We start from the raw sequence: 57,193 nt of genomic DNA on the forward strand, positions 1-57,193 counted from the left end.
GTGGTCTTGTCGCCCCAGCGCTTGTGTTCGTCTTCGAAGCCCTTGTAGACGCCGGTGTAGACGATGTCGGCCGGCGCGCTCGACGCCTCGTACAGCCGCCCGTCGCGGCCCTTGAGCCAGCTCTGACGGATCACGCCGGTCTGCACGTCCAGCGTGCCGCCCGAGAGGTTGATGTTCGAGCCCGCCTGCGTCACCACCTCGGCACCCGTGAAGACCACGTGGCCGCCCTGCGCCGCCCATTCGCCGATGCCGTGGCCCTGCAGGCCCAGGTAGCCGCCCACCTCCAGCAGGCCGCCCGCCGTGTACCAGCGCTCGCCGTCGTAGCCGCCGGTGCCCGCGGCCACGCGCGTGAGCTTGCGCCGGTCGATCCACACGTTGCTGTTGTTGAGCATCGTGGTGTCGCGGTTGACCGGTGCGTCGCGCTGCTCGTTGCCCTGGATGTTGATCTCGACGTTGTTCGAGGCCATGGCCACCCGCACGCCCACGGCGCCCGACACGTCGAGCCGCGCGCCGTCGGCCACGGTGCTGCGCCCGCCCTGGCGGCCCGCGCTCACCGCGATCTGGCCGCCGGTGGCGAGCGTGGTCGACGCGCCTTCGAACAGCACGCCGCCGCCCGAGACGATCTCGATGCGCGACAGGTCGCGCCGGTCGTTGAGCTGCGAGAGGTTGTCGAACGCGCCCAGTGCGGCGCTCCGGCGCAGCACGTCCTGCCTGGCCGACTCGTTGATGAGTGCGCTGCGCTGGCTGTCGAGCGCCGTGCGGCCGTCCTGCGTGTCGAGCAGCACCGCGTTCAGCGCACGCCCGGTGACGGTGACGCTGCTCTTCGCATCGGCGGCCGACGCCAGCAGATGGATCGTGCCGCGCGTGTCGACCGTGGTCGTGGCCAGCGCCACGCCGTCCTGCACCACCTTTCGGCCGGCCAGCGTGATGTCGCCTTCAGGCGCGCGCAGCAGGCCGGTGTTGCTCACCTGCCCCGCCGTGCTGTCGGGCAGGAACTGCGGCGCGACCTCGTTGCCGCGCGTGGTCGAGAAGGTGTTCTCGGCCGTGCCCTGCCCCGGCCGCACGATGAAGAAGTCGCCCGCCGCAAGCTGCACCTGCCCGCGCGGCGTGGTGACGGTGCCGGCGTTGTGCACCTCCTTGCCCATCAGCAGCACGTAGCCGCCGCCCTGCGTCACCGAGGCCGGCGTGCGCGTGGTGAGCTGCGCGCCCGCCTCGACCTTCACCGCGCCCTGTGCATCGGTGAAGCTCGGCGCATAGCCTTCGCCCGCGCGGGCGCTGTGGATGCCGCGCGCCTTGAACTGGTCGTCGCTGATGTGCGCGGCGGCCGCCACGAGGTTGCGCGTGTCGGTCTGGCTCGTGCCGCTGAACACGATGCCGTTGCGGTTGGCGATGAGCACCGTGCCGTCGGCCTTGATCTGGCCCTGGATCTGCGACGGCCTGGCCTTCGGGTCGTTCACGCGGTTGAGCGCGGCCCAGTCGGCCTGCTGGCGGAACTCGACCGTGGTGTTGCGACCGACGTTGAAGGTCTCCCAGTTCAGCACCGCGCGGTCGCCGGTCTGCTGGATCGCCACGTGCGTGCGGCCATCCGCCGACGGCGTCTGCTCGGGTCTGTTGGCGTTGTGCCAGCCGGCCGTGAGGCTGTTGGTGTCGACCGCGAGCCCGCCTTCGGTGAGACCGTCGGGCACCGACGACGGCGTGTTGCGTGCGGCTTCACGCGCCGCCACCTGGGCCGCCTGCTGCGCCGCGATGGCCTGCGCAGCGAGGTTCAGGTTGCTGATCGAACGCTGCAGCTGCGCGTTCGCCTGCTGCTGTTGCAGCCCCGGGTTCGTGAGGCTCGACGCCGGCATGCCGTTCGGCAGGCGCCCGCTCTGGACTGCCCCGGCCTGCGCCGCGCCCTTATCGGCGAACCAGGCGGGGCTGAAGGCCTGCCGTGCCTGGGCCACGCCCATCGCACCCGCGGTGGCCAGTGCCAGAGCCAGCGCACGCGCCAGCGGCGTGAGGCGCAGCTCGCCCTCGGTCGAAACGGCGCGTCGGCGCGAAGAATGGGCGTGCGGATTCAGGACCATGATGAGCGGGAGCGAAACGGCGCGAAGGGAGAAACGGCGGGATCGAACGCCGCCCGGGATCCCGGACGGCGCACGGACACATGGATGTCGCTCGCCGCGCGGGCGATCGACGGGAATCGAGGGGCAGGCAACGGCCGGGTCTGGCAGGCCGCGGGCAACAGCAACTGCCACAGCGCGAAGGCCTCGCGCCAGGCCCGCGCATGTGCCGCGCTGCGTGCACACCAGCCCGCAAGCGCCTGTGCCTCGGCCTCGCTGCCATGCAGGCGGTTCAGGCGCACGACCCAGGCCAGCGCTTCGTCGCTCAGGCAGGTGTCATGAGGCGTCGGTTGCATACCCCATGACGAGCCTGCGCGATGCAACCCGTAAATTTTTTGCAGGCTGCTCGCGGTGTGTCAGAAATTCAGCTCAGCAGCACGATGCCGCCCGGCAGGCTGCGCAACTTCGCGCCGTACAGCTCGCGGATCATCGCCAGCGCGTTGTCGATGCTGCGCAGCGACAGCTGCATGCGCACCGCCACGCGGCCCAGCGCTTCGTTGCGCAGGATGATCCGGCCCGGCCGGTAGCGGTTGATCTCCGCGATGACCTCGGCCAGCGGCGTGCCGTCGAACGACAACACGCCCGTGCCCCAGGTGCTCACGTTCGCCAGGTCGGCGCGCACCACCTCGTGCAGCCCGCTGGGGTCGTACACCACCTGCCGGCCCGCCTCGACCGAGCGCTGCTGCCCGTTCACCGACACCAGCACGCGGCCGTCGAGGCAGGTCACGCAGACTTCGGGCCCGGTGTGGCGGATGTTGAAGCGCGCGCCGCGCGCCTGCAGCCGACCGCCACCGGCTTCGACGAACAGCTCGGCCTCGCCGGCCGTCGCGATCTCGGCTTCGCCAGCGACCAGCGCCAGTCCGCGCGCGCCCTGCAGGCGGTTGATCTGCGTCTGCGTGTTCATGCGCACGCTCACGCCCTCGCCCAGCGCCACCTGCCGCTGCTCGCCGGTCGCGGTGCTGTAGTCGGCCGTCAGCTCACCGACCGAAGGCCACAGGCCCAGCGGCGGATCGACCGCGAGCACGCCCGCGGTCACCGAGGCCGCGACCGCACCGCCGAGAAAGGCACGGCGCCCCGGTGAATGCAGCGCGTCCGACAGCGCCGGCCAGAAGCGGTAGGCCCGCGTGCGTGAGCGTGCGGCTTCGGCCTGTCGTGCTGCTTCTTCGGCCAGCAGCGGATCGAGCGCGGACCACACGCGCATCAGCTCGCGCCAGGCCTGTGCATGCGCGGCACTCAGCGCCGCCCACTGCTTGAAGGCGTCGGCATCCGCGCGCGTGGCCTGGCCCGAATGCAGGCGCGCCCACCAGGCCCGCGCCTGGCGCTCCAGCATGCTCGTTTCGGTATCGGGGGAAGACATGGCGCTCATCATCAGTTGTGTCTCGGCCCGGCAAAGTGGCCGCGCTGCACCGCGTCCACGTCCGGCAAATGCTTCTTGCAATAGTCCAGCGCCGCGCGCAGTTCTTTCTCGACGGTGCTCAGCGACACCTCGAAGCGCAGCGCGATCTCGCTGTTGAGCAGCCCCTCGACCCGCGCGGCCACGAGGATCTCGCGGCGCCGCACCGGCATGCGCGCCAGCACGTCACTCAGCGCCTGCACGTCGCTGCGCGCGCTGGCGATGCGCTCGGGGTCGCCGGTTTCGTCCACGAGGTGCACCAGCGCGTCGATCTCGCCGCGTACCAGCAGCACGCTGTCGCGGCGGTAGCCGTCGGTCGCGATGTTGGCCGCCATGCGCAGCAGGTAGGCGTCGGCGTTGTGCACCGTGCCCGCGTCGCCCATGGCCGCGAGCCGCAGCCAGGTTTCCTGCATGGCGTCGGCCGCGTCGTCGCGCGAACCGACGATGCGTTCGAGCTTGCCGCGCAGCTCGACATAGCGCGCGACCATGCGCGCGCGCAGCGTGGAGGCCAGGCTCTCGCTCATGGCGCCACCGGCGGCGTGCAGTCGGTGCGCGCGCCCGGCCCTTCCGGCAGCAGCAGCACCACGAGCGGTTGCGGCAATGACGGCGGTGGCGGCGCGCCGACCGACAGCCGCTGCACCTTGAACCGCACCGCGGCATCGCGGTCGGGTTCGCCGGTGGTGCTCAGCAGGCGAAAGCGGTCCACCGCGCCGCGCGCGTCCAGGTGCAGCTGCAGCGCGAGGCGGTAGCTGCCCGGCCGCGTCTGCGTGGTATCGCACAGGGCACCACGCAAGGCGTGCTGGACCTGTGCGGCATAGGCTTGATGCAAGACATCCCCTTCGTTGAAACCCGACCCCTCCAGGCCCGCCGCTTCCGGCGACAGGCCCGCCTCCTTCGGCCCTGCGGCGGCCTCGCGGATCACCACCGAGCCCGCGTTCGCATGGCGCGCCTCCATGCCCGTGCCGGCCAGCATCGCTTCGAGTGCCTCGGCCGCGCTCAGCGTGCCGCGCACCGCGCCCGACAGCCGCTGCGCGTGCTCGCCGTCGATCAGGATGTCCAGGCCGGTCATCCGGCTGTAGACATCGAGCGCATCGCCCAGCCGCTGCGGTGCGATGTCGAACACCCGGCGCGCCGCCGATGCCGCCTTGGCTGCCGGCTCGGGTGGCTGCTGTGCCTGCACGCCCACGCCCCAGGCCAGGCACCCGATCAGTGCCAGGGCACGGACCGATGCCGCGTTCGCTCTCATACCGGTGGGACGCACAGGCTCCTGGGTGACTTCGTTCTTCCGCGCGCTCAGGACTGCGGAAGGCCGTGGTCACGGTAGTGATCGACGGTGACGCACGCATGACATTCATTCGTTCTGCTCCGCCGCGAACAGCGAAGAGGCCCCGGGAGCGGCCGCGCCGAAGCGCAGCCTCTCCACGGGGCCTCCGGTCGGCGAACGGGCGAAGCCCGTTCAGGCCGAGCCGATCAGCAACTTACGGACGGCCCTTGCCGTTGCAGACACCGGCGAAGCCGATGCTCAGCGGGCTGGAGGCGTTCAGGAAGTTGGCGGCGATGGCGGCCTTCCAGTTGTTGTTGGCGGCCGGCGGGGTGCCCGGCGACGTGCCGTTCGGGATCACCACGAAGTTGTGGGTGGTCTCGATCAGCGTGTCGTGGGTCGTGCCGGTCAGTGCGGTCAGCAGGTCCTTGACCCGCGTCTGGATCGCGGCATTCTTGTAGCACTGGTTCAGCAGCAGGTTGGTGGTCCCGAAGATCGGGTACTCGGTACCGGCGACCGGCATCACGTAGTTGGGCACCCACTTCAGCGGATCGTTCGCCGGGCCGGTGGGCAGCACCTGCTTGGCGAGCGCGTTGCGGATGGAGCTGGCAACCGGCAGCACGTTGTTGATCTTCGCGACGAACGCGTTGTCGGCGCCGGTGTAGTCCGGATCCGGGCTCAGGTAGCCGACGCGGCTGTCGGTGGCCAGGGCGGTCTTCACGCCGCTGCTGCCGGTGGCCGAAACCCAGTGTGTGGGAATGACGTTCGCCGGCGAGAGAGCGCCGCCCACCACCGTGGCGAAGTTATTCGACACCGTGAAGCCGGCGCCCGGGCAGGCGGCCACGAGGTAACGGCTCAGCAGTTCGGTGGTGCCGCTGGAGTCAGCGCGGTAGATGACCTTCACCGTGGTGGCATCGGTCGTACCGCGCACCTCACCCCAGGTCTTGCCACCGGTCTTGTTGCTGAAGACGGCGCACATCTTGGCGTCGGGAAGGTTCAGGTCGGCGATGCCGGCGCGCTTGTAGGGGATGAGTACCGAGGTGGCCACGGCGGGCACTTGGATCATCGGGCCCCAGCCGGTGGCACCGGCGGCATTGGCGTTATAGGTCGACAGCTCGCCCGAGCTCAGCGCGGAGTCGCTGCCGGCGAAGTGCACGGACTGGCCGGTGGCCGGCCAGTTGGCGCCGTTGAGCACCGACTCATTCTTGAAAGCGGAGGCGTTGTTGCTGACGAAGCCCGTCTTGCCGGCGCCGCTGCCGGTGCCGGTGTAGCTGAAGTTGGTTTGACCCACGCCGCTGGGCAGCAGATCGTCATAGAGCAATTCGGGCAGGGTCGCACCGCCGCCGACGGCGATCTGGGCGGAAGCGGCGCCGGCGGCCACGAGGGCCGCCATCATCACGGCCGACAGGGCGACCGACTTGAACTTTGCACGCATGGAAACTCCTTTGAAGGGACCAGAAAATTTGACTCGTGTCGCCTGTGCAGCGACAGGATCGATGGTGCGTTCGCGAGGTGACAGCCACCCGAAAAAAGCTCGGGAACACGCACCCGTGAATGCGTGCGAAACGGGGCGTCGGCGTGCGCCAAGCTCCCGAACATTCAGCGCACCATCTGGTTGATTTCCATGATCGGCATGAGCACCGCGAGCACGATCGCCATGACCACGCCCCCCATGGCCAGGATCATCAGCGGCTCCAGCAGCGTGGTCAGGCGCATCGCGCGGCGCTCCAGATCTCGGGAGAGGTTCTGCGCCGCGCGCTCGAACATGGCCGCCAACGTTCCCGTCTTCTCGCCGCTGGCCACCAGGTGCACGAGGTTCGACGGAAAAATCTTCTGTGCCTTCAGCGCCGCCGCGAGTGGTGCGCCCTCCTTCACGCGGCCCGTGGCCTCGAGCACGCAGCGGCGCAGCCAGTCGTTGCCCAGGGTCTGGCGCGCGGCCTCGAGCCCGCGCAGCAGCGGCACGCCCGCGTCCATGAGGATCGCCAGCGTGGACGCGAAGCGCGCCGTGTCCACACCGAGCGCATAGCGCCCCACCAGCGGCAGGCGCAGCACGAGCGCATGCCAGCGCAGGCGCCGCCCTGCATCGCGCAGCGCGGCGCGGGCGAGCAACCCGGCGCCCGCGCACACGCCCGCCGTGAGCCAGCCCCATTCGCGTACGAAGGCGCTCGCCGCCAGCATCACGCGGGTGATGGCAGGCAGCTCCTGGCGCGCCTGCGCGAACGCGCCGATGACCTGCGGCACGACGTAGCCCAGCAGGAAGACCACGATGCACAGCGAGACGAAGCCGACGATGGCCGGATAGATGAAGGCGGTGAGCACCTTGCCGCGCAGGGTGTCGCGGTTCTCGAGGTAGTCGGCCAGCCGTTCCATCACGCGTGCGAGGTCGCCCGAGTCTTCGCCGGCACTGACGAGTGCGCGGTAGATCGGCGGAAAGTCGCGCGGCCGTTCGCCCAGCGCATCGGCCAGCCGCAGGCCGGCGCGCACGCCGTCGCAGACCGCGCCCAATGCTTCGGCCACGTGGCGGCGCTCGGCCTGCTCGATGGTGGCGACGAGCGCGGCTTCGAGCGTGAGGCGCGCGCCCAGCAGGCTCGCGAGTTCGCGCGTGGCCCAGCACAGGTCGGCCGCGCCGAGCTTCGGTTGCAGCCAGGCCAGCGCACCGCCGCTGGCTGCCTGTTCGCGGATGCCGAGCGGCGTCAGGCCACGTTCGCGCAGCTGGGCGCGCACGGCGCGTGCGGATTCGCCTTCGGCGCCGCCGCGCTGCACCTCGCCGGCCGCGTTCGCCGCTTCGTACTGGAACCGTGCCATGGCAGATCAGCTGTCGCGCGTGACGCGCAGGATTTCCTCGGCGGTGGTCACGCCCTCGCGCACCCAGCGCTGGCCGTCCTCGCGCATCGAGCGCATGCCGTGGCGCACGGCGGCGGCGCGCATGGCCTGTTCGTCGCCGCCTTCGTGGATCAGGCGCCGGATGTCGTCGTGCACCACGAAGAGTTCGTGGATGCCCGTGCGCCCCTTGAAGCCCGAATGGCCGCAGGCCGCGCAACCCACGGGCACGTAGACCGTGCGGCCGTCGTCCTGCACGCGCGGCGCCTTGCAGGCCGGGCACAGGCAGCGCACCAGCCGCTGCGCCAGCACGCCCAGCAGCGAAGACGACAGCAGGAAGGGCTCGATGCCCATGTCGGCCATGCGCGTGACGGCCGACACCGCATCGTTGGTGTGCAGCGAGGCCAGCACGCCGTGGCCCGTGAGCGAGGACTGCACGGCGATCTGCGCCGTTTCCAGGTCGCGGATCTCGCCGATCATGAGGTTGTCGGGGTCCTGCCGCAGCGCGGCGCGCAGGGCCGCGCCGAAGGTCATGCCGATCTTGGCGTGCACCGGGATCTGGCCGATGCCGGGCAGGTCGTACTCCACCGGGTCTTCCACCGTGAGGATGTTGCTGGTACCCAGATCGAGCTGGCCCAGCGCGGCGTACAGCGTGGTGGTCTTGCCGCTGCCCGTGGGGCCGGTGACCAGCACGATGCCGTGCGGCTGGCGCACCAGCCGTGTGAGCTCGGCCAGCGTGTCGGGCGCCATGCCCAGCCGTTCGAGCCGCAGCCGGCCGGCGTCTTTCTCGAGCAGCCGCAGCACGGCGCGCTCGCCATGCGCCGTGGGCACGGTCGAGACGCGCACGTCGATCGGCCGACCGCCCACGCGCAGCGTGATGCGCCCGTCCTGCGGCAGGCGTTTTTCGGCGATGTCGAGCTGCGACATGATCTTGATGCGCGAAATCAGCGCCGCATGCAGCGCCCGGCGCGGCGTCACCACGTCGCGCAGCGTGCCGTCGACGCGAAAGCGCACCACCGAATGGGTCTCGAAGGATTCGAGGTGCACGTCGCTCGCGCCGTCGCGCGCGGCCTGCGTGAGCAGCGCGTTGATCATGCGGATGACGGGCGCGTCGTCCTGCGCGTCGAGCAGGTCGGTGACGGCCGGGATGTCCTGCATCAGCCGCGCCAGGTCGACCTGCTGCTCCACCGCGCCGACCACCGAGGCGGCGTCGCCGGATTCGGCCTGGCGCTCGGCGAGCAGGCGTTCCATGTCGTCGTCGCCCACCTGCCGCAGCGGCAACTCGCCCAGCAGCCGGCGCGCCTCGACCACGGCCCAGCCGGGCGTGCGCGGGCTGACCGCCAGGAAGGCCGCCTCGCCGTCGCGCTGCACCGCGACGCGCTGGCTGCGGGCCCAGGCCTGGGGCAAGGCGATGTCGGCGCGGGCCGTGTTCATGGCGTCACCACCCGTTCGGGCCGGTAGCCCAGCTCGCGCAATACGGCGACCGCGTTGTCGACGGCCTGCGGCTCGCGCGGCACGTCCACGCGCACCATCGCGCCCTCCCCGCCCGGGCCGCCGACGATGTAGGCGCCGATGCCGCTCACGCGCACGCGCTGCACGATGCGCAGCGCCTCCTGCTCGGTCTTGGTGTCGGCGAACTGCACCACGGTGACCTTGTCGTTGGCGCCGCCGTACAGCGTGGCGGGGTCGGACTCGACCGTCACGCCCGTCGGCAGCCGCGAGCGCTGCGTCGGGGGCGGCGGCGGCGCAGCGGCCGGTGCATGGCGCACCGCGCTGGCCGTGGCGGTGGCCGGCGGCGGCTGCTCACGCGTGTGCTCCCAGCTCTGGGGGCGCAGGTCGACCTCGGGCGCCTGCCTCAAGCTGGGCACGTCGGCCGGCGGCAGCAACGGCGCGCCGCTGTCGGGCAGCAGGCCATGCGCCATCGGGCGTGCGCGGCCCTGCTGCAGGCGCATGAAGTTGTAGCGGTCGAGCGTGAGGCCGCGGCTGGCGTTGGCGTCGCGGATCACGTAGGGCCGCAGGAACACCATGAGGTTGGTCTTGACGCGCTGGCGCTTGTCGTAGCGAAACAGGTTGCCCAGCACCGGCAGCGAGCCCAGGCCGGGCACGGCCTCGGTGCCGTTGGCGACGCTGTCTTCCATCAGCCCGCCCAGCACCATGATCTGGCCGTCGTCCACGAGGATGCTGGTGTCGAGCGCGCGCTTGTTGGTGACGATGCCGGCCGCGCCCGAGGTCTGCTCGTCGATGCTGGACACCTCCTGGTAGATGTCGAGCTTGACCGTGCCGCCCTCGGAAATCTGCGGCCGGATGTTGAGCTTCAGGCCGATGTCCTCGCGCTGGATGGTCTGGAACGGGTTGGTGCTGCTGTTGCCGTTGGTGATGTACTGGCCGCTCACGAAGGGCACGGTCTTGCCGACCATGATCGAGGCCGGCTCGTTGTCCAGCGTGAGGATGTTCGGCGTCGACAGGATGTTGGCGCCGTCCTTGGCCTGCAGCGCGCGCGCCAGCACCTTCAGGTTGAGCACCTCGCCCACGCCGGGCAGGTTGATGGTGCCGTCGACCACGCCGATGTTCAGGCCGCGCGGCATGGCGTCGATCGTGGTGCGCGCATTGGCATTGAGGCCCGCGCCGCCGAAGTTGGTGCCGCCGCGCACGCGGCCGTTGTTGCCGCCGGCCATCCACTGGATGCCCAGCTCGGCCGCGTCGCGCTCGGTGACCTCGACGATCAGGCTTTCGACCAGCACCTGCGCGCGCCGCTGGTCGAGCAGGTCGATCACGCTGCGCAGGCTGCGGTACATCGGTTCGGGCGCCGCGATGATGAGCGTGTTGGTGGTGGCGTCGGCCTGCACCGTGACACCGCCGCTCGAGAACGCGGTGGACGTGCCGCCGGTGCCGCCCGCCGCACCCTGCGCCTGGCCGTTGGCGCCGCCGGGCGCGCCGCGCAGGCCACCGAATTTGCCGGCGGTGCTTCCCGTGGCGCCGCCGGTCGCGGACTGGCTGCCGGTGGCCGACGTACCGTTCGCCGCACCGCCATTCGCCGCCCCCGCCCCGCCGAGCATGCCGCCCGCGCCCAGCGCGGCGCGCACCGAACTGCCGCCGCCGCCCGTGGCGCTCTGGTCGCCCGATTCGCCCGTGAGCAGCCCGCGCAGCACGTTCGCCAGGTGCACCGCCTGCGCATTGCGCAGGTAGACCACGTGCAGGTTGCCCGGGTCGCCCTGCGCGCTCTCGAGCTTGCCGATGAGTTCGCGCGCCAGCGCCGTGCGGCCCGGGCTGCTGGAGCGGATCACGATGCTGTTGGAGCGCGGATCGGCCAGCACCACGATGTCGCGCCGGCCTTTTTCGCCGCTGCCTTCGAGCAGCTCGGTGGCCAGCGCGGCGATGTCGGTGGCGATGCCGTGGCGCAGCTTGACCAGCTGGGCGTCGAGCGCGGTGGGCGTGTCAATGCTCTCGATGATGCGTGCCAGCCGCTCGAGGTTGTCGATGTAGTCGGTGACGACCAGCGTGTTGTTGGCGGCGTAGGCTGCGATGCTGTTCTCGGCCGCGACCAGCGGCTTGAGCACCGGCACCATCGCCTCGGCGTTCTCGTAGTTGAGCCGGAAGGTGCGCGTCGCGAGCCCGCCGCCGGGGCTGCGTGCGTTGACCGATCCGCCCTGCTGCTTGGCGTCGGCCACGGGCACGACACGGCTCACCTCGCCCACGTCGACGATCGCGAAGCCGCGCATGCGCAGCGCCGAAGCCAGCATGCCGTAGGCGGTGGCGGCCGGCACCTCGCCTTCGGAGACCAGCGTGATCTGCCCCTTCACGCGCGGATCGAACAGGAAGTTGCGCCCGAGGAACCGCGCCAATGCCGAGACCACCGAGGTGATGTCGGCATCGACGAAGTTCAGCACCACGCGCTCTTCGGCACCGGCACGCGGCGCGGTCTTGGCAGGCGGCGATGGGGGCGCGGCGCTGGCGGCGATCGCGAAGACGCCCAGGCAGCATGCCGCCGTCCATCGGCGCAGGGCCGCGCCGTTTCGATCTCGTGTCACTGGCCATCCTTGGTGAGTTGTGTGGACTGCAGCGCCACCGCGCCGCGCACGCGGCCCTGCGGCGTGCCCTCGCTGTCGTCGTCGGAACTGTCGATGCGCTCCAGCTGCGCCCGCGTGACCTCGAGATCGCGGCGCGCCGAGACCGCCACGAGCCAGGCGAACACCTGCGCGGCCGGCACGGGCTCCGGGAACTCGACGCGCCATGCGCGGGCGGGCTGCGCCGGGCTCCCGGCTGCGGGCGGCGCGTCGGCCACGGCGTCGTGCAGGCGGTAACGCCCGCGCAGGCCGGCGCGGTCGAGGGCGGCGTCGATGCCGCCCTGCGCCGTGTCTGGCATAGCGTGGGCGCCGGGCACATCGGCCAGCAGCGTGTCGAGTTCGGCGGACTGGGCCCGCAGCTTCGGCAGGTCGCGCTGCCAGCGCGCGGCGGTGTCGAGCGCGGGACGGGCGAGGCCCAGCCACAGGATCGCGAGCACCACCAACAGCAGCGCAACGCCCGCGCCGAGCCGGTCGCGTGCGGGAAGCCCACGCCAGCGCCCGATCGCTTCGCGTGCCATCCGCCGCGCGGGGTCGAGGAGGACGCCACCCCTTCGGGACAGGTTCACGGGGTGTCCTTCTCTGCGCGGGCCGTGGCCGGCGTGATGCGCAGTGCGCCGGCCTCCGGGTCGGCGGACAGGCTTCGCTCGCGCGCCTGCGCCTGCAGCACGCGCAGCGCCTCGGTGTTCGGCGCCGCGCCCTCGCGCCAGCGAACGCGCAGCTCGCCCGCCGTGTAGTGCAGCGCCTGGACCTGCCCGGCCGGCAGCTGCGCGAGCAAGCCCACCGCCGCGCGTGACAGCGCCGCGTAGTCGCCGCCGACCGCGGCCTGCGGTGCCTGGCCCGCCCGCGCCTCCTTCTGCTGGCGCGCCTGCTGCACCGGGTTGACGACCACGGGCAGCTCGGGAAACGCGGCCTTGACCCGCGCGGCCATCTCCCGCTTCAAGGCCTGGCCTTGCGTCGCCAGCCGGTGGGCATGCACCTGGAGGCCGGCTGTCCACACGAGCGCGGCCATGCAGCCCCACAAGGCCGCCGGCCGCAGCAGCGCCGCCACGCCCGCATGCGCCTGCGCGGGGTCGCTCGCGGACAGCGCCCAGCGCCAGCCCTCGCCCGACCAGCGCGCCGGGTCGCTCTCTTCCTGCGCCGTCCAGTGCACGGCCGGCGGCGCCGCCTCGCCGGTCGTCACATGCGCCGCCAGCGCGGTGTCGCGGTCCGCATCGTGCGGCAGCGCCTGCATGAAGCCCGCGCCGGCGCCGGTGCGCACCACGAGCCAGCGGTCCAGCTGCAGGCCAGTCCAGCCCTCGGTGGGCGTCGGCAGGAAGGCGGTCGGCAGGCACAGCGCGCGCGGCGCCATGCCGTGCCGGCGCAGCAGCGCCAGCCAGCGCACCATCGCGTCGCGCGCGATCCAGGCGGCCGGCACCGTGCCGTCGGCCCCGCGCGGACCGATGCCGACCGCCAGCGCGTCGATCGGTTGCAGCGCACAGGGCTCGATGACCCCGAGCACCGCCGCATGCAGGTGCCGCCCCGTCAGCGGCGGCAGCGCGAAGCTCGCCAGCGCCACCTCGCCCGGTGCCAGCGCGACCTCGAGATGGCGCGGCTCGAAGCGGCCGGCCACGGCGCCCAGCGCGAGCGCGCCGCCGTCGTGCCACCGGCCGTCGGCAGCGCGCCAGCCGCAGTGCACTTCGGCATCCACGGGATCGGCGGCGCCCTCACCCGGCCAGGGCGGCAGCTGCAGGCGCAGGCGGTCGACCTTCAGGGCGCTCACACGCCCTCCCGCAGCCAGATCACGCGCGGCACGCTGGTCTTGTCGTCCTGCAGCAGCGCGACCTGCACGAACTTCGTGCGCGGCGTGTCGAGCACGCTGGCGACGCGGAACCAGTTGCTGTCGATGCCGATGCGCACGTCCCGCTCGTCGAGCGCGGGCATCTGGAGCCGGTTCGCAAAATCGCCGCGGTTGATGAACCACTGGCCGCGGTCGCGCGCGGCGAGCAGCGCACGCGCCTTGTCCAGCGCCAGCCCGGGCACGCCGGCCGCGAGCAGTTCGGCGCTGGCCGTGTTCGCGTTGATCCAGGTGCGCGCCGGCAGCATCGTGACGAAAGGCGCGAGCCGCGCGATCACGCCGGCATCGACGCCAGGCACAGCCTGCAGGTCTTCCAGCACGCGCGGGCGCGGGGCCTGCGGGGTGCGCGGCAACTCGGGCGGCAGGCCCAGCGTCGCGGCCATGGTGTCGGCCGCCGCATCGGGCATCGTCTGCGCGGCTTCGCCTTCGGGGTCGGCGATGCTGCCGACCACGCGCCGCATGAGCGCCTGCGCCTGGGCCTGCGAGACGCCCGTCATCGTGCAGAGCCGTTGGAACACGGCCGCTTCGGCCGGGTCGATGCGGCCCCGGTCGACGAGGTTGCGCAGGTTGAATTTGCTTTGCTCGTCGCTGATCTCGCTGAGCAGCCGCGCGCCCTCGGCGGCCACCTGCCCTGCCACGGGCCCGGCGAACGGCCGGGTCCACAGGCCGTCCAGGCGCGTGGTCGGCTCGCGCACGGCCTCGGCGTGCAACAGCCGCTGCGCCGCGCCCAGTTCCCCGCGCAGCAGCCAGCGCGCCTGCACCCGCGACTGCTCGCCCTGCGTGGTGCGGATGAAGGCCGACTGTCGCCCGAGCAAGGCCGCCGCCAGCGCGGCGATCACCGCGACGATCAGCAAGGCGCTGATCACCGCCATGCCGCGCATGCGCCGTTGCCGGCGGCCTGTTCCGATCCCTGCCATCGCGCCCACGGTGCCGTTCCCGCGCTACCAGGAGCCGATGTCCGCGTTGGCTTTTTCTCCGTCGGGCTCGCCGTCGGCGCCCAGCGAGAACACGTCGACTTCGCCGTGCGTGCCGGGGTTCAGGTACTGGTAGGCGTTGCCCCACGGGTCCTGGGGCAGGCGTTCGAGGTAGGTGCGCCAGTTGGTCGGCACCTTGCCCGTGGCCGGCTTCTCGACGAGCGAACGCAGGCCCTGCGTAGCGCTGGGGTAGGCGCCGTTGTCCAGGCGGTAGAGCTTCAGTCCCTGCATGATCGCGGCCACGTCCTGCCGGGCCGCGGTGGCGCGGGCCTGGTCGGGGCGGTCCATCAGGCTCGGCACGATGAGCGCGGCGAGCACGCCGATGATGACCAGCACCACCATCAGTTCGATGAGGGTGAAGGCCCGCTCGGCACGGCGACGGATTGAACGGGCGGCCATGTTCCACAACTCCCGGGAAAAGACTTCACAAGGACAACGACGAGCACTGCGGGCCATCCTCGCAGCGGCGCATGTCAGTCCGATTGAAAATCCTCGGGAGTTCGGTGACAGCCTCTCAGTCGTCGAGCGTTTCCACGCGCAGTGTGATCACCGGACCAGATACGACCGGGCTCGTCTGCAACGCGTGCAGCGCGAGATCGACAGCGCTTTGCAGCGCCGATTCCGTGATCACCAGCACCTGCGGCGCCGCATCCGCCGGCCCGTTCGCCAGTACCAGTTGCCGCACCGGCAGCCGCTGCGCGGCCAGCAACTCGGCCACGGCCGCGATGTCGGTCGCCGCCTGCACCGGCACGCGCAGGTAGTGCGCGCTGCGCACGGCCGCGCGCGGCAGCACCGGCAGTTCGCGCACCGCATGCGCATGAAAGCCCGTGTGCGGCACGCGCTGGCCGGGGTGGGTGCCGTCCAGGCGCGCCACGTCGACCAGGTCGGCGATCACGGCCGAGGCGGTCTGCTCCGAGCCGGCGCCCGCGCCGTAGTACATCGTGACGCCCGCCGCGTCGGCCTTGACCATGATGCCGTTCATCGAGCCGTTCACCTGCGCGAGCAGGTGCGTCGCCGGCACCAGCGCGGGCTGCACGCGCAGCTCCACGCCTTCTTCACGGCGGCGCGCCACGCCCAGCAGCTTGACGCGAAAGCCCAGCTGTTCGGCGCAGGCCACGTCCACACGTTGCAGCGCCGTGATGCCCTCGACCTGCGCGTCGGCAAAGCGCACCGGCATGCCGAAGGCGTTGGCGGCCAGCAGCGCGGTCTTGTGGGCGGCGTCGACACCCTCGATGTCGAAGGCCGGATCGGCCTCGGCATAGCCCAGCGCCTGGGCCTGCGCGAGCGCGTCGCCGAAGTCCAGGCCTTCGTCGCGCATCTTGCTCAGGATGAAGTTGGTAGTGCCGTTGACGATGCCCGCCACCCATTCGATGCGGTTGGCCGTGAGGCCCTCGCGCAGCGCTTTCACGATGGGGATGCTCACCGCCACCGCGCCCTCGTACATCACGGCCACGCCGTGCGCGCTGGCGGCGGCGAAGATCTCGGGGCCGTGCACGGCCAGCAGCGCCTTGTTGGCCGTGACCACGTGTTTGCCGTGGGCGATGGCGGCCAGCACCCAGTCGCGCGCCGGGCCGGTGCCGCCGGCCACCTCGACCACCACGTCGACATCGGGGTCGGTGGCCACCTGCATCGGGTCGGCCGTGAGCGCCACGCCCTCGCCCACGATGCCCTGGGCGCGCGCGAGGTTGCGCGCCGCCACCACCGTCACCTCGATGCCGCGCCCGGCGCGGGCGGCAATGAGGTCCTGGTTGCGGGCCAGCACGCGGAAGGTGCCCGCGCCCACGGTGCCGATGCCGATCATGCCGACGCGCAGGGGGCGAATGGCCGCAGGATGGCTGGGCTGAGGCAGAAAGGACGAGACGGGATCGCGGTACATGGGCTTCTCCAAACAACGAACGAACAGGACAAAAACAAAAAAACCCAGCTGCCAGCTGGGTTTCGTTCATTCGGGAGAAGAGACACCAGGTGGCTGCCGGAGCGGCCACCCTGCGCGTGCTCAGGGGGCCGCGGCGGTCATGGTGGTAATCATTCGTGCATTCACTGCGTCGCTCGTTCGCACGCAGGCGGCGAACGGCATCGTGCGGCCGACAACGGCGGCGCTGGATGCTGCAACGGGGGAAAGTGAAAGGCACGACATGAGCCGGCGAGTGTACACGCGGTGCTTGCGGCACGCCCCGATCCGGGCAAACTAGGGCATGGACAAGCATTTCCTGACCCCCCTGTTCGCCCCGGCGTCGATCGTGGCCTTCGTCGGCCAGCCCAGCGATCCGGGGGGCCAGACCGCCCTGGGCCGCACGCTGCGCGAAGCCTTCCGGGCCGACCGCTTCGACGGCACGCTGCGCTTTCTGGACGTGCGCACCCAGGGCACGCTCGAAGAGCTGGCGCAGACGCATGCCGACCTGGCGCTGATCGCGCTGGCGCCGCACGACGTGGCGGCCGCCCTCGAGATCGCGGGGCGCATCGGCTGCAAGGCCGCGGTGGTCATCTCCACCGGCATCGCCGCCGAGCAGGCCGCGCAGTGGCGCAAGATCGCGCGCCGCGAAGGCGTGCACCTGCTGGGCCCGAACTCGCTGGGCTTCCAGCGCCCGCCGCTGCACCTGAACGCCAGCGTGGCCGGCCCGCTCGCGCGCACCGGGCCGCTGGCGCTGGTGTCGCAGTCGGGTGCGCTCACGGCCTCGATGCTCGACTGGGCGCGGCAGAACGGCGTGGGCTTTTCGAGCGTGGTGTCGCTCGGGCCGCACACCTCGGTCGACATTCCGCAGGTGCTCGACTTCCTGGCCAACGATTCGAGCACGCACAGCATCATCGTGTACCTCGAGGGCATTGCCGATGCGCGCCGCTTCATGAGCGCGCTGCGCTCGGCCTCGCACGCCAAGCCGGTGGTGGTGCTCAAGGCGGGCCGCAAGCCGGCCGGCAACGAGGCCGCGCAGACGCACAGCGCGGCCATCGTGGGCAGCGACGACGTGTTCGACGCCGCCCTGCGCCGCGCGGGCGCGGTGCGGGTGCGCTCCTTCGTCGAGCTGTTCTCGGCCGCCAAGTGCCTGGCCTCGCGCTACCGGCCGGTGGGCAAGCGGCTGGCCGTGGTCACCAACGGCGGCGGCCCCGGCGTGCTCGCGGCCGACTGGATCAACGAGATCGGCCTGGACCTGGGCCGCCTCTCGGCCCCCGCGCAGCGTTCGCTGCAGCCCTCGCTGCCGGCGCTCGCGTCGCTCACCGACCTCATCGACCTGTCGGAGGACGCCACGCCCGCGCACTTTCGCGCCGCCATCGACACGGCTTCGGCCGACAGCCAGATCGACGGCGTGCTCGCCATCTTCTCGCCCAAGGCCGGCGTCGACGCGGCCGCCACGGCGCGCGCGCTGGCCGACATTCCGCGCCCCATGCCCAAGCCGCTGCTGTCCTGCTGGATGGGCGACGCCTCGGTGGGCAATGCGCGGGCCGTGCTGGCCGAGGCCACCATCCCGAGCTTTCGCACGCCCGAGGCGGCGGTGGGTGCCTTCGGCAACATCGCGGCCTTCTACCAGAACCAGCAGCTGCTGCAGCAGACGCCGCCGCCGCTGTCGGCGCTGGCCAAGCCCGACATCGACGGCGCGCGCCTGCTCATCGAGAGCGTGCTGGCCGAGCGGCGCAAGGTGCTGACCGAGATGGAGTCGAAGTCGCTGCTGTCGTGCTTCCACATCCCGATCACGCGCACCCTGCTCGCGCGCAGCGCCAACGAGGCCATGATGATCGCCACGCAGCTGGGCTTTCCGGTGGCACTGAAGATCGACTCGCCCGACATCTCGCACAAGTCCGACGTCGAGGGCGTGGCGCTGAACGTGATGAACGGCACCAGCGCGCGCGACACCTACCTGGAGATGATGGAGCGCGTGGCGCGCCTGGCGCCCGACGCCCGCATCAACGGCGTGACCGTGCAGAAGATGGTGCGCGCGCGGCGCGGGCGCGAGATCTACGTGGGCCTGGTCACCGACCAGCCCTTCGGCCCGGTGATCGTCTTCGGCGCCGGCGGCACCATGATCGAGCTCATGAACGACCGCGCCATGGAGCTGCCGCCGCTGAACCAGTTCCTGGCGCGCCACCTCATCGAGCGCTCGCGCGTGGCGGAAACGCTGGGCGAATGGCGCGGCGCCAATGCGGTGAACATGGAGGCCATCGAAGACGTGCTGCTGCGCGTGTCCGAAATGGTGTGCGAGCTGCCCGAGCTGCGCGAGATGGACATCAACCCCATCATCGTGGACGAGCACGGCGCGGTGTCGGTCGATGCGCGCATCGTGGTCGACAGCAGCACGCAGGCCGTGGCGGGCCCGGTGGGAAACGGCTACCAGCACCTGGCCATCATGCCGTACCCCGCGCGCTACCGGCGCGAATGGCCGCTGCCCGGTGGCGGCGCGTACGTCGTGCGGCCGGTGCATCCGAACGACGCGCAGATGCTGCAGGCACTGGTGCAGGGCCTGTCGCCCGAAAGCCGCTGGTTCCGTTTCGTCTCGCGCTTCCATGAGCTGCCGCCGTCGATGCTGTCGCGCTTCACGCTGATCGACTACGACCGCGAGATGGCGCTGGTCGCCACCGTGATGGAACGCAGCACCGCGCCCGACGGCAGCATCCTCGAGAGCGAGCGCATCGTGGGCGTGTCGCGCTACATCACCAACCCCGACCAGACCAGCTGCGAGTTCTCGCTCGTGGTGGCCGACGAGTTCAGCGGCAAGGGCATCGGCTCGCGCCTCATGGAAAGCATCATCGACGTGGCGCGCGACCGCGGCCTCTCGGAAATGGACGGGCTGGTGCTGGCCGGCAACCCCGACATGCTCAAGCTGGTGCGGCGGCTGGGCTTCTCGGTGAAGTCCTTCCCCGAGGACCCGGACTTCAAGCTGGTGACCTACCCGCTGTAGCCCGACGGCGGCGGCTGCAACTCGACGAGAATCGGCCGCCCTCCACCTCCGCGTTTCTTCATGCTCCTAATCCTCCTGCGCTCCCTCGGCCGTCTGCTGGTGAGCCTCGCCGTGCTGCTGTCGGCCGCCTGGGCCTGCGCGGCCCTCTGGTACCAGCTGCCCGCGACGCTCCCGCTCAAGGTCGGCGCGATGGTGCTGTGGGGCCTCTTCGGCCTGGCGGCGATCGTGCTGCTGTGGCGCGGCAAGGCCGGCCGCTCGCTGCTGGCCTACGCCATCGGCTTCGTCGTGCTGCTCGAGTGGTGGGGCACCATCGCGCCCTCGCAGCATCGCGAATGGGCCGACGACGTGGCCCGCCACCTGAAGCCGCGCGTCGAAGGCAATGTGGTCACGATGGAGAACGTGCGCAACTTCGACTGGCGCAGCGACACCGACTACACCGTGCGCTGGGACACGCGCCGCTACGACCTGGACCGCCTGCGCTCGGTCGACGTGTCGCTGTCCTACTGGACCGGCCCGGCCATCGCCCACACGCTGGTGTCCTTCGGTTTCGACGACGGCCAGTACGTCACTTTTTCCATCGAGATCCGCAAGGAGCGCGGCGAAAGTTTTTCCTCCGTGGGCGGCTTCTTCAAGCAGTTCGAGAACAGCCTCGTGGCCGCCGACGAGCACGACATCCTGCGCGTGCGCACCAACGTGCGCGGCGAAGACGTCTACATGTACCGCGTGCGCCTGCCGCAGGCCGAGATGCGTTCGCTGTTCCTCGGCTACGTCGGCGAGGCCAATGCGCTGGCGCGCGCGCCGAGCTTCTACAACACGCTCACCGCCAACTGCACGACCATCGTCTACAGCCTCGCCAGGCACGTCGTGCCCGGCCTGCCGATGGACTACCGCCTGCTGGCCTCGGGCTACCTGCCCGAGTACCTGCACGACGTGGGCGGCCTGACGCCCGGCCTGAGCATGGACGCGCTGCGCGCCGGCGGCCGAATCACCGACCGGGCCATCGCTACCGACCAGCAGCCCGGCGTGAACTTCTCGCAGGCCATTCGCCAAGGCCTGCCGGGCGTGGCGCCATGAGGCGCATCGGCTTCTCCGCCCTGCTGCTGGCGCTGTCGCTGCTCACCGGCTGCGCGGGCGTCACGGTCGGCACCATCTCGCCGGCCGACTACCTGGCGCAGCGGCGCGGCGACGTGCTCACCACCGGCCAGCTCAGCAGTTCGGCGCAAGAGGTGCTGCGCGTCATCGGCTCCGATGCCGACCAGTGCCGCAAGGACGGCCGCGCCTGCCGCCAGAACCTTGCCACCTCCGCCGGCCTGAACGACGAGCAACGCATGTCGGCACTGTCCGAGGTGTGGCTGCAGCTCGCGCTGGCGGGCGGCGATGGCGGCTCGGCCGCGCAGCCCATGGCGCCCGAGGCCATCGAGGCCTGGCTGGAAACCGCGCGCCACGCCTACGCCTACCTGTTCCACACGGCGCGCAAGCCGCGCGACCGCGCCTTCGAAGACCGCCAGACGCAGGTGCGCGACTACTACAACTACGCCGTGCAACGCGCCATCACCGGCCTGTTCAGCCGCTACCGCAAGAGCGACATGTCGGTGGCCGCCATTCCGCAGATGAGCGGCTGGCGCATCGACGCCGACCTGTCGGCGCTGCAGCTCGCGCCCGACGCGCCCCCGCCCAAAGAGCTGATTCCCGCCGCCTCGCTGACCTTCTCGGGCCTGCGCAACATCTACCGCCGCGACGGCTTCGGCGCCGAGCTGGTCGCCGCGGGCGACGACCGCCCGACTGCGGCCCAGGCCGACGAAGACGCCCCGCCCTTCAGCGAAACGCCCTTCCCCGCCCTCACCGCGCTGCTGCAGTTCGACGGCGCCACCCTGCAGGACGTGCTGGCCACGCGCACGCTGCGCATCGCCGTGTTCGACCCCTACCGCACCAGCACGATCCGGCTGGCCGGCGAAGAGATTCCGCTGGCCGCCAACTTCACCTCGGGCTACGGCCTGTGGCTGGCCCGCTCCGACTTCGCGCTGCAGGCGCTGCGCAGCCTGTTCGGCGGCGCCGAGGGCCTGACCCGGCCGCACATCTACCTGATGCAGCCCTACGACCCGAAGCGCCGCACCATCGTCATGCTGCACGGCCTGGCCAGCAGCCCCGAGGCCTGGATCAACGTGGCGAACGAAGTGCTCGGCGACGAGACGCTGCGCCGCCGCTACCAGATCTGGCAGGTGTACTACCCGACCAACGCGCCGCTGCCGCTGAACAACCTGGCCATCCGCGAAGCCATCACGCAGACGCTGGCGCACTTCGATCCGCAAGGCCGCGCCGAGGCCTCGCACAACGTCACGCTCATCGGCCACAGCATGGGCGGCGTGCTGTCGCGCCTGCTGGTGTCGTCGTCGGGCGACGTGCTGTGGGACGCGCTGCGCGAGGGCTACCCCATGCCGGCCGCGCAGCGCCGCCGCATCGAGGAAGGGCTGGGGCCTTACTTGCGCTTCGAGCCGCTGCCCCAGGTCAGCGACGCCATCTTCATCGCGTCGCCACACCGCGGCACCTCGTTCGCCAACAAGCGCATCTCGCGCTGGGTGGCCAACCTCATCACGCTGCCGGTGGCCATGCTGGGCCAGCTCAACGACATCTCGCGCGAGCTGATGCGCGTGGCGCCCAGCTCGCAGGACATGGGTCCGCTGCGCATTCCCAACAGCATCGACAACCTCAGCGACCGCGATGCGTTCGTGCGCCTGTCGTCCGGGTTGCCGCTGAGCCCGAAGGTGCGCTACCACTCGATCATCGGCAACGACACGCCCGGCCTGCCACTGGCCGAGTCGAGCGACGGCATCGTGCCTTACACCAGCGCGCACCTCGACGGCGCGGTGTCGGAGCTGGTGATTCCGTCGGCGCACAGCGTGCAGGAGCACCCGCTGGCGATCCTGGAGATCCGGCGCATCCTGCGCGAGCAGTTGCAGCGCGTGCCCTGAGCGCACTTCATGCCGTGGCGAGCACGGCCGCAGCCGGTGCGTGCCGCATGTCCGGCACCGCCGCCATCAACGCCCGCGTGTACGCATGCTTCGGCGCGTCGAGCACTTCGGCCGCACTGCCCTGCTCCACCAGCCGCCCCCGCTGCATCACACCCACGTCGTCGCACATGTGGCGGATCACGGCGAGGTTGTGGCTGATCAGCAGGTAGGTCAGGCCGAACTCGTCCTGCAGGTCGCGCATGAGGTTCAGCACCTGGGCTTGCACCGACACGTCGAGCGACGAGGTCGGTTCGTCGCAGACGATGAACTCGGGCTGGCTGGCCAGCGCCCGCGCGATGGCGATGCGCTGGCGCTGGCCGCCCGAGAACTGGTGCGGGTAACGCCGCCCGTCGTCGGGCGACATGCGCACGCGGCGCAGCGCCTGGGCCACGCGCTCGGCGGTTTCGTCGGCGCTGGCGGCCAGGCCCAGCACCTCGACCGGCTCGGCGATGAGCCGGTCCACGCGCCAGCGCGGGTTGAGGCTGGCATGCGGGTCCTGGAAGATCATCTGGAAGCGCCGGCGCAGCGCGGCCGTCTGCGCGGCGTCACCCCAGCGATCGATGCCGTCGAAATGCACCGTGCCGGCCGTGGGCCGCGTGAGGCCCGCGATCATGCGCGCCACGGTCGACTTGCCCGAGCCCGACTCGCCGACCAGCCCGAAAGTGCGGCCGCGCGCGATGTCGAAGCTCACACCGTCGACCGCGTGCAGCACCTTCTTCGGCTGGCGCGCGAGCGTGCGCACGAGCCAGCCGGCCGAAAGATCGAATTCGCGCGACAAGCCCTGCACGCGTATCAGCGGAGTGCCGTCGGCCGGCGCCGCCACGGTCTCGGCCTGCGCGGGCGGCAACGCGGCGGCCACGGCGATGTCCGCGCCGATCTCGGGCACCGGCAGCCGATGCAGCCTGTCGTGCACCGAAGGAATGGCGGCCATCAGGGCGCGCGTGTACGGCTCGCGCGGGTGGTCGAGCACCTGGCGCACCGGGCCGGTCTCGAGCACGCGGCCCTGGTACATCACCATCACGCGGTCGGCCGCCTCGGCGATCACGCCCATGTCGTGCGTGATGAGCATCGCGGCCGTGCCGCGCTCGCGGCAGACGCGCCGGAACACGCGGATCACCTGCGCCTGCACCGACACGTCGAGCGCGGTGGTGGGCTCGTCGGCAATCAGCAGCTGCGGCTCGGCGCACAGCGCGAGTGCAATCGCCACGCGCTGGCGCATGCCGCCCGAGAACTGGTGCGGGTACTGGTCGATGCGGCTTTCGGGGTCGGGAATCTCCACGTCGGCCAGCAGCGCCAGCGCGCGCCGGCGCGCCTCCTGCTCGCTCACGGGCAGGTGCGTGCGGATGGTCTCGATGAGGTGCCGGCCGATCGGGTAGACCGGGTTCAGGCTGGTCAGCGGGTCCTGGAACACGCTGCCGATGCGGCGCCCGCGCACGCGGCGCATGTCTTCGCCGCGCAGCGTGTCGATGCGCTCGCCGTGCAGCTCGACCGTGCCGCCCGCGATGCGCCCCGGCGGCGGCACTATCCCGATGACGGCTGCGCCGACCATCGACTTGCCCGCGCCCGACTCGCCGACCACGCCCAGGATTTCGCCCGGCGCGATCTCGAAGGAGACACCATCGAGCACCTGCACCGTGCCCCGGTGTGTATCGAAGGCCACGTCGAGCCCGCGCACGCGCAGCACGGGTGTTTCGCCTCGAGGCGATGGCGATGGGTCGCGCGCACTCATTGCAGCCTCGGGTTCAATGCGTCGCGCAGCCAGTCGCCCGCCAGGTTGACCGACAGCGCCAGTGCCAGCAGCACCAGCGCGGGAAACAGCAGGATCCACCACTCGCCCGAGAACAGGAAGCCCTGCCCGATGCGGATCAGCGTGCCCAGCGACGGCTGCGTGGGCGGCAGCCCCACGCCCAGGTACGACAGCGTCGATTCCGCCACGATGGCCAGCGCGAAGCTGATGGTGGCAATCACCAGCACCGGCGCCAGCAGGTTCGGCAGGATGTGCCGCACCAGGATGCCGGTGCGCGAGCGGCCGATGATCTGCGCGGCGGCCACGTAGTCCTTGTGCTTCTCGAGCATCACCGCGCCGCGCACCGTGCGCGCGTACTGCACCCATTCCGACAGCCCGATCGCCGCCACGATCACGTACACCGCCATGTCGTCGCGGTAGCCCTCGGGCAGCAGGCCGCGCGCAATGCCGAAGATCAAGAGCGCCACCAGCAGCACCGGAAAGGTCAGCTGCACATCGGCCACGCGCATCACCAGCGTGTCGAACCAGCCGCCCGCATAGCCGGCCGCCAGCCCGAGCGGCACGCCGATGGCCAGCGACAGCCCGACCGCGCTCACGCCCACCAGCAGCGACATGCGCAGCCCGTAGAGGATGGCCGAGAACACATCGCGCCCCTGGTCGTCGGCGCCCAGCGGGTAGAACGCGCCCGAAGCGCCCTGCTGCCCCGGCGGCGTGAAGGCGTCGATCAGGTCGAGCACGGCCGGATCGAAGGGGTCCTGGCGCGCGATCCACGGCGCGAACAACGAGGCCAGGGCAACCAGCAGCAGCACGAAGGCCGCCAGTTGCACGGTGCGCGAGCGTGCGAAGGCGCGCAGCACGGGCGACTCGGCGTTGCGCCAGCGGCGCGGCGCGCCGGCGCCAGTCGGGGAAGAAGACGTCATTCGGAAAAGCAGGAAGGAGTCAGGCGCGTCGCAGGCGCGGATCGACCAGCACATACAGCAGGTCGACGATGAAATTGATCGCCACGTACAGCAGCGCGATCAGCAGCAGGTAAGCCGCCACCACCGGCACGTCCACCCCCTGGATCGAGGTGATGAACAGCAGCCCCACGCCCGGCCACTGGAACACCGTCTCGGTGACGATGGCAAAGGCCACCAGCGAGCCGATCTGCAGCCCGGTGATGGTGATGACCGGGATCAGCGTGTTGCGCAGCGCATGGCCGTAGTTCAGGTCGCGCTCGCGCAGTCCGCGTGCGCGGCCGAAGCGGATGTAGTCGGCGCGCAGCACCTCCAGCATCTCGGCGCGCACCAGCCGCATGATCAGCGTCAGCTTGTACAGGCCCAGCGTCAGCGCGGGCATCAGCAGCGAGGCCCAGCCCGAGGCCGTGAGCAGCCCGGTGCTCCAGCCGCCCAGCTGCACCGTGTCGCCGCGCCCGAACGAGGGCAGCCAGCGCAATTCGACCGCGAACAGGTAGATGAGCCCGATGCCGATCAGGAAGGTGGGCAGCGACACGCCGACCAGCGACACCGCCATGACCGCGCGGCTGGCCACGCTGTCGCGCCGGATCGCGGTGTACACGCCCAGCGCCACGCCGCCCGCCACCGCCAGCACGGCCGCCACCAGCGCCAGCTCCAGTGTGGCCGGCAGCCGCTCGGCGATGAGCTCGACCACCGGCCGCTTCAGCCGGTACGACACGCCCAGGTCGCCCTGCAGCGCATGGCCCACGTAGCGCAGGTACTGCACCGGCACCGGGCGGTCGAAGCCCAGCTCGGCCGTCAGCGCGGCGCGTTCCTCCAGCGTGGCGTCTTCGCCGAGCAGGCTGATGGTCGGGTCACCGATGTGGCGGAACACCAGGAAGGACACGAACGACACCGCCAGCAGCACCAGCACGGACTGGCCGAGCCGGCGCAAGAGATGAACCCACATGGTGTGCGTGCGTGTGTGTGCTTAGGGCTTCGCCACCTTCACGTTCTTGAAGAACACGCTGCCGTCGGGGCTGACCGGAATGTCCAGCTTCGGGGTCGAGGCGAAGTTGAGCACCTGGTCGTGCAGCGCGATGTAGATGCGCTCCTTCTGCACCGTCTGCCAGATGCTTTTGATGGTGGCGTCGCGTTTCGCCTTGTCGCTCTCGGCCGCGAGCGACGCGATCTGCGCGTCGACCTCGGCGTTGCTGTAGCCGGTGGCGTTGGTCGGGCCGCGGCCGTCCTTGCCGCGCGTGTGCACCAGGTAATCGAAGATGTAGGCCGAGTCGTAGGTCGGCACGCCCCAGCCGAACAGGTAGAAGTCGGTGTCGGCCGAGTTGATGGCGGTGCTGTGCAGCGCGATCGGGCGCGCCGCCACCGTGGTCTTGATGCCGATGCGCCCGAGGAAGCCCGACACCGCCGTGCTGATGGCCTCGTCGTTCACGTAGCGGTCATTCGGCGTGTGCAGCGTGATCGCAAAGCCGTTCGGGTAGCCGGCCTCGGCCAGCAGCTTCTTCGCCTGCGCGGCATTGGCCTTCGGGTAGGCCGCGAAGCCCTTCTCGTAGCCGTGCACGAACGGCGGCGCGATGATGCCCGAGGGGTTCGACAGCCCGCGCATCACCGCCGCCTTGATCGCGTCGCGGTCGATGGCCAGGCCGATGGCCTCGCGCACCTTGGGGTCGGCCAGCGGGTTCTTGCCCTTCACGTCGGCGTACTTGAGCTCCTTCGCGCCCACGTTCAGGCCCAGGAAGATCGATCGGTTCTCGGGCCCTTCGGTCACGCGCAGGCGCTTGTCGGCCTTCAGGCGGCCCACGTCCTGCGCGGGCAGGTCTTGAACAAAATCGACCTCGCCCGACAGCAGCGCGGCCACGCGCGTGGCGGGCGACTTGATCGGCACGTACACCAGCTCGGTCACGTCCAGCGGAAACTGGCCGCGGCCCCAGTACTGCGGAAACTGCTTGAGCACCGTGCGCGCATCGACCTCGCGCGAGGCCAGCACGTAGGGACCGGTACCGTTCTCGTTGCGGGTGGCGAAGTTCTCGGTCTTGCTGGCCACGTCCTGCGACTGCTCGGCCTTGTTTGCCTTCGCCCAGGCTTCGTTCAGGATGAAGAGGTTCGTGAGGTTGTTCGGGAAGATCAGGTTCGGGCCCTTGGTCCTGACCTGCACCGTGAGTGGGTCGACCTTCTTCACCTCGGCCACCGACGACAGCAGCGACTTCAGCGCCGAGCTCGGCGCCTGCGCGCGCTGCAGCGAGAACACCACGTCGTCGGCCGTGAGCAGCGCGCCGTCATGGAACTTGACGCCGGGGCGCAGCTTGAACTCCCACACCGTCGGGTCGGCCGTGAGCTTCCACGAGGTGGCGAGTGCGGGCTGCAGCTTGCTGTCGGCGCCGCGCAGGATCAGCGGCTCGTAGATCTGGTGCAGCAACCCGAAGTTGGTGCCGGTGTTGACCGCATGCGGGTCGAGCGTGGCGGGGTCGGCGCTGCGCGCCCATCGCACGGTTTCGGCGGCGGCAACAGGCGCCTGCAGCAGGCCGGCGGCCAGCAGGGCCGCGGTCAGGAGTGGTCGGAGCATGGAATCCCTCGGGTGTTCTTTGGAAGAGAAGACAGGCGGACGACCGCGCGGGGCGGCGTTGTCCTGTGCCTGTGCGTGAGGGACTGTGCCCTGCCCCGCGCCGTCCCGAAAGAAGGACTCCGCATATGGAAATGCGGTGTCTGCCGCGCTGCGATGAACGACGCTCACGCCCTCGCCGCCAGCCGCTTCAACCGCAGCCCAGCCCACACCGCCAGCAGCACGCTCGCGCCGAACACCCAACCCGACAGCGCGCCGGCCATCGTGCCCGACAGCAGATTGCCGACCGTGCAGCCCAGCCCGGTCATCGCGCCCCACCCCAGCAGCACGCCGCCGCCGAGGCCACGCACGACCTGCCCCACGCTCGGCCATACGGGCTTGAACTGCCCGCTCGCGAGCGCCGCGGCCAGCGCACCCGCCACGAGGCCACCGACCAGCAGTGCATTGGGCGTCTGCCAGAGGCTTTCGACCACCGCCGTGACGCAGCCGCCGAAGCCGTCGAGCCCGTCCAGCCGCTGCGGCAGCAGGCCGTGCGCGTTGCCGAGGTCGCGCGCGACGCTGCCCAGCGCGGCAGTCACACCCAGCGGACGCAGCCGCAGCACCACGATCACAGCGATCGCGCCGACTGCGAGGCCGCCCCACGCATACGGCCAACGCCCGTGCAGCAGGCGGCGCGCGGCGTCGATGAAGCTGCGCGGCGTAGTCGACGCAGCTTCGCCCGCCGGCAGCTTCCGCCAGAGCCAGGCAGCAAGCGCCGCGAGCACCGCCAGTTGCAGCGCAGCCGAGCCCGCATAGCCCAGGTGATGCGGCAACCACACCACGGGCGCTGTGGCGATGGTGGCGCTGTAGAGCCAGTTCCAGCTGCTGAACCCCAGCAGGAACCCCGCACCGGCACCGAGCAGCGCGAACGGCGCAGTCGGCGAGCCTTCGCCCAGCCGGTACCAGTGCGCGCTGATGCACGAGCCCGACACCACCATGCCCGCGCCGAAGGCCAGCCCCGCGAGCACCAGCGCGCCGCTGACCGGCCCGATGTGCGCATCGGGCGGCAATCGCCCCGGCTGGGGCACGGGCAGCCAGCCCGTCATGACGACGTGCATGCCCACGGTGCCGACCGCCAGCGCGGCCACGATGGCCAGCAGGCCGCGTGCATCGCCGCCTTCGAAGTAGTCGCGCGCATGGCAATAGAAGCAGAAGCGCGAGCGCTGCAGCACCACGCCGAGCACCGCGCCCAGCCCGAGCGCGAAGGCCAGTGCGCGGCCACCGCTGCGCTCGCCGAGCAGATGCACGCCGGCAGCGACCAGCAACAACAGGACGACCGCAGCGGCCAGGCCTGTGCGAGAAAGCGGCGCAGGCGCCGCATGGATTGACGAAGCGGACATGCCCCGGTCCCTCTTTCTTGGGTCCAAAAAAAAGCGAGCCCGAGGGCTCGCCCAATGTCGCTCATCAGAGAGGCCGCGAGGTCCCTCCAACGCCGACTCACCTCGAACTCATCTCACCTCAACTCATTCATTCATTTGGACGCCCACACCGTGCCGGCCGGGTTGTTGACCGGCACGCCGACGGCGTTGCCGTACTCGGTCCACGAGCCGTCGTAGTTGCGCACGTTCTTGTAGCCCAGGATCTTGTGCAGCGCGAACCAGGTGTGGCTCGAGCGTTCGCCGATGCGGCAGTAGGTGATGGCCGGCTTGCTGCCGTCGATGCCCACGGCCGCGTAGATCGCCTTCAGCTCGGCGGCCGACTTGAAGGTGCCGTCTTCGTTCACCGCGCGGCCCCAGGGCACGTTGGCCGCGCCGGGCACGTGGCCCGCGCGCACCGCCAGTTCGGCGGCGCCGGCCGGCGCGAAGATCTTGCCGCTGTACTCGTCGGCCGAGCGGATGTCGACCAGCTTCGCATCGGAGCGGCCCTCGGCCACGGCCAGCACGTCGGCCAGCCGCGCGCGCAGCTGCGGGTTGGGCTGCGTCACCTTGAAGCGCGTGGCGACGTGCTCGGGCGGGCGGTTGTCGAGCACGCGGTTCTCGGCCTCCCACTTCTTGCGGCCGCCGTCGAGCAGCTTCACGTTCTGCACGCCGTACTGGTCGAACACCCAGGCGCCCCAGGCGGCGAACCAGTTGTTGGTGTCGCCGTAGAGGATCACGGTGGTGTCCTTGTCGACACCGGCCGTCGACAGCAGCTTCTCGAACTCGGCGGGGCTCACGATGTCGCGGCGCACGCGGTCGTTGAGGTCGTTGTGCCACGAGAAATTCACCGCGCCCGGGATGTGGCCGCGCTCGTACAGGCCCGGGTTCACGCTGACCTCGATCACGCGCAGCTTCGGGTTGCGCAGGTTCTTCTCGAGCCAGTCGGTGGAGACCAGCGGGCCGCTGCCGTCGGCCGAGGCCTGCGCGAAGGCCGACGGTGCGGTGGCCAGGAAGGTCAGCGTGGCGAGGGACGCGGCGCGCCACCATCTGCTGAAGATCGACATGCGGGACTCCTTGTGTTGAATGGAAGACATCTGAAACAGATCAGAGCGAACTCTAGGCAGGCAGCACGTGATCACCAACGAAGCGTTTGCGATAAGCGCATGCGCAAAGCGTCTGAGGCTCAAGCGAGTGCGGCCTCTTGATGTGGCAGCTCGGCGCGCACGCGCCAGCCCAGTTCGGGCGCGATGCGCACCGCCAGGTCGTCCAGGATCTGCTCGTAGGCCTCGCTGTCGAAGTTGTAGGGCAGCTCCACGCGCAACTCGCTCACCAGCGGCAGCACGGGGTCGCGGTGCAGGCGCTCCAGGATCTCGTCCGCGCTGCCCACGAGGTCGCCGGCGAACAGCGTGCGGCGTTCGCCCTGCGGCGACAGCGTGCGCTCGACGCGGCCCGCGGCGAACGCGCGATAGCGCCGCCGCGTGGCGGCATCGGCGCCATCGAGCGGCACGATCACGCGGCCCAGCGCGATCCGCCCGCGCCGTGCGCCCGGCACTTCACTGGCGCGGTAGCGTTCGACCAGGCCGGTCTGCGCCTCGAGGAAGTCGTCGGTGGTCTCGCCCGTGAGCACGTTGCCCAGCAGCAGGTGAAAGCCGTTGCGCCCCGCCCACTCGGCCGAGCGCAGCGACCCGCCGCCGTACCAGAGCCGCCCGACCAGCCCGGGCGCATAGGGCTGCACGCGCGGACGCACGCGCCCGCCGGCCGACTCGACCACCGTGTCTTCGTCGCCCAGCAGCACGTCTTCGAGGTTGGCGCGCAGCCGCGCCACGCGCTTGTGCGTGAAGTCGACCGTGGCCGGCGGCGCGTCCTGGAAGCGCCCGCCCAATAAGGCGCCGTGCGGCGGCGCACCCGCGCTCAGGCCCACCTGCAGGCGGCCGCGCGAGAGCACGTCGACGGTGGCCAGGTCTTCGGCGAGCCGGAACGGGTTTTCGTAGCCCATCTGGATCACGGCCGCGCCGAGTTCGATGCGCCGCGTGCGCTGCGTGGCGGCGGCCAGGAAGGTCGGCGCCGACGACACTGCGCGCTCCAGGTGGCGCTGGCGCACCCAGGCGCTGTCGAAGCCGCGCCGCTCGCCGAATTCAAAGAGCCGCAGCGCGGCCTCGAGGCCCGCGTGCGGGTCGGCCTCGTCGTAGTTGCCGGGCGTGAGGAAACCGATGTGGTGGATGGTCATGGTCGTGTCGCTCGCAGGGTCAGAACTTCGGCAACCCCGGCGGGTTGACCTCCGATTTCGGCAGCGCCTCTTCGACCAGGCGCCAGCGCGCGAGTGCCTTGGCGTAGGTGCCGTTGCGGATCAGGTTGTTGGCCGCAGTGGTCAGCGCCACCGCCAGCCCGCTGCCCTTGCGCGTGGCCACGGCCACGTCCGACTTCAGCGGCCAGCCCGCGTTCACGGTGCCGGCCAGCCGCAGTTGCCCGTTCTTCGCGGCCTCGTAGGCCTGCGGCGCGTTGGGGTTGAAGTTGGCATCGACGCGCTTCGTCGTCACGGCCAGCCAGCGCGTCACATCGTCGTCGTAGTACTGGATCGACACCGGCTTCAGGCCCGCGGCCACGTTCTGGCGGTCCCATTCGAGCAGGATGCGTTCCTGGTTGGTGCCCGCGCCGGTCGTGAGCTTCAGGCCCGCCACGTCCTTCGGCTCCTTGATCGACTGGATGGCGCTGTCGGTGCGCACGTAGAAGCCGTGCAGGCCGAGCCGGTAGGTCGAGAAGTCGAACTTCTCCTTGCGCTGCTCGGTCACGCCCACGTTGGAGATCACGGCGTCGTACTTGCCCGAGCTCAGGCCCAGCGGCCAGTCGGCCCAGGCGACGGGCCGCAGTTCCAGCTTCAGGCCCAGCGCCTCGGCGATGAGGTGGGCAAAGTCGGGGTCGAAGCCCACCACCGTCTTCGCGTCGGTGGCATAGGTGGAGATCGGCGGCGCGAACGGCGCGATGGCGATGGTCAGCACGCCCTCCTTCACGAACTTGAAGCTCGGTGGAATGGCGTTGACGGCCTCGGCGTCCTTGCCGGTGTGCAGGCGGCCCTTCTGCTCGGGGCTGAAGTCGAAGGCGTCGGCGGCGTGCGCCGGCGCGAGCGTCATCAGCCCGAGGGCGGCCAGCGCCCCCAGTTTTCTCTTGAGCGACATGGTCCCCTCCCCTCAGTTCTTCGGCAGGCCGGGCGGGTTGGTGCGCGCCACCTCGATGGCCTCGGATGCCAGGTTCCAGCGCGACAGCGCCTTGCCGTAGTTGCCGTTCCTGATCTGCGTGTTCAGCGCGAGCGTCACGGCCTCGGCAATGCCCGAGCCCTTGCGCGAGGTGACGGCGATCTCGGCGTTGAGCGGCCAGCCGCCCGACACCAGGCCCGCGAGCCGGGTCTTGCCGTCGCGCGCCTCGTAGGCCGCGATGGCGTTGGGGCCCACGTAGGCATCGGCGCGGCCCGACTGGATGGCCAGGCGCTGCACCACATCGTCGTCGTAGTACTGGATCTCGATGGGCTTGAGGCCGGCGGCGAGGTTCTGCTTGTTCCAGCGCAGCAGGATCTGCTCCTGGTTCGTGCTGGCCGTCACGATGAGCTTCAGGCCCGCGATGTCCTTCGGCTCCTTGATGGCGCCGAGCTTGCTGTCCGACTTCACGTAGATGCCCAGCTGGTCGTTGCGGTAGGTCGAGAAGTCGAACTTCTCCTTGCGCTCCTCGGTGACGGTCACGTTGGACACCACCACGTCGAACTTGCCCGACTGCAGGCCCAGCGGCCAGTCGGCCCAGGCGGTGGACACCAGCTCCAGCTTGCGCCCCAGGCTGTCGGCCACGAGCTGCGCGATGTCGGGCGCGTTGCCCACGGGCGTCTTCGTGTCGGTGGCGTAGGCCGCGAACGGCAACCGGCCGGTGGTGGTGCCCACGACGAGCACGCCTTCCTTGAGGAACTTGAAGTCCTTCGCGAGCCGCACGGCCTCGTCGATCTTCTGCGCGCGCGGGCGACCGGGCTGCTCGGGGCTCAGGTCGGGCGCCGGGGCGGTCTGGGCCGTGGCGGCGATCGGCAGCAAGGCCGCCAGGAGAACGGACAGGAGAAGGCGTCGATGGGTCATGAAATCGGTCAGTTTGAGAAATGGGGGAAAGGAAAAAATCTCAGAGCACCTTGGCCAGGAATTCGGCCGTGCGCGGATGCCTCGGCGCGTTGAACACCTGCTCGGGCGTGCCGGTCTCGAGGATGCGGCCCTGCTCCATGAAGACCACGGTGTCGGCCACCTCGCGGGCAAAGCCGATCTCGTGCGTCACGATGACCAGCGTGGTGCCGGAGCTCGCGAGCTCCTCGATCACCGCGAGCACTTCGCCCACCAGCTCGGGGTCGAGCGCCGAGGTGGGCTCGTCGAAGAGCAGCACCTTGGGCTTGAGCGCCAGCGCCCGCGCGATCGCCACGCGCTGCTGCTGGCCGCCCGACAGCTGGCGCGGGTAGGCGTCCTTGCGGTCGGCCAGGCCGACGCGGGCCAGCAGGTCGGTGGCCAGCGCCTCGGCCTCGGCGCGCGGCAGGCCGCGCACCGACTGCGGCGCCTCGACGATGTTCTCCAGCACCGTGAGGTGCGGGAACAGGTTGAAGTTCTGGAACACCATGCCCACGTCGACGCGGCGCGCGAGGATGTCTTTCTCGTGCAGCTCGTACAGCGTGTCGGCATCACGCCGGTAGCCGATGAGTTCGCCGTCGATGGCAATGAAGCCGTCGTCCACGCGCTCCAGGTGGTTGATGGTGCGCAGCAGCGTCGACTTGCCCGAGCCCGAGGGGCCGAGGATCACGGTGACGCTGCCGCGCGGCGCGGTGAAGGTCACGTCGTCGAGCACCTGCAGCGCGCCGAAGCGCTTGGACACGCCGTGGATCGTCACCTCGCCGCCCGGGGCGCGCGAACCGTTCCAGCGCGGCACCTGTGCGGGCGCCGGTGCCGGTGCCGACACGGGCACCACGGCCGGCGCCCTGCCCCGCGCCCACAGCCCGTGCACCACGCCGCCCAGCCACGAGCGCGGCGCATGGCGCAGCGCCCCGCGCGAGAAATGCCGCTCGATGTAGTGCTGCGCCACCGACAGCACCGTGAGGATCACGAGGTACCACACGGTCGCCACCATGAGCAGCGGAATCACTTCCAGGTTGCGCCGGTAGATGATCTGGATCGTGTAGAACAGCTCGGGCAGCGCCAGGATGTAGAGGTTCGAGGTGCCCTTGGCCAGCCCGATGATGTCGTTGAAAGCCGTGGGCAGGATGCTGCGCATGGCCTGCGGCAGCACGATGCGCGAGGCCTGGCGCCGGCGCGAAAGGCCCAGCGCCGCCGCTGCTTCGAGCTGCCCCTGGTCCACCGACAGGATGCCCCCGCGCACGATCTCCGAGGCGAAGGCCGCCTGGTTCAGCGTGAGGCCCAACAGCGCCGCCACGAAGGGGCTGATGAGCTGCGTGGTCGGGTACGAGAAGAATGTGAGGTCGGTGAACGGCACGCCCAGCGACACGGTCTCGTACAGGTAGCCCAAGTTGTTGATGATCAGGAGCAGCACGATCACCGGCACCGAGCGAAAGAGCCAGGTGAACACCCAGGCCAGCCGCGCCAGCAGCGGCGAGCGCGACACCCGCGCCAGCGCCAGCCCCGTGCCGAAGAAGAAGCCCAGCACCGCGCCCAGCGCCGTGAGCAGCAGCGTGCGGCCCAGCCCGGCCAGCACCGGCTCCGAGAAGAACCACTGCGCGAAGACCGGCCAGCCCCAGCGCGGGTTGGTGAGCACCGAATGCAGCACGAGGCCGATCACCGCCACCGCGAAGACGGTGCCGACGGTGCGCGCCGGGTAGGTCGCGGGGACGATGCGAAAGTGCGAGTAGTCGCCCTTGGCGGGCGGTGTCGCGTCGCTGCGGCGCAGGGGTGCCGTGGGGGTACGAGGCTCCGGACCGGCGTCGAGCACGGTGGTCGTGTTCATCGCGACACCGCCCCGCTCAGTGCCGCACCCACGCGGCCTTGCGTGGCCCATTGCGCCAGGTGCTTCTCGAACGGCAGCTTGCGCGGCGTCTCGGGGTCGGCGTCGTCGGTGAACAGCGCCGTGTAGCCATGGCTGCGGTACAGGCCCACGGCCTCGGGCTGGCGAAAGCCGGTCGTGAGGTAGATGCGCTCGTAGCCCTGGCGCAGCACCTGCGACTCCAGCTCGGCCAGCACGCGGCTGGCCAGGCCCTGGCGGCGCAGCGCGCCGTGCGTCCACACGCGCTTGAGCTCGGCGGTGCGCTCGTCGTGGCGCATGAAGGCACCGCCGCCGATCGCCACGCCGTCGCGCAGCAGCAGCACGAAGTTGCCGTGCGGCGGCGCGAACACCTCGGGCGCGTAGCGGTCGATCTCGCGTGGTGCACCGGGCTCGCGCAGCACGTCGCCGTAGCGGCTGTCGTACTCGAAGGTGAGCCCTTCGATCAACGGCCGCGCCAGCGGGTCCAGCGGCGTGGTGTAGAGAAACTGTTCGCTCATGGGGTGGTTTCCTGGGTGTCGCCGTCGGCGGAAAGAAAACGCTCGGCGAGCCGGGCCCAGTACACGGCCGCGGGCGCGAGGATCGCGTCGTTGAAGTCGTAGCGCGGGCTGTGCAGCGAAGCGCTCTCGCCGTTGCCGAAGAACACGTAGCTGCCGGGACGCGCCTGCAGCATGTAGGCGAAGTCTTCGCTGGCGGTGCGCGGGCGGAAGGCCGGGTCGACCCGCTGCGCGCCGAAGGTGTCGAGTGCCACGGCGCGTGCGAAGGCGGTTTCTTCCGCGTGGTTGACCACCGGCGGAAAGCCCGGCCGGTAGTCGACCTCAGCCTGCGCGCCGAAGCTCTCGGCCTGCGCCCGCGCCAGCGCGGGAATGCGCTGTGCCAACAGCGCGCGCACCTCGGGCTTGAAAGAACGCGCCGTGAGCTTGAGCTCGACCGTGTTCGGAATCACGTTGGAGGCCTCGCCACCATGGATGGAACCCACCGTGACCACGCCCATATCGAGCGGATCGACATTGCGCGCCACCACCGTCTGCAGCGCCGCGATCAGGTGCGCGCTCGCAACCACGGGGTCCACCGTCTCGTGCGGCTGCGCGCCGTGGCCGCCCTTGCCGCGCACCGTGATGTGCGCCTGGTCAATGGCCGCCATCGCGGGCCCGGTGACGCAGCCCACGTGCCCTGCCACCACGCCGGGCCAGTTGTGCAGGCCGAAGACGGCGTCGCACGGGAAGCGCGTGAACAGGCCCTCGTCGATCATCTTCTTGGCGCCCGCGCCGAGCTCTTCGGCGGGCTGGAAGATCAGGTGCAAGGTGCCGCGAAAGCTGCCCGCTTCGGCCAGGAAGCGCGCCGCCGCGAGCAGGATCGCCGTGTGGCCGTCATGGCCGCAGGCGTGCATCACGCCCGCGTTCTCACTCGCGTACGGCAGGCCCGTCGCTTCGTGGATCGGCAGCGCGTCCATGTCGGCGCGGATGCCGAGGCTGCGCCCCGGCCCGCGCCGCAGCGTGCCCACCACGCCGGTGCCGGCCAGGCCGGTCGTGACCTCGTAGCCCCAGGCTGCGAGCCGCTCGGCCACGAGCGCCGAGGTGCGGTGCTCCTTGAACGACAGCTCGGGGTGGCGGTGGATGTCGCGCCGCAGCGCGATGAACTCGTCGCCGTAGCCCGCAATGGTGGATTCGACGCGGTGGATGTCCTTGAGGGCCGGTCGTGGCAGCGCGGCGCCCATCAGGCGGCCTTGCGCTCGGCGGTGGCGCCGCCCTGCGGCGCGGCATGGCGGCTCGCCTTGCGCGGCAGGCCCAGGTGGTCGCGCAGCGTCTGGCCGGGCAGCGTGCGCTGGTAGCGACCGCGCGCCTCCAGCGCCGGAACAACGAACTCGATGAAGTCGTCCAGGCCCTGCCCCAGCACCGGAAAACCGAGGATGAAGCCGTCGGCCGCGCCCTCGTCCACCCAGCGGATGATCTCGTCGGCGATGCGCTCGCCCGTGCCCACGAACTGCGTGCGCGGCGTGGCGACTTCGAGTGCCACCTCGCGCAGCGTCTGGCCCTTGGCCTTGGCATTCGCCTTGATGCGGTCGGTGGTCGAGCGGAAGCTGTTGCGGCCGATCTCGCCCAGCTCGGGGAACGGCGCGTCGAGCGGGTACTGGCTGAAGTCGTGGTGGTCGAAGAAGCGGCCCAGGTAGGCCAATGCTTCCTCGACCGTCAGCAGCGCGCGGATGGCGAGGTACTTGGCCTCGGCCTCCGCCTCGGTGGCGGCGACCACCGGGCCGATGCCCGGGAAGATCTTCACGTCGCCGGCCTGCCGGCCCTGCGCCACGGCGCTGGCCTTGACCTGCTTGAGGAAGGCGCGCGTGTCTTCGAGCGACGGCGAATGGGTGAACACCGCGTCGGCGTACTTGCCCGCCAGGCCGATGCCCGCGTCCGACGAACCGGCCTGGAAGATCACGGGCTGGCCCTGCGGCGAGCGCTGGATGTTCAGCGGCCCGGCCACCTGGAAGAAGCGGCCCTTGTGGTCCAGCGTGTGCAGCTTGTCGCGGTCGAAGAACCGGCCGCTCTCGCGGTCGCGCACGAAGGCGTCGTCGTCCCAGCTGTCCCACAGGCCCTGCGTCACGGCCAGGTACTCGTCGGCGATCTCGTAGCGCAGCGCGTGCTCGGGGTGGGCGCGGCTGTAGTTCTTGGCGCTGCCTTCCAGCGGCGTGGTCACTACGTTCCAGCCCGCGCGCCCGCCGCTGATGAGGTCCAGCGAGGCGAACTGCCGCGCCACCGTGAACGGGTCGCTGTACGAGCTGGAGATGGTGCCCGCCAGGCCGATCTTCGTGGTGACGGCGGCCAGCGCCGACAGGATCGAGATCGGCTCGAAGCGGTTGAGGAAGTGCGGAATCGACTTCTCGTTGATGTAGAGCCCGTCGGCCACGAAGGCGAAGGCGATGCCCGCGGCCTCCGCCTTCTGCGCGCTGCGGATGAAGAAGTCGAGGTTGACGCTGGCATCGGCCGGGCCGCCCGGGTGCTTCCAGGCATTCATGTGGCTGCCGGCCCCTTGCAGCATGACGCCGAACTGGATGTTGCTCATGACGATCGTTCTTGTGGATGGAAAAAGAAAAAACTCAGGCCAGTGCGGGCTCGCGGGCCTGCGCCAGCAGCTCGACCGCCGTGGCGCGCGCGCCGAAGTCCGCCACCGGGATGTCGATCACGAACTCCTCGATGCCGTGGCGCGCGCTGAGGGCCTCGAGCGCATCGCGCACCTCCTCGCCGGTGCCGGCGATGACATGCGGGCGCCGCTCCTCGGTGCGGTAGTCGCTCGCGCCCGCCTGCCGCGCGAACTCGGCGGCGGCCTCGAGGCTGGGCAGGTTCACGCTCTGGCCCGTGGGCAAGGTCACGCGGAAGCTGCGCAGCGCGCCCACGCGCTCGGCGGCCTCGTCGTGCGTCTCGGCGGCGAAGGCGAACAGCGCGAGCAGCGGCGCGCGGCCGGTCGCGCCGCGGTAGGCGTCGATCGATTGCTCGATGTTCACAGGGTCGCCGTTGAAGTGGCCCGCGTAGACGAACTGCCAACCCAGCCGCGCCGCAAGCAGTGCGCTCTCGGGGCTGCCGCCGAGCAGCACGCGCTGCGGCGCCACCGGCGGGAACGGCGTGGCCACGGCGCCGGCCAGCGCATGGTCGGCGGGCACGCCGTCGTGCAGGAAGGCGTCGAGCTCGCGCAGGCGCGCTTCGAAATCGAGGGCCTTCGCCTTCACCGGGTCGTGCAGCGATTGCAGCGCCTTGCTGGTCAGCGGCAGGCCGCCCGGCGCCTTGCCGATGCCCAGGTCGACACGGCCCGGCGCCAGCGAGGCCAGCACCTTGAAGGTCTCCGCCACCTTGAACGGGCTGTAGTGCTGCAGCATGACGCCCCCGGTGCCGATGCGGATGCGCGAGGTCTTGGCCAGCAGGTGCGAGGCCAGCACTTCGGGCGCCGAACCGGCGTAGGTGCGGTTGCCGTGGTGCTCGGCCAGCCAGTAGCGGCGGTAGCCCAGCCGTTCGGCGCGCCGGGCCAGCGCGATGGTGTGCTGGAACGCCTGCGCGGCGTCGGCACCTTCGGGGATCAGGCTCTTGTCGAGCAGGGAGAGCGAGTAGGACACGGTGTTCGGCGATGGCGCAGTGGAAGCGGGTGTGCTTCAAATTCTGCGAGCCATCGCACGGGCCGTTTGCGCTGAATTCCTCTATCGATATCTGGAATCTGCGGGGTCGCGCGGCTCACCATGCATAGGGCAACAGCGCCGCCACGGCCGTGGCGTGCAGCCGCCTGCGCACGCGCAGCGGCACATGGCCGTGCGGTGCGCGGCGTGCCACTTCATGCGGCGACGCCGGCGCGATGCACCAGGCGATGGCGGTCAGCGCGAGGACGTGGCGGGCCTGTGCGGCCGGGGACGAAGAGGCGACGGTGTGCAGTGGCATGGCGGGCGGTTTCCCTGGTTCGATGCCGCCGATTCTGCGAAGCGCACCCGCCATTGCCAAAGACGGATTGCGAATGTCCTGATGCGGTTTGCATCGCATCCGCGCGCCCAAAGGTGTTGCCTCGCGCCCCATGCGATGGCTACGATGGGCACGCAACCACCCAAGGAGCAACCGCCATGTCGAACCATGTCTACAAGTCGCTCGAGCTGACGGGCTCGTCCAAGACCAGCATCGAGGACGCGGTGCAGACCGCCATCGCGAAGGCGCACGAGACGGTGCGCAACATCCAGTGGTTCACCGTCACCGAGACGCGCGGCCATGTGGTCGACGGCAAGGTCGCGCACTGGCAGGTGACGGTGAAGATCGGCTTCACGCTCGAGTAGCCGCAGCGCGGCCCGGCCGCTCAGGCCCGCAGAGCCGACGTGCCTTCGTAGATGTACTTGCGCGACCACGGCAGCGTGGACGCCGCCCTGCCCGCCTTGCGCCCGACGATCTGGTAGATCGCCACGTCGTCGTTCTCGAAGGCGTAGGCGCAGCCCGCGAGGTAGATGCGCCAGATGCGGAACTTCTCTTCGTCGACGAGCGCACGCGCCTCGTCGGCATGGGCCTCGTAGGCGTCGCTCCAGTGACGCAGCGTCTGCGCGTAGTGGCGGCGCAGGTTCTCCACGTCGAAGGCCTCGAGCCCGCCCTGCTGCATGGCCTGCAGCGCCAGGCTGATGTGCGGCAGCTCGCCGTTGGGGAACACGTAGCGGTCGATGAAGTCGCCGCCGCCGTACGACACGCCGCCGCCCTCGGGGTCCGACGAAGTGATGCCGTGGTTCATGACGATGCCGTCGTCGGCCAGCAGCTGCTGCACGCGCTTGAAGTACTCGGGCAGGTTCTTGCGGCCCACGTGCTCGAACATGCCGACGCTGGTGATGCGGTCGAACTGGCCCGTCACGTCGCGGTAGTCCTGCAGGCGGATCTCGATGCGGTCTTGCAGGCCGGCGGCCTTCACGCGCTCGGTCGCCAGGTCGAACTGGTTCTGCGACAGCGTGACGCCCACGCAGCGCGCACCGAATTTCTGCGCCGCGCGGATCACCAGCGCGCCCCAGCCGCAGCCGATGTCGAGCAGTGTCTGGCCCGACTTGAGTTCGATCTTGGTGAGGATGTGGTCTATTTTCTTCAGCTGCGCGGTGGCCAGGTCTTCGTCGCCGTTCTCGAAGTAGGCACACGAATAGACCATGTTCGCGTCCAGCCACAGTTGGTAGAACGCGTTCGACACGTCGTAGTGGTACTCGATCGATTTCCTGTCCGACGACTTGGTGTGCGCGAAGTAGCGGGCCATGCTTTGCAGCGCGCCGCCGGGCTTGTCGAGCGAGGTCTTCGCCAGGCCGTAGGCGATGTCGATCACGTCGCTGAGCTTGCCTTCGATGTCGATCTTGCTCTTGACGTAGGCCTCGCCCAGGTTGTCGAGCGTGGGCTGCAGCATCAGCGACAGCGCCGCGGGCGATTTCACGTGCAGCGTGACCGCCGGTCCGCTGAAGTCACCGAAGTCGTAGGACTGGCCGTCCCACAAGGTGAGCCGCGCGGGCAGGTTGGCCCGTGCGCGGACCGCGGCGCTCCACTGCGCCAGCTTCTTTTCCCAAAGCATGCATCTCTCCGAGTTGTTGAGTAGTCCCGCCTCCACGAGCGGACGGGTGCTGCAGCGAACAAAACGATAGCGAGAATTTGCGAAACCTGCATGGCCGCGACGACGCAAGAAATCGCGGCAGGTGCTATAGGCGCACGGACGCGATGCGACCGATGCAATGCGACCGATGCAATACCTAGGCGGCTTCCATCGAGGTCGCGTCGTTGCCGGCCTCGCCGAGCCAGCGGCGCTTGTCGCGCAGCGGCGGCGCGCCGAACATGCGGCCGTACTCGCGCGCGAACTGCGAGGGGCTTTCGTAGCCCACGTTGTGCGCGGCGCTGGCCACGTCGGTGCCGGCGATCAGCATCTGGCGGCGCGCCTCCTGCAGGCGCAGCTGCTTCTGGTACTGCAGCGGGCTCATCGCCGTCACGGCCTTGAAGTGGTGGTGAAACGACGACACGCTCATGTGCACCGCGCGCGCCATGTCTTCCACGCGCAGCGACTGCGCGTAGTTGGTGCGCAGCGCGCTGATGGCTTTCGCGATGCGCTGCGTGTGGCTGTCGTGCAGCGCGATCTGGCGCAGCCGCGCGCCCTCTCCGTTCACCAGCAGGCGGTACATGATCTCGCGCTTGATGAGCGGCGCCATGATCGGAATGTCTTCGGGCGTGTCGAGCAGCCGCAACAGGCGCAGCACGGGCTCCAGCACCGGCATGGCGATGCGGTTGACGTACATGCCGCGCGAGGCCGGGGCGTTGGCCTTGGCCGGCAGCTTCTCGTCGCCGATGAGGTCGCCGATCTCGTCGAGCGCCAGCTCCAGCCGCACGCCCAGGTAGGGCTCGTTCTCGCTGGTCACGCACACCTGGCCGCACACCGGCAGGTCGACCGAGGTGACGAGGTAGTTCATGGGGTCGTACACGTAGATGTCGTCGCCCACGATGATCCGTTTGGAGCCCTGCGCGATGAGGCCCAGCGCCGGCGTCGCGAAGCCGTGCTTGGGGCCGTCGGGCTTGCTGATGCAGTGCACCTGCAGGCCGGGCACGGCGCATTCGACCGTGCCGTCCTGCCCGCGCGTGATGTGGCGGATGAGCTGCACCAGCTCTTCGCGGGCGGCATCGAGTTCGGGTTCCAGCGGCATCGGCATGGCGAGGACGGTGGCGGTGTCGGGGGTTTCATCAGACATGGGTAGGCCTCTGACAAAGGGGAGCGGCCGCGGTAGCGGCCATGGAGGATTGGGCTGCCCGCAGCTTAGCGTCGCATCTTCTCCTTCGCACGGCCTGCGCACGAGGTCTGGAGAAATAGGCAAAGACTTTGCAGAAACGCGCTCGCCCGCCGGGGCGCGCCGGCGGGATACTTTTTCGCAACCGCCGGCCATTCGTCAAGCCGGACGGCCCCTCCACCCGCAAAGGACAACTTTCGATGCAATACCGCCAATTCGGCCGCACCGGCCTCCTGGTTTCCGAACTCTGCCTCGGCACGATGACCTTCGGCGGCGCGCCGGGCATCTGGGACCACATCGGCCAGCTGCAGCAAGGCGAGGCCGAGGGCCTCATCGGTCGCTCGCTCGACGCCGGCATCAACTTCATCGACACGGCCGACGTGTACTCCGAGGGCCTGTCCGAGACCATCACCGGCCAGGCGCTGAAGAACCTGAAGGTGCCGCGCGACCGCGTGGTGGTCGCGACCAAGGTGCTGGGCGAAACCGGCAGCAAGGGCGTGAACTCGGCCGGCGCCTCGCGCTACCACATCATGGACGGCGTGAAGGCCAGCCTGAAGCGGCTGCAGCTGGACCACATCGACCTGTACCAGATCCACGGCATCGACCCGATCACGCCCATCGAGGAAACGGTGCGTGCGCTCGACGACCTCGTGCGCCAGGGCCATGTGCGCTACGTGGGCGTGTCGAACTGGGCCGCGTGGCAGATCGCCAAGGCGCTGGGCATCGCCGAGCGCGACCGGCTGGCGCGCTTCGAGTCGCTGCAGGCCTACTACACCGTGGCCGGGCGCGACCTGGAACGCGAGCTGGTGCCGATGCTGCGCAGCGAACAGCTCGGCCTGATGGTCTGGAGCCCGCTGGCCGGCGGCCTGCTCAGCGGCAAGGTCGACCGTCACGCGGCCACCGCGCAAGGCAGCCGCCGCGCGAGCTTCGACTTTCCGCCGGTGAACGTGGAGCGCGCCTACGACTGCATCGACCTCATGCGCCAGTTCGCCGAGCCGCGCGGCGTGTCGGTGGCGCAGATCGCGCTGGCCTGGCTGCTGCACCAGCCGGTGGTGACCAGCGTGATCGTCGGCGCCAAGCGCATCGACCAGCTGGACGACAACATCGCCGCCACCGAGGTGCGGCTCACCGCCGACGAACTCGCGGCGATCGACAAGGCCAGCGCGCTGGCGCCCGAGTACCCGGGCTGGATGCTCGCGCGCCAGGGCGGCGTGCGCGCCCAGCGGCTGGCCGATTCAGGCCGTCGCGGCTGACACGAGCGGGGCCTCGGTGCGACGCGCGGCATGGGCCGCGCTCGCCCGCAGCGCACGCAGGTCGAGGTGTTCGGCGGCGCGCGCCGCCGAGGGCTCTGCCAGGTGCGGCACCACGCCCAGCAGCGGCGCACCGAGCCGGGCGCGCAGCGTCTGCAGGTTGCCTTCGGGCGAGAGCATCTGCGGCTCGACCACGCTCGCGACCCAGCCGGCCAGCACCAGCCCGCGCGCGCGGATCGCCTCGGCGGTGAGCAGCGCATGGTTGAGGCAGCCCAGCCGCAGCCCGACCACGAGGATCACGGGCAGGCCCAGCGCCACCGCGAGGTCGGCGGTGTCCAGGTCGTCGCCCAGCGGCACGCAGAAGCCGCCCACGCCTTCCACCACCACCGCCTCGGCCTGCGCCGACAGCCGCTCGAAGGCATCGAGCAGCACGGGCAGCGCGACCTGCACGCCCTCTTCCCGCGCCGCCAGGTGCGGCGACATCGGCGCCTTCAGCACGTAGGGGCAGCGCCAGGCCAGCGGCGCGGCGACGTTGCCGGCCGCCTGCAGGCGCTCGACGTCTTCGTTGCGCCATTCGCCGTCGATGGCATCGAGCCCCGCCGCCACCGGCTTCATGCCGACCGCGCGCAGGCCCGAGGCGGCCAGCAGCGCGAGCATGGCGCTGCTCACCAGCGTCTTGCCCACGCCGGTGTCGGTGCCCGTGACGAACCAGCGGCGCTGTGTCGCTGCTGCTGCTGCCGTCGTCATGCGGCCTCCGGCCACGGTTCGGCCAAGGCCTCACCCAGCGCGCCGATGAGCCGCGCCACGTCGGCCTCGGTGTGGCTGGCCGACAGCGCGATGCGCAGCCGCGCGGTGCCGGCAGGCACCGTGGGCGGACGGATTGCGCCCACGCGCAGGCCGTGCACGTCGAGCCGCTCCATGGTCTGCATGGCGCGCGCGTTGTCGCCCACGATGAGCGGCTGGATCGCCGTCGGTGAATCGGCCAGCCAGGCGCTGCCGTCGGCCGGCAGCACCTGCTTGAGGCCGTTGCGCAGCTGGGTGATGCGGGCGCGCAGCTGCGCACGGCGGCGCATGCCCTCCTCGCCCTCGATGAGCGCCAGGCTGGTGAGCAGCGCATGCGCCACCGCCGGCGGCGCGGCCGTCGTGAAGATGTAGGGCCGCGCGCGCTGCACCAGGAAGTCGATCACCGTGCGGTGCGCCGCCACGAAGGCGCCCGACACGCCGGCCGCCTTGCCCAGCGTGCCGATGAGCACCAGCCGCTCGGAGCGCAGCGCCAGCGCCTGCAGCGCGCCGCGCCCGGTGGCGCCGAGCACGCCGAAGCCGTGCGCGTCGTCGATCACCAGCCAGGCGTCGTGCTGCTCGGCCAGCGCCAGCAGGCCCGCGACCGGGGCGATGTGGCCGTCCATGCTGAAGACGGCGTCGCTCACGATGATCTTGACCGGCGCGTCGCAGGCGGCCAGCTGCGCGTCGAGCGCCTGCAGGTCGCAGTGCGGGTAGCGTTCCACGCGGGCGCGGGCCAGCCGCGCGCCGTCGATCAGCGAGGCGTGGTTCAGCGTCTCCGAGAAGATCACCGCCTCGCCGTCGCCCAGCGCCGACAGCACCGCGAGGTTGGCCATGTAGCCGGTGCAGAAGAACAGGCTGCGTGCGTCGGGAATGTGCGGCGCCATCCATTCGCCCAGCCGCTCCTCGAGCTGCGCATGGGCGCGCGAGTGCCCCAGGATCAGGTGCGAGCCGCCGCTGCCCGTGCCGTAGCGCGCCGCGCCTTCGGCCAGCGCCTCGGCCAGCGCGGGGTGCGCGGCCAGGCCCAGGTAGTCGTTGCTGCTGAAGCCGAGCATGGTGCGCGGCGCGGCGGCGCCGGCCAGCGTGAGGATCTGCTCGGGCGCGCAGGCGGTTTCGGCGATCTGCCGGCGGCGGCGCAGCGAGCGCGCGTCGAGCGCGGTGATCTCGTCCTGCAGGCGTTCAAGCAAGCGCAGCATCGCGGGCTCCTTCGTCGGCGGTGGCGCCGGGTGCATGGGTGACGGCCTGGAGCGTGGCGAGCGTGCCGTCCACGAGCTGGTCGATCTCGTCGTCCGCAATGGCATACGGCGGCATCAGGTACACGGTCGCGCCGATGGGCCGCATCAGCAGGCCGTGGTCGCGCGCCGCGAGGTGGAAGCGCTCGGCAAAGCGCGCGCCGGGCTCGCGCACGTCGAAGGCCGTGATCATTCCGCGCTGGCGCAGGTGGTCGATCGCCTGGCCGGCGAGCCCCTCGCGCAGCCGCGCCAGCAGGCGCGCGGACCGCGAGAGGTTGCGGTTCAGCGCGTCTTCCTGCTCGAACAGATCGAGCGTGGCGAGCGCCGCGCGGCAGGCCAGCGCGTTGCCGGTGTAGGAATGCGAATGCAAAAAGCTGCGCGCGGCATCGTCGTCGACGAAGCCCTGGTAGATGGCCTCGCGCGTCATCACCAGCGCCAGCGGCAGGTAGCCGCCGCTGATGCCCTTCGACAGGCACAGGAAGTCGGGCCAGATGCCGGCCTGCTCGCACGCGAAGAAGGTGCCGGTGCGCCCGCAGCCGACCGCGATCTCGTCCGCGATCAGGTGCACGCCGAAGCAGTCGCACAGCGCGCGCACGCGGCGCAGGTAGGTCGGATCGTGCATCGCCATGCCGGTGGCGCACTGCACCAGCGGCTCGACGATCACGGCGGCGATGCTGTCGTGCTGCGCGGCCAGCAGCGCCTCGAGCTCGTCTGCCGCGCGGTTCGCGACGGCGGCGGCGTCTTCGCCGGGCCGGGCGGCGCGCGCATCGGGCGAGGCCACGAGGTGCGCGCTGGCGAGCAGCGGCGCGTAGGCGTCGCGGAACACGGGCACGTCGGTGACGTGCAGCGCGCCCAGCGTCTCGCCGTGGTAGCCGCCGCGCAGCGCCACGAAGCGGCGCTTGCCAGCGCGGCCTGCGTTGCGCCAGGCGTGGAAGCTCATCTTGAGCGCGATCTCCACGGCCGAGGCGCCGTCGGAGGCATAGAAGCAATGGCCCAGCGCATGGCCCGTGAGCGCCGCCAGCCGCTCGGCCAGCTCGACCGCCGGCGCGTGCGTGCAGCCAGCGAGCATCACGTGCGGCAGCGTGTCCAGCTGCGCCTTCAGCGCGGCATTGATCGCCGGGTGCGCATGGCCGAACAGGTTGACCCACCACGAGCTGGTCGCGTCGAGGTAGCGCCGGCCTTCATGGTCGGTCAGCCAGACGCCCTCGCCGCGCGCGATGGGCAGCGGCGGCGCCACGTCGAGGCGGATGGTCTGGGTGCAGGGGTGCCAGACGTGGCGGCGGCTGCGCTGTTGCCAGTCGGCGTTGGCATTGGCGGCATCGGCACCTGCGGCGGCTGGCGCGGTCGTGGGGGAGAAAACGTTCGAGGGAGGCACCCGCGCGTTCCTTTCTGGAGGGCAAGGCGGCGGATCGTATCGACGCGAACGCGCCCCGGCAAACGCCCGGAACGCGTGCGAAAAGAAGGCGGAATGACCGAGGTTGGGCGGTGTAGCGCGTGCGTTCAGGCCAACGTCGCGCAAGCTGGCGACTTCGTGCGGGGCCGCGCCGGCGCGGGGCCGACGCAAGTTGTCCGGCTGCCGTCACAGATGGCGAAGGAATGTCCGCTTTTCAGGGTACGCGGTGGGTGGACTCCGCTTTTCGGACAACCGATATGGCTGGTATTCACAACCGGCTTCAGCCGCGCTTCTCGGCGTTGCGCTTGCGCGTGGCGGCGCCCCTCTTCGCGGACGCCGAACGTTCGGCGGCCGTGCGGTGTGCCGCTGCGGCGCCGCCGAGGCGACCACCCTTGCGAGACGGTGCATGGTTCTCGGGCCGGCCGCGGCCCGCACCGCTCTTCTTGCCGCCGCCGGTCTCGGCATTCACCGTGGCCCAGGCGCGGCGCTCGGCCTCGCCCTTGGCCACGCCGCGGTGCTCGTAGCCTGCCTCGATGTGCTCGGCCTTGCGTTTCTGCTTGTCCGTGTAGGACGACTTGTCGCCTCGTGGCATGTCTGCGCTCCTTCAATCAAATGGGATGAAAGAAGCCTTCATGCTGGCCGCCCGTGCGGCGCCATGGGTCGGAAGAGGCAGGCGCTGCGCGTCAGCGCAGTCTGTCGTGCGCGCTCAGGCCGACAACACGTTCGCGAGGTCGGTCTTCAGGGCCGTGGCGCGTTCCGGCGCCCGCGCGAGCCCCGCCTCGACCAGCGCCTGTGCCCGTGCGCGGTCGCCCAGGTGCACCGCGATCCGTGCGAAGTGCAAGGCGGTGCGCGCATGGATCTGGTGCGGGTCGGTCTCGCGCAGCATCTGTTCGAAGCTCTGCGGATAGCTGCCATGCCGTGCGAAGAAAGTACGCCCCGGCCCTTCCCACTCGCTCACGATGAATTCGACGTTTTCCTCGGCCTGTTCTTTCGTCTCGCCATAGGCCCACCCGAACGCGGCGCCGGGCGGTGGGTCCAGGCGGTCGCGGAACACGCAGTGCGATTCTTCGAGCGCCTCGGGCGCCACCGGCGTTCCGCCCTCGGGCGGCAAGAAGTCCAGGTGCGCGCCGAGGTTCAGGTAGCAGGCCTTGCCGCCGCTGGCGCCCTGCACGTTGAACACGTGGATCACCGGCCCGTCGATGCGCCGCAGCGTCTGGCCCGAACCCTGGAAGCCTTCGGCCTTGAGCACGGGAAAGAGGTGGTGCGTGAGCAGCTTGAGGAAGGTGGTGCGGTTCATGGCGCGCGGGGTCTCCGGGTACGCAAGGTGATCGAATAACGCAGGCCCTCGGTCGGGGCGATGGCATGTTGCCATGCCCAGCGCGCCGGTCCGCGCAGCAGGTACACGGAGCGCGGCTCGACGAGGACCTCGAGCGCGGCCGGCCCCGACGCGGGCGCGCCGGGCACGTAGGGCCTGAACTGCATCACCGCGTCGCCGTGCAGCGAGACGCCGACGATGTCCTCGAAGTCGGGCACGTCGCGGTGCCAGCCCAGCGGCGTGCCGGGGCGGTACTCGGCGATCAGCACGTGGGTGAGGTCTTCGGGCGCCAGGCCGGCCCAGGCGGCCGCCTTCGCGCGCAGCGGGTGCAGCGCCTCGGGCAGCGGCGCGCCGGGCTTGAGGCGGTTGGTGTCGAAGTCGTAGCTGCCGCCGAAGCTGGTGCCGCGCCGGCGGGCCGTGTATTCCTTGTAGCGCATCTCCTTGAGCGGCAGGCCCTGCACGATGCGCAGCAGGCCGGCCTCCTCGTCGCGCGACAGGAACCCGGGTTCGTAGCGCAGGCCCTCGATGGCCGCCACGGGCGCCTCGCCGAACAGGTCGGGCTGGCCGGCGTGCTCAAGGCGTCGGGTGGCGCGCATCGCCTTCCCCGGCCTGCCCGGCCTCCCCGGCCAGTTGCACATGCCACCAGCGCGGCAGCAGCTCGCGGATCTCGGCGCGTGCAAAGCGGTCGTCGAGCAGGTGCAGCACGCCGGTGTCGGCCTCGGTGCGGATCACGCGGCCGGCGGCCTGCACCACCTTCTGCAGGCCGGGGTAGAGGTAGGTGTACTCGTAGCCCTTGCCGAAGCGCGACTGCATGCGCTCGCGCGTGATCTCGTTGAGTTCGTTGTACTGGGGCAGCCCCAGGCTCGCGACGAAGGCGCCGATGAGCCGGCTGCCCGGCAGGTCGATGCCCTCGCCGAACGCGCCGCCGAGCACGGCGAAGCCGATGCCCTGCCCGCCTTCCTCGAAGCGCGCGACGAAATCGTGGCGGTCGGTTTCGCGCATGCCGCGCGTCTGCGTCCATACGGGCACGCCGGGGTGACGCAGCGAGAACGCGGCGCAGGCCTTGTCCAGGTAGTCGAAGCTGCTGAAGAAGGCCAGGTAGTTGCCGGGCAGGCGTTCGAACTGCGCGCCGATGATGTCCGTCACATGGCGCAGCGAGCCGGCGCGGTCGCGAAAGCGCGTGGAGACGCCGGTCGCCACCTCGACGCGCAGCTGCTGGCCGCGAAACGGCGATTCGACGTCGAGCAGCGCCGTGTCTTCGGGCAGGCCGAGTGCGTCGCGGTAGAACGCGAACGGCGCGAGCGTGCCCGAGAAACAGGTGACCGACACCGCATCGGCGAAGCGGCCTTCGAGGAAGGGCCCGGGCACGAGGTTGCGGATGGCCAGGCCGCGCTGTTCCTGCGTGGCGCCCAGCGTGCGCTCGAACACCGAGTGGTCGTCGAAGACCTCGGCCAGCCGCGCGAAGTGCAGCGCATCGAAGAAGAAGCGCTGCAGCGGCCCCTGCGCCGCGTCGGGCGTGGCGGCGAAGTGCTCGGCCATCGCGGTGTTGGCGGCCTGCAGCGTGCGCAGGAAGCGCTCGGGGATCTCGTCGGCGGTGTCGTAGCCGGCGGTCTGCGCCTGCTGCAGCGTGTCCCATTCGCGGAACAGCCGCGCCAGCGGGCCGCGCACGGCGGCGGGCGCTGCGCGGTGCGCTTCTTCCAGCGCCGCGCCTTCGAGCTTCGCGGTGTACATGCCGCGCGCGCGCTCCAGCAGGTTGTGCGCCTCGTCGACCAGCACGGCGACGCGCCAGTTGGCGTCCTTCATGCTGGCGAAGAGGAAGGCGCTGCCGTCGAAGTAGTAGTTGTAGTCGCCCACGACGACGTCGCTCCAGTGCGTCATTTCCTGCGCCAGGAAATAGGGGCAGACCTCGTGCGCGAGCGCAACCCGCCGCAGCGCTTCGCGGTCGAGCCAGCTCACCTGCGCGGCCTCGGCGCGCGCGGCGGGCAGGCGGTCGTAGAAGCCGCGCGCCAGCGGGCAGGCCTCGCCGTGGCAGGCGCGGTCGGGGTACTCGCAGACCTTCTCGCGGGCCGCGAGCTCGAGCACGCGCGGCCGGTGCGCGCCGCCCTGCCCCAGCACGCGCAAGGCGTCGAGCGCCACGGGCCGCCCGGAGGTCTTGGCGGTGAGGAAGAACACCTTGTCGAGCTTGTGCGCCGCGCGCGCCTTCAGCAGCGGAAAGAGCGTGGCCAGCGTCTTGCCGATGCCCGTGGGCGCCTGCGCCAGCAGGCAGCGCCCGCCCACGGCGGCGCGATAGACCGCCTCGGCCAGTTCCCGCTGGCCGGTGCGGAAGTCGGCGTGAGGAAACTCGAGCCGCGCCAGCGCGTCGTCGAGCGCGCCGCGGTGCGCGGCCTCGCGCTGCGCCCAGTCGCTGTAGCAGGCGCACAGGGTCTCGAAGTGCGTGCGCAGGGTGTCGCGGGTGTGCTGCTCTTCGAGCACGGTTTCGTCGCCGCTGGCCAGGTCGAGGTAGACCAGCGCGACGGTCAGCTGCTCGTGCCCTTCCTGCTCGCACAGCATCCAGCCGTAGCAGCGCACCTGGGCCCAGTGCAGCGCGCGGTGGTTGGCGCGGATGGCGTCGAAGTCGCCGCGGAAGGTCTTGATTTCTTCCACCCGCGCCTGTGCCGGGTCGTAGCCGTCGGCCCGGCCGCGCACGCGCAGCGTGCCGCAGGTGGTGGCCAGCGGCACCTCGCTCTGGTAGTCGCCGCCGCGCCGGGCCTGCACCAGCGCGTGGCCGGCCATGCCTTCGAGCGCGCTGGGCGCGGGCACGAAGCGCAGGTCGAGATCGCCCGCCTTCGCGCCGAAGGCGCACAAGGCCTTGACGGACACGACGTGCGCCGCCGAGACGGCGGCTGACGGAGCGGAATGGAGGTCGGAAGGCATGCTGCCGATACTGGATGAAATCACAGTATAGCGAGCGCCGAATGCGGCAATACGTCACACAAATCGGTATCGAGGCCTTCTCCGACAGGTCAAATGATCTTTTTCGGCAAGACTTGACAAGTTTTGCTTACAAATGCATTCATGAAAACTCCCTCCGCGATCGACCCCGTCGAATTCGACCGCCTGCTCAGCCGCAACCTCAAGCTGCCGCTGCTGGGCGGACTGATCGGCGCCGTGGCGTTCGTCGCGCTGATCCTGTATCTGCTGACGAGCCTGAGCTGGGTCGAGCACACCGACCAGGTCACGCGCGCCGCCAGCGAACTGCAACGCCGCTCCATCGACATGGAAACGGGCATGCGCGGCTTCCTGATCACCGGCGAGGAGAGTTTTCTCGAGCCCTACCAGTCCGCCCTGCCGCGCCTGAAGGCCGACACCGACGCGCTGCGCCGCCAGGTGTCGGACAACCGCCAGCAGGTGGAGCGCGTCGACCGCATCGTCGGCCTGCAGGAGTCGTGGCTGACCTTCGCGCGGGAAATGATCGAGGCGCGGCGCAACGGCATCGATCCGCAGGCCACCGTTCGGCTGGGCCGCGGCAAGCGCCTGACCGACGACCTGCGCGCCGAGTTCACGGCCTTCATGGACACCGAGCAGACGCTGCGCTTCCAGCGCAACACCGAGGCCAACCGCACGAGCTGGTGGGTGGTCGGGCTGTTCCTTCTGTTCACGCTGGTGTACTCGGGCCTGGTGGCGTTCTTCGGGCGCCGGCAGCTGATGCGCCTGTCCGACAGTTACGACGTGGTGCTGGGCGAACAGGCGGCGCACGCCGAGCGCCTGTCGCAGGAGGCCTGGCTGCGCAACGCGCAGACCGAGCTGGTGGGCGAGCTGGTCGGCGAACTCAGTGCGCCGGACATGGGCCGCAAGATCCTCGCGTTCTTCTCGCGCCATCTCGGCAGCTCCGTGGGCGCGCTCTATGTGCGCGAACGCCACGGCCCGCTGCGTCGCGCCGCGAGCTACGGTTTCTCCAGCGAGGCCGAAGCCTCGCCGCAGGTGTTCTCCCCCACCGAAAGCCTGGTCGGCCAGGCGGCGGCCGAGCAGCGCCGCATGCTGATCGATCCGGTGCAGGCCGACTACCTGAAGGTCAATTCCGGCCTCGGCGAGATGGCGCCCAAGGCCGTGCTGCTGCTGCCGGTGGCGGCCGATGGCGCCGTCAACGGCGTGCTCGAACTCGGCCTGCCGGGCACGCCGGACGCGCGCAGCGAGCAGCTGTTCGACCTCGTGGCCGACGACATCGGCACTTCGCTGGCGGCGGCGCGCTACCGCGAGCAATTGCAGGACGTGCTGGCCGAAACGCAGCAGCTCAACGAAGAGCTGCAGGTGCAGCAGGAAGAGCTGCGCACCGCCAACGAAGAGCTCGAAGAACAGTCGCGCGCCCTGCGCGCCTCGCAGGCCATGCTGGAGAACCAGCAGGCCGAGCTGGAGCAGACCAACAGCCAGCTCTCCGAGCGCACCGAGGCGCTCGACCAGCGCAACACCGCCCTGCGCCGCGTGCAGCGCGACCTGGAAGACCGCGCCGACGAGCTGCAGCGCGCCAGCCGCTACAAGTCGGAGTTTCTCGCGAACATGTCGCACGAACTGCGCACGCCGCTGAACAGCGCGCTCATCCTGGCCAAGCTGCTGGGCGACAACCCGCAGGGCAACCTGTCGCTGGAGCAGGTGAAGTTCGCGGAATCGATCTACGCTTCGGGCAACGACCTGCTGGTGCTGATCAACGACATCCTGGACATCGCCAAGGTCGAGGCCGGCAAGCTCGAACTGGTGCCCGAGGAGGTGCCGCTCGACAAGCTGGCCCAGAGCCTGGAAAGCACCTTCCGCCCGCTCGCGACCGACAAGAACCTGGAGTTCCGCCTGGAGCTGCGGCCCGACGCGCCCGCCCTGCTGGTCACCGACCGGCAACGCGTGGAGCAGATCCTGAAGAACCTGCTGTCGAACGCGATCAAGTTCACCGAGCGCGGCGAAGTGGCGCTCACGGTGTCGGCCACGGCCGACGGCGGCGCGGCCTTTGCGGTGCACGACTCGGGCATCGGCATCGACCCGCAGCAGCACGAGCTGATCTTCGAAGCCTTCCGCCAGGCCGACGGCACCACCAGCCGGCGCTACGGCGGCACAGGGCTGGGCCTGTCGATCTCGCGCGACCTCACGCAGCTGCTGGGCGGCTCGCTGACGGTGAAGAGCGAGGCCGGCCAGGGCAGCACCTTCACGCTGCAGCTGCCGCCGCGCGCGCCGCAGACCTCGCCCGCGCCGGCCACGCCCGTGGGCACGCTGCGTTCGGTGTCGACGTCTTCGCATGCGCCCGCCGTGCTGTCGCCGCCGCCGCTCGCGCCCCCTGCCCCAGCGCCCGTGGTGCCGGCCCCGCGCTTCGCGGACGACCGCTCGATTCCGCGCGACCAGGTGCGCCGCGTGCTGGTCATCGAGGACGAGCCGCAGTTCGCCCACATCCTGTACGACCTGGCGCACGAACTGGGTTACCGCTGCCTGGTGGCGCACGGCGCGGCCGACGGCTTCGAGCTGGCCACGCAGTTCGTGCCCGACGCGATCCTGCTGGACATGCGCCTGCCCGACAGCACCGGCCTGGACGTGCTGCAAAAGCTCAAGGACTCGCCGCACACGCGCCACATCCCGATCCACGTGGTCTCGGCCGCCGACAACGCGCAGGCCGCCGCGCTGCACATGGGCGCCATCGGCTTCGCGCTGAAGCCGGCCACGCGCGAGGAGCTGACCAAGGTGTTCGGCCGGCTGGAAGAAAAGCTCACGCAGAAGGTCAAGGTCGTGCTGCTGGTGGAAGACGACGCCTTGCAGCGCGAGAGCGTGATCAGGCTGATCGGCGACGACGACATCGAGATCGTCGCGGTCGGCTCCGGCGAGGAAGCGCTCGCGCTGCTGCGCACGCGCGTGTTCGACTGCATGATCACCGACCTGCGGCTGCCCGACATGCAGGGCAGCGAGCTGCTCAAGGCCATGGCGGCGGAAGAGATCGTGTCGTTCCCGCCGGTCATCGTCTACACCGGGCGCAACCTCACGCGCGACGAAGAAACCGAGCTGCAGCGCTACTCGCGCTCGATCATCATCAAGGGCGCGCGCTCGCCCGAGCGGCTGCTCGACGAGGTGACACTGTTCCTGCACAAGGTCGAGGCCTCGCTGTCCAGTGAACGCCAGGGCATGCTGAAGACGGCGCGCGGGCGCGACCGCATCTTCGAGGGCCGCACCATCCTGCTGGTGGACGACGACGTGCGCAACATCTTCGCGCTCACCAGCGCGCTGGAGCAGCGCGGCGCCACGGTCGAGATCGGGCGCAACGGCCGCGAGGCACTGGAGCGCCTGGACCAGGTCAGCGAGATCGACCTCGTGCTGATGGACGTCATGATGCCGGAGATGGACGGCCTGGAAGCCACGCGCCACCTGCGCGCCGACCCGCGCTTCGCGAAGATGCCGGTGATCGCCATCACCGCCAAGGCCATGAAGGACGACCGCGACCAGTGCCTGGCCGCCGGCGCCAGCGACTACCTGGCCAAGCCGGTCGACCTGGAGCGCCTGTTCTCGCTGTTGCGCGTGTGGATGCCGAAGATGGAGCGCCTGTGACCCGCAAGCCCCTTCCCGCCGCGCTGCAGGATCCGGCCACCGCCCCCATGCAGCCCCAGCCGCTGAGCGACACCGAGATCGAGCTGCGCCTGCTGATGGAGGCCATCTACCTCAAGTACAGCTACGACTTCCGCAACTACACCACCGCCTCGCAGAAGCGCCGCGTGCTGTATGCGCTGGAGCAGCTCGAGCTGCCCAGCATCTCGGCGCTGCAGGACCGCGTGCTGCGCGACGCGGCGCTGTTCGGCCAGTTGCTGCAGTTCCTGACGATTCCTGTGAGCGAGATGTTCCGCGACCCGGCCTACTTCCTGGCGCTGCGCCGGCACGTGGTGCCGATCCTGCACACCTACCCGTCGGTCAAGGTGTGGGTCGCGGGCTGCAGCACGGGCGAAGAGGTGTTCTCGCTGGCCATCCTGCTGCGCGAGGAAGGCCTGCTCGAGCGCACGCAGATCTACGCCACCGACATCAACCCGGCCTCGCTCGAGAAGGCGCGCCAGGGCATCTTCCCGCTCGAGGCGATCCGCGGCTACACGGCCAACTACCAGCGCGCGGGCGGCCTGAGCGCGTTCTCCGACTACTACACCGCCGCCTACGAGGCCGCGCGCTTCGACCCGTCGCTGTGCGCCGACGTGATCTTTGCCGACCACAGCCTGGCCACCGACAGCGTGTTCGCCGAGACGCAGCTGGTGTCGTGCCGCAATGTGCTGATCTACTTCAACCGCCAGCTGCAGGACCGCGCGCTCGGGCTGTTCCACGAGTCGCTGTCGCACCGCGGTTTTCTCGGGCTGGGCTCGAAGGAGAGCATCGACTTCTCGGGCTACGCCGACCGCTTCGACGCCCACGCGCGTGCCGAGCGCATCTACCGCAAGGTCGCATGAAGCGCGCCGGCACGCAGCACCGTCCGTTTCCGGTTCGCCGCGTCGAGGCCGTGGTGCTCGGCGCCTCGGCCGGCGGCATCGACGCGCTCAGTGCGGTGCTCGACGGCCTGCCGGCCAACTGGCGCATTCCGATGGCGGTGGTGCTGCACCTGCCCGAATCGCACGAGAGCCACCTGGCCGAGATCTTTGCGCAGCGCCTGCCGATTCCCGTGCACGAGGCGCTCGACAAGATGCCGCTGGTGGACGGCTGCCTGTACTTCGCGCCGCCGGGCTACCACCTGTCGATCGAGCGCGGGCGCCGCTTTTCATTGAGCTGCGAGCCGCCCGTGCTGTTCTCGCGCCCGTCCATCGACGTGCTCATGGCCTCGGCCGCCGACGCCTACGGGCCCTCGGTGGCCGGTTTTCTCATGACCGGCGCCAACGAAGACGGCGCCGAAGGCCTGCTGCGCATCCACCGCGCCGGCGGACTCACCGCCGTGCAAGACCCGAAAGAAGCCCTGGTTCCCACCATGCCCCTCGCCGCCATTGCGCGCCACGCCCCCGACCACGTGCTTCGGCTGCGCGACCTGCGCATCCTGCTGCAGCTACTGGAGCCCGCCCATGCCCATTGAGGTCGAAAGCAAGCTGCTGATCGTCGACGACCTGCCCGAGAACCTGCTGGCGCTCGAGGCGCTGATCCGCGCGCCCGGGCGGCTGGTGTACCGCGCCGGTTCGGCCGAGGCCGCGCTGGCGCTGCTGCTGGAACACGAATTCGCGCTCGCCATCGTCGACGTGCAGATGCCCGGCATGAACGGCTTCGAGCTGGCCGAGCTGATGCGCGGCACCGAGCGCACGCGGCACATCCCGATCATCTTCGTGAGCGCCGCCGGGCGCGAGATGAACTACGCCTTCCAGGGCTACGAAAGCGGCGCGGTCGACTTCCTGCACAAGCCGCTCGACCCACACGCGGTGGTCAGCAAGGTGAGCGTGTTCGTCGACCTGCACCAGCACCGCAAGGCGCTGCGCCACGAAATGGAATCGCTGGCCGCCGCGCACCGCAAGCAGGAAGAGCTGGTGCAGCAGCTGCAGCACACGCAGCGCGAGCTGGAGCGCGCGGTGCGCATGCGCGACGACTTCATGTCGATGGTGTCGCACGAACTGCGCACGCCGCTGAACACGCTCTACCTGGAGGCGCAGCTGCGGCAGCTGCACCTGTCCAAGGGCAAGCTCGACAGCTTCTCGCCCGAGAAGCTGCCCACCATGATCGAGCGCGACCAGCGGCAGATCCGCAACATGGTGCGGCTCATCGACGACATGCTCGACGTGACGCGGCTGCGGCGCGACGCGCTGTCGATCCAGACCAAGCCGGTCGACCTGGCCGAGCTGGCCCGCGCCGTGGTCGACAACCTGCGCCACCAGGCCGAGGCCGCGGGCTGCACCATCCGCCTGGACGCGCCCCCGGCGCTGCGCGGCGTGTGGGACGAGTTCCGCATCGAACAGGTGCTGACCAACCTCTTGACCAACGCGCTGCGCTACGGCGGCGGCAAGCCGGTCGAGATGACGGTGCGCCAG

General features: G+C 70.5%; 47 protein-coding genes (2 of these 47 only partly in view). 9 read left to right on the forward strand and 38 right to left on the reverse strand.

Annotated features, from left to right (window positions below):
- The 14 genes from AC1RAD_RS13630 to AC1RAD_RS13695 form a co-directional block, all read right to left on the reverse strand.
- Positions 1-2,066, reverse strand: the start of a protein-coding gene (locus AC1RAD_RS13630; RefSeq protein ID WP_492735364.1) for a filamentous hemagglutinin family protein. The gene continues 10,903 nt to the left of window position 1, outside the view; 2,066 of the gene's 12,969 nt are visible here — the first part of the coding sequence; it begins with the start codon at positions 2,064-2,066; the stop codon falls past the left edge of the window.
- A complete protein-coding gene (locus AC1RAD_RS13635; protein WP_492735366.1) occupies positions 2,057-2,398 on the reverse strand; it encodes a FecR/PupR family sigma factor regulator in 342 nt (113 codons plus the stop codon). The genes AC1RAD_RS13630 and AC1RAD_RS13635 overlap by 10 nt, the downstream gene beginning before the upstream one ends.
- 68 nt (positions 2,399-2,466) lie before the next feature.
- Positions 2,467-3,459 carry a FecR family protein gene (locus AC1RAD_RS13640; protein WP_492735368.1) on the reverse strand — a complete coding sequence of 331 codons (993 nt, stop codon included), beginning with the start codon at positions 3,457-3,459 and terminating at the stop codon, positions 2,467-2,469.
- A gap of 11 nt (positions 3,460-3,470) precedes the next feature.
- Positions 3,471-4,019 carry an RNA polymerase sigma factor gene (locus AC1RAD_RS13645; RefSeq protein WP_492735370.1) on the reverse strand — a complete coding sequence of 183 codons (549 nt, stop codon included), beginning with the start codon at positions 4,017-4,019 and terminating at the stop codon, positions 3,471-3,473.
- A complete protein-coding gene (locus tag AC1RAD_RS13650; RefSeq protein ID WP_492735372.1) occupies positions 4,016-4,741 on the reverse strand; it encodes a hypothetical protein in 726 nt (241 codons plus the stop codon). The genes AC1RAD_RS13645 and AC1RAD_RS13650 overlap by 4 nt, the downstream gene beginning before the upstream one ends.
- Before the next feature lie 232 nt (positions 4,742-4,973).
- Positions 4,974-6,191, reverse strand: coding sequence for a substrate-binding domain-containing protein (locus AC1RAD_RS13655; RefSeq protein ID WP_492735374.1), 1,218 nt, complete (start codon positions 6,189-6,191; stop codon positions 4,974-4,976).
- Between the two features lie 164 nt (positions 6,192-6,355).
- Positions 6,356-7,561, reverse strand: a complete 1,206-nt coding sequence (gene gspF, locus AC1RAD_RS13660) for a type II secretion system inner membrane protein GspF (protein WP_492735376.1) — start codon at positions 7,559-7,561, stop codon at positions 6,356-6,358.
- Positions 7,562-7,567: 6 nt separating this feature from the next.
- On the reverse strand, positions 7,568-9,010 hold the full coding sequence (gspE, locus tag AC1RAD_RS13665) for a type II secretion system ATPase GspE (protein WP_492735378.1): 1,443 nt from the start codon (positions 9,008-9,010) through the stop codon (positions 7,568-7,570).
- Positions 9,007-11,604, reverse strand: coding sequence for a type II secretion system secretin GspD (gspD, locus tag AC1RAD_RS13670; protein WP_492735380.1), 2,598 nt, complete (start codon positions 11,602-11,604; stop codon positions 9,007-9,009). Before gspD ends, gspE begins: the two co-directional genes overlap by 4 nt.
- Entirely contained in the window at positions 11,601-12,158 is a 558-nt protein-coding gene (locus AC1RAD_RS13675) for a type II secretion system protein M (RefSeq protein WP_492735382.1), read from the reverse strand. Before AC1RAD_RS13675 ends, gspD begins: the two co-directional genes overlap by 4 nt.
- 44 nt (positions 12,159-12,202) lie before the next feature.
- Positions 12,203-13,399 (reverse strand): type II secretion system protein GspL, encoded by a 1,197-nt coding sequence (gspL, locus tag AC1RAD_RS13680; RefSeq protein ID WP_492735384.1) that lies wholly within the window; start codon positions 13,397-13,399, stop codon positions 12,203-12,205.
- A complete protein-coding gene (gene gspK / locus AC1RAD_RS13685) occupies positions 13,396-14,346 on the reverse strand; it encodes a type II secretion system minor pseudopilin GspK (protein WP_492735386.1) in 951 nt (316 codons plus the stop codon). Before gspK ends, gspL begins: the two co-directional genes overlap by 4 nt.
- 69 nt (positions 14,347-14,415) lie before the next feature.
- The gene (gene gspG, locus AC1RAD_RS13690; protein ID WP_307638249.1) at positions 14,416-14,847 is read right to left on the reverse strand and encodes a type II secretion system major pseudopilin GspG; all 432 of its coding nucleotides are present in this window, start codon (positions 14,845-14,847) and stop codon (positions 14,416-14,418) included.
- Positions 14,848-14,962: 115 nt separating this feature from the next.
- The gene (locus tag AC1RAD_RS13695; protein ID WP_492735388.1) at positions 14,963-16,324 is read right to left on the reverse strand and encodes a homoserine dehydrogenase; all 1,362 of its coding nucleotides are present in this window, start codon (positions 16,322-16,324) and stop codon (positions 14,963-14,965) included.
- A gap of 319 nt (positions 16,325-16,643) precedes the next feature.
- On the opposite strand from AC1RAD_RS13695, the gene AC1RAD_RS13700 reads away from it, so the two are divergent.
- The 3 genes from AC1RAD_RS13700 to AC1RAD_RS13710 are packed head-to-tail and all read left to right on the forward strand — an operon-like array spanning position 16,644 to position 22,306.
- Positions 16,644-19,337 carry a bifunctional acetate--CoA ligase family protein/GNAT family N-acetyltransferase gene (locus AC1RAD_RS13700; protein ID WP_062472839.1) on the forward strand — a complete coding sequence of 898 codons (2,694 nt, stop codon included), beginning with the start codon at positions 16,644-16,646 and terminating at the stop codon, positions 19,335-19,337.
- A gap of 60 nt (positions 19,338-19,397) precedes the next feature.
- Positions 19,398-20,411 carry an Lnb N-terminal periplasmic domain-containing protein gene (locus AC1RAD_RS13705; protein WP_492735390.1) on the forward strand — a complete coding sequence of 338 codons (1,014 nt, stop codon included), beginning with the start codon at positions 19,398-19,400 and terminating at the stop codon, positions 20,409-20,411.
- Positions 20,408-22,306 carry an esterase/lipase family protein gene (locus AC1RAD_RS13710; protein WP_492735391.1) on the forward strand — a complete coding sequence of 633 codons (1,899 nt, stop codon included), beginning with the start codon at positions 20,408-20,410 and terminating at the stop codon, positions 22,304-22,306. The genes AC1RAD_RS13705 and AC1RAD_RS13710 overlap by 4 nt, the downstream gene beginning before the upstream one ends.
- Before the next feature lie 7 nt (positions 22,307-22,313).
- Here the strand turns inward: AC1RAD_RS13710 and AC1RAD_RS13715 are convergent, their stop codons facing one another.
- From AC1RAD_RS13715 to AC1RAD_RS13785, 15 genes are all read right to left on the reverse strand, one after another.
- On the reverse strand, positions 22,314-24,029 hold the full coding sequence (locus AC1RAD_RS13715) for a dipeptide ABC transporter ATP-binding protein (protein WP_492735393.1): 1,716 nt from the start codon (positions 24,027-24,029) through the stop codon (positions 22,314-22,316).
- 41 nt (positions 24,030-24,070) lie between these two features.
- Complete coding sequence (locus AC1RAD_RS13720; RefSeq protein ID WP_492735395.1) at positions 24,071-25,012, reverse strand: ABC transporter permease; 942 nt, start codon at positions 25,010-25,012, stop codon at positions 24,071-24,073.
- 19 nt (positions 25,013-25,031) lie between these two features.
- Positions 25,032-25,997 (reverse strand): ABC transporter permease, encoded by a 966-nt coding sequence (locus AC1RAD_RS13725; protein ID WP_070060589.1) that lies wholly within the window; start codon positions 25,995-25,997, stop codon positions 25,032-25,034.
- Between the two features lie 21 nt (positions 25,998-26,018).
- Complete coding sequence (locus AC1RAD_RS13730; RefSeq protein ID WP_492735397.1) at positions 26,019-27,608, reverse strand: ABC transporter substrate-binding protein; 1,590 nt, start codon at positions 27,606-27,608, stop codon at positions 26,019-26,021.
- 164 nt (positions 27,609-27,772) lie between these two features.
- On the reverse strand, positions 27,773-28,984 hold the full coding sequence (locus AC1RAD_RS13735; RefSeq protein ID WP_492735399.1) for a YeeE/YedE thiosulfate transporter family protein: 1,212 nt from the start codon (positions 28,982-28,984) through the stop codon (positions 27,773-27,775).
- A 131-nt stretch (positions 28,985-29,115) separates the two neighbouring features.
- On the reverse strand, positions 29,116-30,066 hold the full coding sequence (locus AC1RAD_RS13740; RefSeq protein WP_492735401.1) for a sulfurtransferase: 951 nt from the start codon (positions 30,064-30,066) through the stop codon (positions 29,116-29,118).
- Positions 30,067-30,185: 119 nt separating this feature from the next.
- Positions 30,186-31,229: an LLM class flavin-dependent oxidoreductase gene (locus AC1RAD_RS13745; RefSeq protein ID WP_307638257.1), complete on the reverse strand. Its 1,044-nt coding sequence runs from the start codon at positions 31,227-31,229 to the stop codon at positions 30,186-30,188.
- Between the two features lie 19 nt (positions 31,230-31,248).
- Positions 31,249-32,175 (reverse strand): ABC transporter substrate-binding protein, encoded by a 927-nt coding sequence (locus AC1RAD_RS13750; protein ID WP_492735403.1) that lies wholly within the window; start codon positions 32,173-32,175, stop codon positions 31,249-31,251.
- A 12-nt stretch (positions 32,176-32,187) separates the two neighbouring features.
- Complete coding sequence (locus AC1RAD_RS13755) at positions 32,188-33,111, reverse strand: ABC transporter substrate-binding protein (RefSeq protein ID WP_492735405.1); 924 nt, start codon at positions 33,109-33,111, stop codon at positions 32,188-32,190.
- Between the two features lie 40 nt (positions 33,112-33,151).
- Positions 33,152-34,969, reverse strand: coding sequence for an amino acid ABC transporter permease/ATP-binding protein (locus AC1RAD_RS13760; RefSeq protein ID WP_492735407.1), 1,818 nt, complete (start codon positions 34,967-34,969; stop codon positions 33,152-33,154).
- A complete protein-coding gene (locus AC1RAD_RS13765) occupies positions 34,966-35,502 on the reverse strand; it encodes a GNAT family N-acetyltransferase (protein WP_492735409.1) in 537 nt (178 codons plus the stop codon). Before AC1RAD_RS13765 ends, AC1RAD_RS13760 begins: the two co-directional genes overlap by 4 nt.
- Positions 35,499-36,719: a M20 aminoacylase family protein gene (locus AC1RAD_RS13770; protein ID WP_492735411.1), complete on the reverse strand. Its 1,221-nt coding sequence runs from the start codon at positions 36,717-36,719 to the stop codon at positions 35,499-35,501. Before AC1RAD_RS13770 ends, AC1RAD_RS13765 begins: the two co-directional genes overlap by 4 nt.
- Positions 36,719-38,059 carry an LLM class flavin-dependent oxidoreductase gene (locus AC1RAD_RS13775; RefSeq protein ID WP_373866820.1) on the reverse strand — a complete coding sequence of 447 codons (1,341 nt, stop codon included), beginning with the start codon at positions 38,057-38,059 and terminating at the stop codon, positions 36,719-36,721. The genes AC1RAD_RS13770 and AC1RAD_RS13775 overlap by 1 nt, the downstream gene beginning before the upstream one ends.
- Before the next feature lie 34 nt (positions 38,060-38,093).
- A complete protein-coding gene (locus AC1RAD_RS13780; RefSeq protein ID WP_369647128.1) occupies positions 38,094-39,101 on the reverse strand; it encodes an LLM class flavin-dependent oxidoreductase in 1,008 nt (335 codons plus the stop codon).
- Between the two features lie 115 nt (positions 39,102-39,216).
- Positions 39,217-39,417, reverse strand: coding sequence for a hypothetical protein (locus tag AC1RAD_RS13785; protein ID WP_062482175.1), 201 nt, complete (start codon positions 39,415-39,417; stop codon positions 39,217-39,219).
- Between the two features lie 176 nt (positions 39,418-39,593).
- Here AC1RAD_RS13785 and AC1RAD_RS13790 point away from each other — a divergent pair, with 176 nt between their 5' ends.
- Positions 39,594-39,800, forward strand: coding sequence for a dodecin (locus tag AC1RAD_RS13790; protein WP_062482179.1), 207 nt, complete (start codon positions 39,594-39,596; stop codon positions 39,798-39,800).
- A 20-nt stretch (positions 39,801-39,820) separates the two neighbouring features.
- On the opposite strand, the gene AC1RAD_RS13795 is transcribed toward AC1RAD_RS13790, so the two are convergent.
- Together AC1RAD_RS13795 and AC1RAD_RS13800 are read right to left on the reverse strand one after the other, a co-directional pair.
- Positions 39,821-41,050, reverse strand: coding sequence for a class I SAM-dependent methyltransferase (locus tag AC1RAD_RS13795; protein WP_492735414.1), 1,230 nt, complete (start codon positions 41,048-41,050; stop codon positions 39,821-39,823).
- Between the two features lie 175 nt (positions 41,051-41,225).
- Positions 41,226-42,209 (reverse strand): AraC family transcriptional regulator, encoded by a 984-nt coding sequence (locus tag AC1RAD_RS13800; RefSeq protein ID WP_062482185.1) that lies wholly within the window; start codon positions 42,207-42,209, stop codon positions 41,226-41,228.
- A gap of 236 nt (positions 42,210-42,445) precedes the next feature.
- Here AC1RAD_RS13800 and AC1RAD_RS13805 point away from each other — a divergent pair, with 236 nt between their 5' ends.
- Complete coding sequence (locus AC1RAD_RS13805) at positions 42,446-43,498, forward strand: aldo/keto reductase (RefSeq protein ID WP_492735416.1); 1,053 nt, start codon at positions 42,446-42,448, stop codon at positions 43,496-43,498.
- Here AC1RAD_RS13805 and bioD read toward each other — a convergent pair.
- The 7 genes from bioD to AC1RAD_RS13840 all read right to left on the reverse strand — a co-directional run bounded on the left by bioD (position 43,481) and on the right by AC1RAD_RS13840 (position 51,128).
- Positions 43,481-44,242 (reverse strand): dethiobiotin synthase, encoded by a 762-nt coding sequence (bioD, locus tag AC1RAD_RS13810; protein ID WP_492735418.1) that lies wholly within the window; start codon positions 44,240-44,242, stop codon positions 43,481-43,483. The two genes, AC1RAD_RS13805 and bioD, sit on opposite strands and share 18 nt — an antisense overlap.
- A complete protein-coding gene (gene bioF / locus AC1RAD_RS13815) occupies positions 44,239-45,471 on the reverse strand; it encodes an 8-amino-7-oxononanoate synthase (protein WP_492735420.1) in 1,233 nt (410 codons plus the stop codon). The genes bioD and bioF overlap by 4 nt, the downstream gene beginning before the upstream one ends.
- Entirely contained in the window at positions 45,455-46,882 is a 1,428-nt protein-coding gene (locus AC1RAD_RS13820; protein WP_492735422.1) for an adenosylmethionine--8-amino-7-oxononanoate transaminase, read from the reverse strand. Before AC1RAD_RS13820 ends, bioF begins: the two co-directional genes overlap by 17 nt.
- Before the next feature lie 298 nt (positions 46,883-47,180).
- Positions 47,181-47,492, reverse strand: a complete 312-nt coding sequence (locus tag AC1RAD_RS13825) for a plasmid stabilization protein (RefSeq protein ID WP_492735424.1) — start codon at positions 47,490-47,492, stop codon at positions 47,181-47,183.
- Between the two features lie 114 nt (positions 47,493-47,606).
- Positions 47,607-48,197 (reverse strand): DUF4304 domain-containing protein, encoded by a 591-nt coding sequence (locus AC1RAD_RS13830; RefSeq protein ID WP_492735426.1) that lies wholly within the window; start codon positions 48,195-48,197, stop codon positions 47,607-47,609.
- A complete protein-coding gene (locus AC1RAD_RS13835; protein WP_492735428.1) occupies positions 48,194-48,811 on the reverse strand; it encodes an alpha-ketoglutarate-dependent dioxygenase AlkB in 618 nt (205 codons plus the stop codon). The genes AC1RAD_RS13830 and AC1RAD_RS13835 overlap by 4 nt, the downstream gene beginning before the upstream one ends.
- Entirely contained in the window at positions 48,789-51,128 is a 2,340-nt protein-coding gene (locus AC1RAD_RS13840) for an ATP-dependent DNA helicase (RefSeq protein ID WP_492735430.1), read from the reverse strand. Before AC1RAD_RS13840 ends, AC1RAD_RS13835 begins: the two co-directional genes overlap by 23 nt.
- A gap of 141 nt (positions 51,129-51,269) precedes the next feature.
- Between AC1RAD_RS13840 and AC1RAD_RS13845 the strand changes: the two genes are divergently transcribed.
- The 4 genes in view from AC1RAD_RS13845 to AC1RAD_RS13860 are tightly spaced (at most 47 nt apart) and all read left to right on the forward strand, a layout consistent with a single transcriptional unit that may run on beyond the window.
- Positions 51,270-54,764 (forward strand): response regulator, encoded by a 3,495-nt coding sequence (locus AC1RAD_RS13845; protein WP_492735432.1) that lies wholly within the window; start codon positions 51,270-51,272, stop codon positions 54,762-54,764.
- 47 nt (positions 54,765-54,811) lie between these two features.
- A complete protein-coding gene (locus AC1RAD_RS13850; protein ID WP_062480071.1) occupies positions 54,812-55,642 on the forward strand; it encodes a CheR family methyltransferase in 831 nt (276 codons plus the stop codon).
- Positions 55,639-56,253 carry a chemotaxis protein CheB gene (locus AC1RAD_RS13855; protein ID WP_062480044.1) on the forward strand — a complete coding sequence of 205 codons (615 nt, stop codon included), beginning with the start codon at positions 55,639-55,641 and terminating at the stop codon, positions 56,251-56,253. The genes AC1RAD_RS13850 and AC1RAD_RS13855 overlap by 4 nt, the downstream gene beginning before the upstream one ends.
- Positions 56,243-57,193 carry the 5' portion of a hybrid sensor histidine kinase/response regulator gene (locus AC1RAD_RS13860; protein WP_492735434.1) on the forward strand. The gene runs 267 nt beyond the window's last position, so only the first 951 of its 1,218 coding nucleotides appear in the window; the start codon lies at positions 56,243-56,245; its stop codon lies off the right edge, out of view. The genes AC1RAD_RS13855 and AC1RAD_RS13860 overlap by 11 nt, the downstream gene beginning before the upstream one ends.

Source organism: Variovorax sp. GW823-FHT04B03 (assembly GCF_058796495.1).

Bases quoted from the DNA above. Each gene is read 5' to 3' on its own strand.
- AC1RAD_RS13695 (WP_492735388.1), bottom strand. From the start codon at position 16,324: ATGTACCGCGATCCCGTCTCGTCCTTTCTGCCTCAGCCCAGCCATCCT.
- AC1RAD_RS13740 (WP_492735401.1), bottom strand. From the start codon at position 30,066: ATGTCGATCTTCAGCAGATGGTGGCGCGCCGCGTCCCTCGCCACGCTG.
- gspG (WP_307638249.1), bottom strand. From the start codon at position 14,847: ATGGCCGCCCGTTCAATCCGTCGCCGTGCCGAGCGGGCCTTCACCCTC.
- bioD (WP_492735418.1), bottom strand. From the start codon at position 44,242: ATGACGACGGCAGCAGCAGCAGCGACACAGCGCCGCTGGTTCGTCACG.
- AC1RAD_RS13640 (WP_492735368.1), bottom strand. From the start codon at position 3,459: ATGTCTTCCCCCGATACCGAAACGAGCATGCTGGAGCGCCAGGCGCGG.
- AC1RAD_RS13720 (WP_492735395.1), bottom strand. From the start codon at position 25,012: ATGACGTCTTCTTCCCCGACTGGCGCCGGCGCGCCGCGCCGCTGGCGC.
- AC1RAD_RS13735 (WP_492735399.1), bottom strand. From the start codon at position 28,984: ATGTCCGCTTCGTCAATCCATGCGGCGCCTGCGCCGCTTTCTCGCACA.
- AC1RAD_RS13795 (WP_492735414.1), bottom strand. From the start codon at position 41,050: ATGCTTTGGGAAAAGAAGCTGGCGCAGTGGAGCGCCGCGGTCCGCGCA.
- AC1RAD_RS13655 (WP_492735374.1), bottom strand. From the start codon at position 6,191: ATGCGTGCAAAGTTCAAGTCGGTCGCCCTGTCGGCCGTGATGATGGCG.
- AC1RAD_RS13805 (WP_492735416.1), top strand. From the start codon at position 42,446: ATGCAATACCGCCAATTCGGCCGCACCGGCCTCCTGGTTTCCGAACTC.
- AC1RAD_RS13830 (WP_492735426.1), bottom strand. From the start codon at position 48,197: ATGAACCGCACCACCTTCCTCAAGCTGCTCACGCACCACCTCTTTCCC.
- AC1RAD_RS13755 (WP_492735405.1), bottom strand. From the start codon at position 33,111: ATGACCCATCGACGCCTTCTCCTGTCCGTTCTCCTGGCGGCCTTGCTG.
- AC1RAD_RS13710 (WP_492735391.1), top strand. From the start codon at position 20,408: ATGAGGCGCATCGGCTTCTCCGCCCTGCTGCTGGCGCTGTCGCTGCTC.
- AC1RAD_RS13785 (WP_062482175.1), bottom strand. From the start codon at position 39,417: ATGCCACTGCACACCGTCGCCTCTTCGTCCCCGGCCGCACAGGCCCGC.
- gspF (WP_492735376.1), bottom strand. From the start codon at position 7,561: ATGGCACGGTTCCAGTACGAAGCGGCGAACGCGGCCGGCGAGGTGCAG.
- AC1RAD_RS13725 (WP_070060589.1), bottom strand. From the start codon at position 25,997: ATGTGGGTTCATCTCTTGCGCCGGCTCGGCCAGTCCGTGCTGGTGCTG.
- AC1RAD_RS13675 (WP_492735382.1), bottom strand. From the start codon at position 12,158: ATGGCACGCGAAGCGATCGGGCGCTGGCGTGGGCTTCCCGCACGCGAC.
- AC1RAD_RS13800 (WP_062482185.1), bottom strand. From the start codon at position 42,209: ATGTCTGATGAAACCCCCGACACCGCCACCGTCCTCGCCATGCCGATG.
- AC1RAD_RS13730 (WP_492735397.1), bottom strand. From the start codon at position 27,608: ATGCTCCGACCACTCCTGACCGCGGCCCTGCTGGCCGCCGGCCTGCTG.
- AC1RAD_RS13790 (WP_062482179.1), top strand. From the start codon at position 39,594: ATGTCGAACCATGTCTACAAGTCGCTCGAGCTGACGGGCTCGTCCAAG.
- AC1RAD_RS13635 (WP_492735366.1), bottom strand. From the start codon at position 2,398: ATGCAACCGACGCCTCATGACACCTGCCTGAGCGACGAAGCGCTGGCC.
- AC1RAD_RS13855 (WP_062480044.1), top strand. From the start codon at position 55,639: ATGAAGCGCGCCGGCACGCAGCACCGTCCGTTTCCGGTTCGCCGCGTC.
- gspE (WP_492735378.1), bottom strand. From the start codon at position 9,010: ATGAACACGGCCCGCGCCGACATCGCCTTGCCCCAGGCCTGGGCCCGC.
- AC1RAD_RS13645 (WP_492735370.1), bottom strand. From the start codon at position 4,019: ATGAGCGAGAGCCTGGCCTCCACGCTGCGCGCGCGCATGGTCGCGCGC.
- AC1RAD_RS13770 (WP_492735411.1), bottom strand. From the start codon at position 36,719: ATGGGCGCCGCGCTGCCACGACCGGCCCTCAAGGACATCCACCGCGTC.
- AC1RAD_RS13705 (WP_492735390.1), top strand. From the start codon at position 19,398: ATGCTCCTAATCCTCCTGCGCTCCCTCGGCCGTCTGCTGGTGAGCCTC.
- AC1RAD_RS13765 (WP_492735409.1), bottom strand. From the start codon at position 35,502: ATGAGCGAACAGTTTCTCTACACCACGCCGCTGGACCCGCTGGCGCGG.
- AC1RAD_RS13745 (WP_307638257.1), bottom strand. From the start codon at position 31,229: ATGACCATCCACCACATCGGTTTCCTCACGCCCGGCAACTACGACGAG.
- AC1RAD_RS13850 (WP_062480071.1), top strand. From the start codon at position 54,812: ATGCAGCCCCAGCCGCTGAGCGACACCGAGATCGAGCTGCGCCTGCTG.
- AC1RAD_RS13650 (WP_492735372.1), bottom strand. From the start codon at position 4,741: ATGAGAGCGAACGCGGCATCGGTCCGTGCCCTGGCACTGATCGGGTGC.
- AC1RAD_RS13835 (WP_492735428.1), bottom strand. From the start codon at position 48,811: ATGCGCGCCACCCGACGCCTTGAGCACGCCGGCCAGCCCGACCTGTTC.
- AC1RAD_RS13825 (WP_492735424.1), bottom strand. From the start codon at position 47,492: ATGCCACGAGGCGACAAGTCGTCCTACACGGACAAGCAGAAACGCAAG.
- gspK (WP_492735386.1), bottom strand. From the start codon at position 14,346: ATGGCGGTGATCAGCGCCTTGCTGATCGTCGCGGTGATCGCCGCGCTG.
- AC1RAD_RS13760 (WP_492735407.1), bottom strand. From the start codon at position 34,969: ATGAACACGACCACCGTGCTCGACGCCGGTCCGGAGCCTCGTACCCCC.
- bioF (WP_492735420.1), bottom strand. From the start codon at position 45,471: ATGCTGCGCTTGCTTGAACGCCTGCAGGACGAGATCACCGCGCTCGAC.
- AC1RAD_RS13840 (WP_492735430.1), bottom strand. From the start codon at position 51,128: ATGCCTTCCGACCTCCATTCCGCTCCGTCAGCCGCCGTCTCGGCGGCG.
- AC1RAD_RS13775 (WP_373866820.1), bottom strand. From the start codon at position 38,059: ATGAGCAACATCCAGTTCGGCGTCATGCTGCAAGGGGCCGGCAGCCAC.
- AC1RAD_RS13845 (WP_492735432.1), top strand. From the start codon at position 51,270: ATGAAAACTCCCTCCGCGATCGACCCCGTCGAATTCGACCGCCTGCTC.
- AC1RAD_RS13750 (WP_492735403.1), bottom strand. From the start codon at position 32,175: ATGTCGCTCAAGAGAAAACTGGGGGCGCTGGCCGCCCTCGGGCTGATG.
- AC1RAD_RS13700 (WP_062472839.1), top strand. From the start codon at position 16,644: ATGGACAAGCATTTCCTGACCCCCCTGTTCGCCCCGGCGTCGATCGTG.